At 42.6% G+C, this 57671-nt stretch carries 47 protein-coding genes and 3 pseudogenes; 26 read left to right on the plus strand and 24 right to left on the minus strand.

Annotated elements, in window-relative coordinates; all coding sequences use genetic code 11:
* Positions 1 to 31: 31 nt before the first annotated feature.
* The 5 genes from ACFE90_RS03295 to ACFE90_RS03315 all read right to left on the minus strand — a co-directional run bounded on the left by ACFE90_RS03295 (position 32) and on the right by ACFE90_RS03315 (position 6029).
* Positions 32 to 880 (minus strand): prepilin peptidase, encoded by an 849-nt coding sequence (locus ACFE90_RS03295; RefSeq protein ID WP_375497706.1) that lies wholly within the window; start codon positions 878 to 880, stop codon positions 32 to 34.
* A gap of 171 nt (positions 881 to 1051) precedes the next feature.
* Positions 1052 to 1312 (minus strand): hypothetical protein, encoded by a 261-nt coding sequence (locus ACFE90_RS03300; RefSeq protein WP_229453967.1) that lies wholly within the window; start codon positions 1310 to 1312, stop codon positions 1052 to 1054.
* 90 nt (positions 1313 to 1402) lie between these two features.
* Positions 1403 to 2491, minus strand: a complete 1089-nt coding sequence (gene leuB, locus ACFE90_RS03305; protein WP_375497708.1) for a 3-isopropylmalate dehydrogenase — start codon at positions 2489 to 2491, stop codon at positions 1403 to 1405.
* A gap of 140 nt (positions 2492 to 2631) precedes the next feature.
* Positions 2632 to 5382, minus strand: coding sequence for a cation-translocating P-type ATPase (locus ACFE90_RS03310; RefSeq protein WP_375497710.1), 2751 nt, complete (start codon positions 5380 to 5382; stop codon positions 2632 to 2634).
* A 104-nt stretch (positions 5383 to 5486) separates the two neighbouring features.
* Positions 5487 to 6029 carry a hypothetical protein gene (locus ACFE90_RS03315; protein ID WP_375497712.1) on the minus strand — a complete coding sequence of 181 codons (543 nt, stop codon included), beginning with the start codon at positions 6027 to 6029 and terminating at the stop codon, positions 5487 to 5489.
* 291 nt (positions 6030 to 6320) lie between these two features.
* Here ACFE90_RS03315 and ACFE90_RS03320 point away from each other — a divergent pair, with 291 nt between their 5' ends.
* Together ACFE90_RS03320 and ACFE90_RS03325 are read left to right on the plus strand one after the other, a co-directional pair.
* Positions 6321 to 6746, plus strand: a complete 426-nt coding sequence (locus ACFE90_RS03320) for a universal stress protein (protein WP_375497714.1) — start codon at positions 6321 to 6323, stop codon at positions 6744 to 6746.
* A 309-nt stretch (positions 6747 to 7055) separates the two neighbouring features.
* Complete coding sequence (locus ACFE90_RS03325) at positions 7056 to 7538, plus strand: SRPBCC domain-containing protein (RefSeq protein WP_104908442.1); 483 nt, start codon at positions 7056 to 7058, stop codon at positions 7536 to 7538.
* Between the two features lie 167 nt (positions 7539 to 7705).
* Here ACFE90_RS03325 and ACFE90_RS03330 read toward each other — a convergent pair whose 3' ends face one another.
* A complete protein-coding gene (locus tag ACFE90_RS03330) occupies positions 7706 to 9799 on the minus strand; it encodes a glycoside hydrolase family 32 protein (protein ID WP_375497716.1) in 2094 nt (697 codons plus the stop codon).
* A gap of 1222 nt (positions 9800 to 11021) precedes the next feature.
* Here ACFE90_RS03330 and ACFE90_RS03335 point away from each other — a divergent pair.
* The 3 genes from ACFE90_RS03335 to ACFE90_RS03345 all read left to right on the plus strand — a co-directional run bounded on the left by ACFE90_RS03335 (position 11022) and on the right by ACFE90_RS03345 (position 12991).
* Positions 11022 to 11330, plus strand: coding sequence for a helix-turn-helix transcriptional regulator (locus tag ACFE90_RS03335; protein ID WP_375497718.1), 309 nt, complete (start codon positions 11022 to 11024; stop codon positions 11328 to 11330).
* Positions 11331 to 11427: 97 nt separating this feature from the next.
* Positions 11428 to 12240: a reverse transcriptase family protein gene (locus tag ACFE90_RS03340; RefSeq protein WP_375497720.1), complete on the plus strand. Its 813-nt coding sequence runs from the start codon at positions 11428 to 11430 to the stop codon at positions 12238 to 12240.
* Positions 12233 to 12991, plus strand: coding sequence for a hypothetical protein (locus ACFE90_RS03345; protein ID WP_375497722.1), 759 nt, complete (start codon positions 12233 to 12235; stop codon positions 12989 to 12991). The genes ACFE90_RS03340 and ACFE90_RS03345 overlap by 8 nt, the downstream gene beginning before the upstream one ends.
* 299 nt (positions 12992 to 13290) lie before the next feature.
* Here ACFE90_RS03345 and ACFE90_RS03350 read toward each other — a convergent pair whose 3' ends face one another.
* Entirely contained in the window at positions 13291 to 13716 is a 426-nt protein-coding gene (locus ACFE90_RS03350; RefSeq protein ID WP_375497724.1) for a hypothetical protein, read from the minus strand.
* 102 nt (positions 13717 to 13818) lie between these two features.
* Between ACFE90_RS03350 and rppA the strand changes: the two genes are divergently transcribed.
* The 5 genes and pseudogenes from rppA to purT all read left to right on the plus strand — a co-directional run bounded on the left by rppA (position 13819) and on the right by purT (position 18673).
* Positions 13819 to 14499, plus strand: a complete 681-nt coding sequence (gene rppA / locus ACFE90_RS03355; protein ID WP_375497726.1) for a two-component system response regulator RppA — start codon at positions 13819 to 13821, stop codon at positions 14497 to 14499.
* A 179-nt stretch (positions 14500 to 14678) separates the two neighbouring features.
* Positions 14679 to 15959, plus strand: a complete 1281-nt coding sequence (locus ACFE90_RS03360; RefSeq protein WP_375497728.1) for a sensor histidine kinase — start codon at positions 14679 to 14681, stop codon at positions 15957 to 15959.
* Between the two features lie 449 nt (positions 15960 to 16408).
* Positions 16409 to 16618: pseudogene (locus ACFE90_RS03365) on the plus strand (ATP-binding cassette domain-containing protein); the annotation flags it as partial.
* 343 nt (positions 16619 to 16961) lie between these two features.
* A complete protein-coding gene (locus ACFE90_RS03370) occupies positions 16962 to 17444 on the plus strand; it encodes a pentapeptide repeat-containing protein (RefSeq protein WP_375497730.1) in 483 nt (160 codons plus the stop codon).
* A gap of 65 nt (positions 17445 to 17509) precedes the next feature.
* Complete coding sequence (gene purT / locus ACFE90_RS03375; RefSeq protein WP_375497732.1) at positions 17510 to 18673, plus strand: formate-dependent phosphoribosylglycinamide formyltransferase; 1164 nt, start codon at positions 17510 to 17512, stop codon at positions 18671 to 18673.
* Between the two features lie 228 nt (positions 18674 to 18901).
* Here purT and crtH read toward each other — a convergent pair whose 3' ends face one another.
* The gene (gene crtH / locus ACFE90_RS03380; protein ID WP_375497734.1) at positions 18902 to 20392 is read right to left on the minus strand and encodes a carotenoid isomerase; all 1491 of its coding nucleotides are present in this window, start codon (positions 20390 to 20392) and stop codon (positions 18902 to 18904) included.
* Between the two features lie 344 nt (positions 20393 to 20736).
* On the opposite strand from crtH, the gene upp reads away from it, so the two are divergent.
* The 3 genes from upp (at position 20737) to ACFE90_RS03395 (ending at position 22198) form a co-directional block, all read left to right on the plus strand.
* Entirely contained in the window at positions 20737 to 21387 is a 651-nt protein-coding gene (upp, locus tag ACFE90_RS03385) for a uracil phosphoribosyltransferase (protein WP_375497736.1), read from the plus strand.
* A gap of 72 nt (positions 21388 to 21459) precedes the next feature.
* Positions 21460 to 21813 (plus strand): hypothetical protein, encoded by a 354-nt coding sequence (locus ACFE90_RS03390; protein WP_109012741.1) that lies wholly within the window; start codon positions 21460 to 21462, stop codon positions 21811 to 21813.
* Positions 21814 to 21940: 127 nt separating this feature from the next.
* On the plus strand, positions 21941 to 22198 hold the full coding sequence (locus ACFE90_RS03395) for a YggT family protein (RefSeq protein ID WP_100899972.1): 258 nt from the start codon (positions 21941 to 21943) through the stop codon (positions 22196 to 22198).
* Positions 22199 to 22488: 290 nt separating this feature from the next.
* On the opposite strand, the gene ACFE90_RS03400 is transcribed toward ACFE90_RS03395, so the two are convergent.
* Positions 22489 to 23871, minus strand: coding sequence for a cytochrome P450 (locus tag ACFE90_RS03400; RefSeq protein WP_375497784.1), 1383 nt, complete (start codon positions 23869 to 23871; stop codon positions 22489 to 22491).
* Between the two features lie 282 nt (positions 23872 to 24153).
* Here ACFE90_RS03400 and ACFE90_RS03405 point away from each other — a divergent pair, with 282 nt between their 5' ends.
* Both ACFE90_RS03405 and ACFE90_RS03410 read left to right on the plus strand, forming a co-directional pair.
* Entirely contained in the window at positions 24154 to 24786 is a 633-nt protein-coding gene (locus ACFE90_RS03405; protein WP_229467979.1) for a ParA family protein, read from the plus strand.
* A 2-nt stretch (positions 24787 to 24788) separates the two neighbouring features.
* On the plus strand, positions 24789 to 25535 hold the full coding sequence (locus ACFE90_RS03410) for a hypothetical protein (protein ID WP_375497738.1): 747 nt from the start codon (positions 24789 to 24791) through the stop codon (positions 25533 to 25535).
* Positions 25536 to 25711: 176 nt separating this feature from the next.
* Here ACFE90_RS03410 and ACFE90_RS03415 read toward each other — a convergent pair whose 3' ends face one another.
* A complete protein-coding gene (locus ACFE90_RS03415; protein WP_375497740.1) occupies positions 25712 to 26596 on the minus strand; it encodes an alpha/beta fold hydrolase in 885 nt (294 codons plus the stop codon).
* 270 nt (positions 26597 to 26866) lie between these two features.
* On the opposite strand from ACFE90_RS03415, the gene ACFE90_RS03420 reads away from it, so the two are divergent.
* The 4 genes from ACFE90_RS03420 to ACFE90_RS03435 all read left to right on the plus strand — a co-directional run bounded on the left by ACFE90_RS03420 (position 26867) and on the right by ACFE90_RS03435 (position 30968).
* Positions 26867 to 27178: a BMC domain-containing protein gene (locus ACFE90_RS03420; RefSeq protein ID WP_094352432.1), complete on the plus strand. Its 312-nt coding sequence runs from the start codon at positions 26867 to 26869 to the stop codon at positions 27176 to 27178.
* Positions 27179 to 27263: 85 nt separating this feature from the next.
* Positions 27264 to 27611 carry a carbon dioxide-concentrating mechanism protein CcmK gene (locus tag ACFE90_RS03425; RefSeq protein ID WP_118167458.1) on the plus strand — a complete coding sequence of 116 codons (348 nt, stop codon included), beginning with the start codon at positions 27264 to 27266 and terminating at the stop codon, positions 27609 to 27611.
* Between the two features lie 1039 nt (positions 27612 to 28650).
* Complete coding sequence (locus ACFE90_RS03430; protein ID WP_375497742.1) at positions 28651 to 29838, plus strand: HetZ-related protein 2; 1188 nt, start codon at positions 28651 to 28653, stop codon at positions 29836 to 29838.
* Positions 29839 to 30284: 446 nt separating this feature from the next.
* A complete protein-coding gene (locus ACFE90_RS03435; protein ID WP_375497744.1) occupies positions 30285 to 30968 on the plus strand; it encodes a Crp/Fnr family transcriptional regulator in 684 nt (227 codons plus the stop codon).
* A 185-nt stretch (positions 30969 to 31153) separates the two neighbouring features.
* On the opposite strand, the gene bcsA is transcribed toward ACFE90_RS03435, so the two are convergent.
* The 5 genes from bcsA to ACFE90_RS03460 form a co-directional block, all read right to left on the minus strand.
* Complete coding sequence (gene bcsA, locus ACFE90_RS03440) at positions 31154 to 33763, minus strand: UDP-forming cellulose synthase catalytic subunit (RefSeq protein ID WP_375497746.1); 2610 nt, start codon at positions 33761 to 33763, stop codon at positions 31154 to 31156.
* A 57-nt stretch (positions 33764 to 33820) separates the two neighbouring features.
* Positions 33821 to 36160: a cellulose biosynthesis cyclic di-GMP-binding regulatory protein BcsB gene (locus ACFE90_RS03445; protein ID WP_375497748.1), complete on the minus strand. Its 2340-nt coding sequence runs from the start codon at positions 36158 to 36160 to the stop codon at positions 33821 to 33823.
* A 182-nt stretch (positions 36161 to 36342) separates the two neighbouring features.
* Entirely contained in the window at positions 36343 to 37599 is a 1257-nt protein-coding gene (locus ACFE90_RS03450; RefSeq protein ID WP_375497750.1) for a glycosyl hydrolase family 8, read from the minus strand.
* Between the two features lie 39 nt (positions 37600 to 37638).
* Positions 37639 to 39996, minus strand: a complete 2358-nt coding sequence (locus ACFE90_RS03455; RefSeq protein ID WP_375497752.1) for a tetratricopeptide repeat protein — start codon at positions 39994 to 39996, stop codon at positions 37639 to 37641.
* Complete coding sequence (locus tag ACFE90_RS03460) at positions 39993 to 41753, minus strand: porin (protein ID WP_375497754.1); 1761 nt, start codon at positions 41751 to 41753, stop codon at positions 39993 to 39995. Before ACFE90_RS03460 ends, ACFE90_RS03455 begins: the two co-directional genes overlap by 4 nt.
* A 320-nt stretch (positions 41754 to 42073) precedes the next feature.
* Between ACFE90_RS03460 and ACFE90_RS03465 the strand changes: the two genes are divergently transcribed.
* Entirely contained in the window at positions 42074 to 42868 is a 795-nt protein-coding gene (locus ACFE90_RS03465; RefSeq protein WP_375497756.1) for a hypothetical protein, read from the plus strand.
* 431 nt (positions 42869 to 43299) lie between these two features.
* Here the strand turns inward: ACFE90_RS03465 and ACFE90_RS03470 are convergent, their stop codons facing one another.
* The gene (locus ACFE90_RS03470; protein ID WP_375497758.1) at positions 43300 to 44103 is read right to left on the minus strand and encodes a hypothetical protein; all 804 of its coding nucleotides are present in this window, start codon (positions 44101 to 44103) and stop codon (positions 43300 to 43302) included.
* 569 nt (positions 44104 to 44672) lie between these two features.
* Here ACFE90_RS03470 and ACFE90_RS03475 point away from each other — a divergent pair.
* Both ACFE90_RS03475 and ACFE90_RS03480 read left to right on the plus strand, forming a co-directional pair.
* Complete coding sequence (locus ACFE90_RS03475; protein ID WP_375497760.1) at positions 44673 to 46271, plus strand: cellulase family glycosylhydrolase; 1599 nt, start codon at positions 44673 to 44675, stop codon at positions 46269 to 46271.
* An 83-nt stretch (positions 46272 to 46354) separates the two neighbouring features.
* Positions 46355 to 48136 carry a M61 family metallopeptidase gene (locus ACFE90_RS03480; RefSeq protein WP_375497762.1) on the plus strand — a complete coding sequence of 594 codons (1782 nt, stop codon included), beginning with the start codon at positions 46355 to 46357 and terminating at the stop codon, positions 48134 to 48136.
* A gap of 112 nt (positions 48137 to 48248) precedes the next feature.
* Here the strand turns inward: ACFE90_RS03480 and pyk are convergent, their stop codons facing one another.
* Positions 48249 to 50018 (minus strand): pyruvate kinase, encoded by a 1770-nt coding sequence (gene pyk, locus ACFE90_RS03485; RefSeq protein ID WP_375497764.1) that lies wholly within the window; start codon positions 50016 to 50018, stop codon positions 48249 to 48251.
* A gap of 379 nt (positions 50019 to 50397) precedes the next feature.
* On the opposite strand from pyk, the gene crtR reads away from it, so the two are divergent.
* The gene (gene crtR, locus ACFE90_RS03490; RefSeq protein WP_109012739.1) at positions 50398 to 51288 is read left to right on the plus strand and encodes a beta-carotene hydroxylase; all 891 of its coding nucleotides are present in this window, start codon (positions 50398 to 50400) and stop codon (positions 51286 to 51288) included.
* A gap of 23 nt (positions 51289 to 51311) precedes the next feature.
* Here the strand turns inward: crtR and ACFE90_RS03495 are convergent, their stop codons facing one another.
* The 4 genes and pseudogenes from ACFE90_RS03495 to ACFE90_RS03510 all read right to left on the minus strand — a co-directional run bounded on the left by ACFE90_RS03495 (position 51312) and on the right by ACFE90_RS03510 (position 54702).
* Positions 51312 to 51563, minus strand: coding sequence for a hypothetical protein (locus ACFE90_RS03495; RefSeq protein WP_375497766.1), 252 nt, complete (start codon positions 51561 to 51563; stop codon positions 51312 to 51314).
* Positions 51564 to 51627: 64 nt separating this feature from the next.
* Positions 51628 to 51875: pseudogene (locus ACFE90_RS03500) on the minus strand (DUF433 domain-containing protein).
* Positions 51876 to 51960: 85 nt separating this feature from the next.
* Positions 51961 to 53712 (minus strand): diguanylate cyclase domain-containing protein, encoded by a 1752-nt coding sequence (locus tag ACFE90_RS03505; RefSeq protein WP_375497768.1) that lies wholly within the window; start codon positions 53710 to 53712, stop codon positions 51961 to 51963.
* Between the two features lie 9 nt (positions 53713 to 53721).
* Positions 53722 to 54702 (minus strand): ABC transporter substrate-binding protein, encoded by a 981-nt coding sequence (locus tag ACFE90_RS03510; protein WP_375497770.1) that lies wholly within the window; start codon positions 54700 to 54702, stop codon positions 53722 to 53724.
* Positions 54703 to 54758: 56 nt separating this feature from the next.
* On the opposite strand from ACFE90_RS03510, the gene ACFE90_RS03515 reads away from it, so the two are divergent.
* The 3 genes and pseudogenes from ACFE90_RS03515 to ACFE90_RS03525 form a co-directional block, all read left to right on the plus strand.
* A complete protein-coding gene (locus ACFE90_RS03515) occupies positions 54759 to 54905 on the plus strand; it encodes a hypothetical protein (protein ID WP_375497772.1) in 147 nt (48 codons plus the stop codon).
* Between the two features lie 231 nt (positions 54906 to 55136).
* Positions 55137 to 55304: a hypothetical protein gene (locus ACFE90_RS03520; protein ID WP_375497774.1), complete on the plus strand. Its 168-nt coding sequence runs from the start codon at positions 55137 to 55139 to the stop codon at positions 55302 to 55304.
* Positions 55304 to 55381: pseudogene (locus tag ACFE90_RS03525) on the plus strand (type II toxin-antitoxin system PemK/MazF family toxin); the annotation flags it as partial. The gene ACFE90_RS03520 and the pseudogene ACFE90_RS03525, both read left to right, overlap by 1 nt.
* 77 nt (positions 55382 to 55458) lie before the next feature.
* On the opposite strand, the gene ACFE90_RS03530 reads toward ACFE90_RS03525, so the two are convergent.
* From ACFE90_RS03530 to sppA, 3 genes are all read right to left on the minus strand, one after another.
* On the minus strand, positions 55459 to 56010 hold the full coding sequence (locus tag ACFE90_RS03530; protein WP_375497776.1) for an opioid growth factor receptor-related protein: 552 nt from the start codon (positions 56008 to 56010) through the stop codon (positions 55459 to 55461).
* Between the two features lie 173 nt (positions 56011 to 56183).
* Complete coding sequence (gene aroH, locus ACFE90_RS03535) at positions 56184 to 56585, minus strand: chorismate mutase (RefSeq protein ID WP_375497778.1); 402 nt, start codon at positions 56583 to 56585, stop codon at positions 56184 to 56186.
* A gap of 159 nt (positions 56586 to 56744) precedes the next feature.
* Positions 56745 to 57566, minus strand: coding sequence for a signal peptide peptidase SppA (gene sppA / locus ACFE90_RS03540; RefSeq protein WP_375497780.1), 822 nt, complete (start codon positions 57564 to 57566; stop codon positions 56745 to 56747).
* Positions 57567 to 57671 lie beyond the last annotated feature (105 nt).

The following is a 57671-nucleotide window of genomic DNA, read 5'->3' on the forward strand; positions in this document are numbered from 1 at the left end:
CCCCTGCTCCCCTGCCTCTTCCCCACTCAGTTCAAGACGCTGGAAAAAATAACCGCAGGTAGCTAGACAAAAGGGCTTCGCCGCTAAATAGAGTAATTACAGATCCTAAAGCCAGAAAAGGGCCAAAAGGCATCTTTTGTCCTAACCTTGGTAGCGATGTCTCTTGGCTTGCAGTTTTGCGTCTACGCATAATTACACTGCTACCAATTAACGCTCCTAGCACACAAGCAATAAAACTAGCTAAGAGCAAATATTTCCAGCCTAACCAGGCTCCCATCATGGCTGCTAACTTGGCATCACCTGCACCCATTGCAGTTTTACCAAAGGCAATTGAACCTAATAGGGCGATCGCATCGAACAGCCATAAGCCCAATACTGCACCGACTATCGCCATCATCAGGTGATTTACCAATGCCACAAAACTAACCTCTGGTAAAAAACCAACCACCATTTGAAACAGAATCCCCACCACCAAACCCGACTGAGTAAGTGGATTGGGTAAAGTCATTGTGTCTAGGTCGATAAGCGATAGCGCCAATAACCAACTACAAAAAGCCCAATAGCCTATTGTTAAAGTCGAAACTTGGAATACCAAAAAAACTAGTAAAAAAATTATGCCCGTTACCCCTTCTACCACAGGATAACGGACAGCAATTTTGCTTTTGCAATATCGACACCGCCCTCTTAACGAAATCCAACCAAATACTGGTACATTGTCGTAAGCTTTTAGCTGGTTTAAGCAGTGGGGACAACGAGAGGGCGGCCAAAGAATTGACAACCCAGCAGGTAGCCGATAAACAATAACGTTAATAAAACTGCCAATAGATGCACCCAAAGCAAAGACCATTACACTCGCCGGAATGGCGAACAAAATGTCCATACAATCATTTGTCCTTTGTCATTTGTCCTGTGTCATTTGTCGTTTATCTTTTGTCCTTTGTCGAGAACTAATACTTCGGCTTACCTCGGCTTCTCTGCGAGACGCTACGCGAACGCTCGGCACAAGTCGCTCAGTACACGTGACTAATGACTAATGACCAATGACCAATGACTAATACATGTGCGATTCTATTTGACTCAACGGTACAAAACATTCTTGAGGTAAAAGTACTGGTTGGTTAGTGAAAATAACCTTACCTCGATGAGTCACACGATTAATTGCTACACCGGAAGGTTGCCCTGCTATTTCGGGATGTACTTCACAGTGAGTATAGTATATCTGCCCGGCGGCTCTGATTAGGGCGGGATCAATCAAAGGCGATTGGTTCTTTGGGGCGGTAAAATTTACTTGACCTTGTCGTAATGCGTACACTATCGACTGTTATTTGATTGCTAGATTTCCTTTTAGTCTACCCGAAACTTATAGCAAAGGTTGCCAAATTGCCCAAGTGGCATTATTTAATTATTTTCCTTCAAGAGCTAAAATCAGTGCATCGCCCATAGCGCGGCAACCTAAAAGATTTTTTCCTGGAGAAATTATATCACCGGTGCGATCGCCTTGTTCTAAAACTTGCAATACGGCTTGTTCGATGTGATCTGCCGCTTTTGGTTGGTCTAAACCGTAGCGTAACATCATCGCCGCACTCAAAACCTCTGCTAGAGGGTTAGCTTTATCAAGTCCAGCAATATCTGGGGCGGAACCATGAACTGGTTCAAATACACCAGGCCCAGAAGCACCCAAACTAGCTGAGGGTAACATCCCAATACTACCCGTGAGCATGGCAGCAGCATCAGAGAGAATATCACCAAACAAATTGCCTGTGACAATAGTATCGAACTGCTTAGGAGCGCGTACTAACTGCATAGCAGCATTATCTACATATAAATGAGAGAGTTCGATATCTGGATATTCCGCAGAAAGTTGGATGATGCGATCGCGCCACAACTGAGATACTTCTAATACGTTTGCTTTATCCACCGAACAAAGTTTCCCACCGCGTTTACGTGCCGCTTCAAAAGCCACTCGTCCAATGCGTTCGATTTCTGATTCGGTGTAAACCATTGTATTTACACCGCGTTTTTCACCAGTTTCTGTGGCAAAAATCCCTTTGGGTTTACCGAAGTAAATCCCACCAGTGAGTTCACGCACCACCATAATATCCACACCTTCGACAATTTCGCGTTTCAAAGTCGAGGCGTCGATTAGCTGGGGCAAAATTTTCGCTGGGCGCAAATTGGCAAATAATCCTAAACCTGCACGTAATCCTAACAAACCTGCTTCTGGGCGTAAATTGGATGGCAGGGAATCCCACTTATAACCACCAATGGCAGCGAGTAATACAGCATCACTGTTACGGCAGGTATCTAGAGTGGCGGATGGTAGAGGTTCACCTGTGGCATCAATTGCTGCACCACCGATGAGGGCTTCTTGGAATTCAAACTTTAGATCAAATTGCTTCCCTACGACTTTCAGTACATCTACCGCCACTGCCATAATTTCAGGGCCAATGCCATCGCCGGGGAGTAGAGTAATGCGGTAGTTCTGGGTCATAGCTAGTTTTTCTGGGTAAATGCTTGCAGATTAAATATCATACCTAGCAAAATGTACTGATGGAGTTTTTAATTTATTTGGGTGCGGCTCTAACGTAATCATTTGGCATTAGATAAAACCACTATCGGACTTCTATATCCCTAGTTGAGCGGATCGAAACGCTGCAAGATGAGAGCTATAAACACCACTGGCAAACCTACACCCATGCAAATGAGAGCTTGGATAAATGTTAAAGGTGTGGTGTCAAACACTTGATTCATCATGCTCCACTGACTGAACAGACATTGTAAAATCACCACAGCCACAATTCCGATCGCAGGTGCATAAGCTACGGGTGTGCGTTTACCTTGGATTCTCACGACTAGAGATGGTAAAAACTGGGTAATGCTTAACAGGTAAAAGACTTCTGCTGCCACCAATCCATTAATCGCCATCGTGCGAGCTAAGGCTTCATTGCCTGTAGTTTGAAGTATCCATTGAAACACCCCAAAAATTACCACCCAATTGAAAACAGAAATCGCTAATATGCGCTTAAGTAAACTACCTGATAAAAGCTTTTCTCTAGGGTTGCGTGGTGGTTGCTGCATCACCTGTCCAGATTTTGGCTCAAAGGCAAGGGGAACAATCAACCCTACTGAACTGACCATGTTCAACCAGAGAATTTGGATTGGTAAGATGGGAAGCACAGTAGCCAGGAGAATGGCAATCAAAATCGTCATGGATTCTCCCACGTTGATCGGTAGCAAGAAGGCGATCGCTTTTCGCAAGTTGCGGTAAACACCACGTCCTTCCTCCACAGCAGCTTCTATTGAGGCGAAGTTATCGTCAGTTAGAAGCATATCCGCCGATTCTTTGGCCACCTCTGCCCCGGCTATGCCCATCGCTACACCAATATCTGCCTGTTTGAGAGCGGGAGCATCATTGACACCATCTCCAGTCATGGCAACAATTTCACCCTGAGACTGCAACGCTTTTACCAGATGCAATTTTTGTTCTGGGGCAACTCGCGCAAATACCATACCTTGTTCAGCCGCTTGGGCGAATTCTTTTTCATCCATCTGCGCTAATTGCTGTCCGGTGAAAACCTGTTCTTCAGTCGAGCAAATTTCCATTTGGCGGGCGATCGCAGCTGCTGTGAGCGCATGATCCCCAGTGATCATCTTCACCTGAATCCCGGCAGATTGACAGGCTTTCACTGCGGCGATCGCTTCCTCACGAGGCGGATCGATTATGCCCTGAAGTCCCAGAAACACCAGTCCTCGATCAATATCATTGCGATCCAAGGATCGCTTAGTGGCAACTTCTTTGCTGGCAAAAGCTAGCACTCGTAACCCTTGGTTTGCCATATCAGCAACTTCCTGTTCCACTGCGGCAGGATTGAGACGAGCGAGTTGTCCTTGAGCATCGAACATGCGATCGCATCGTTGAAGAATTGCCTCTACAGAACCTTTGAGATAAATCACATTCAGCTCTTGCTTTGCATCTAATTCATGCAAAGTCGCCATATACTGGAATTGAGACTCAAAGGGAATGGTGTCTATTCTACGTAATTCTTGCTCTGGATTCCCTTGCGTCAATCCCGCTTTATTGGCAGCCGTAATCAATGCTCCCTCGGTTGGGGTTCCTACTAAGTCCCACTGTCCATCTCCCCATTCGATGTGAGAATCATTGCAGAGCAATCCTGCTTCCAGGGATTCCCAAAGAGCAATATGTCCATCTGCATTAAAATCAACAGGCTGTTGATCCATTAGGATTTCACCGTCTGGGGCATAACCAATACCGCTAACGGTGTAGTGTTGTCCACCCGCATAAATCTTTTGAACCGTCATCTGATTTTCAGTTAACGTCCCAGTTTTGTCAGAGCAGATAACAGTGGTACTTCCCAAGGTTTCCACTGCGGGTAGCTTGCGAATAATTGCTTTACGTCGTGCCATCCGGGAAACTCCGATCGCTAAAGTGACGGTAACAATTGCAGGCAATCCTTCTGGAATCGCGCTGACTACCAGAGCTACACTCGCTTTGAAAACATCAATCCAAGATTCACCCTGTCCTAATCCGACTGCAAATGTCAGGGCAGCTAAACATAAAATGACATACAACAAGCTTTTGCTAAACTTGTCAATATTTCGTGTCAGCGGTGTTTTCAGATTTGTGCTGCTTTCAATTAACTGCGAGATGCGACCGGTTTCAGTGGCATCTGCGATCGCTACTACAATCCCTTCTGCCTGTCCAAAACTAACGAAACTTCCTGCGTACACCATATTGCTGCGTTCGGCTAACGGTGTTTCCACAGCCAGCGATGCCGTTGCTTTCTCAACCGGAACGGATTCGCCTGTTAAGGCAGACTCGTCAACTTGCAACCCACGCACACTTAATAGCCGCAGATCGGCGGGTACTTTATCCCCAGATGCCAGCAATACCAAATCACCCAGAACAAGTTCAGTAGAAGCCAAACGAGTTTTTTGACCATCGCGAATCAAAGTTGCTTCCGTAGTGACGGCTTTGGATAGAGCAGCGATCGCGCCTTCTGCTTTAGATTCTTGAATGTAGCTAATGATGACGTTAATTAGGGTGACGGCAAAAATTACTCCCGCATCTATCCAATCTTGCAGCAGCAGCGTTACTACTCCCGCCGTCAGCAAAATATATAGTAGTGGTTGATTAAATTGCTCTAAAAATCGTAGCCAAGGACTTTTTCCACTTTTACCAGTCAGTTGATTTGCACCCATCTGCTGGTGTCGTTTGGTAGCTTCTTCATGGGTTAAACCTGCTTCCGGATGGCTGGCTAACGTTTGCACAACCTTTTGTTCACCCAGAGTATGCCATTCATAGTTGAGTAAATCTTTTGTTGTTTGGGCAAAAGTATTTGTAGCGATCGTATCTGCTGTCATCTCAGTCTCCAAAAATTAATTCGTCATTCGTAATTAAGACTCATCAGATTTAATAGGGATTTCTCTGTTTGAATCTGTACTTTTCTTTTTTCAAATTGGTGTTATTACGAGAATCTTTTGCTAAGTTCATAAATATGCCATTCCTGCACACCCCAATAATTGAGAATCGATTCTGCTTGCCAGATTTCATCTGTTGTTCCTTCTACCTTCACCAAAAATTTTTCTTGGCAGGTGGCTGGCTCACAGAGTCTAGGTTGCCTTTCGGGAGCAAACCAACCTTGAAATGCGCCATAAACACTGCCAAAAATCGCACTCGCTCCACCCGCCAGCAGTGTACTCACTACAGATTCAACCGCTAATGCCGGCCCAAAACCGGGAATAATTAATACGCCAAGTCCGGCTGTAAGTGCCAGGAAGCCCCCAGTTGTTCCTCCTGTAATTGCACCTGCTTTAGCACCTTCGATCGGAGTTATGGGATGTTTACCTGCATTTGCATCCTCGTGCAACTTTTCGTCTTCAGAGTCTAAAGTGAATACAGAAATTTTCTGCATGGGAAAGTCAATCGCTCTGAGTTCATCAAGCACCTGTGTTGCAGCCTGACGGGTATAAATGATACCGATTGCATTTTTAACTGGACTGAAATTCATCACAATATCTCCTATCAAAATCAGTAAGTTTAAAACGAAGCTTTATTAATCTCCAAATAATAAAAAACTATAGTTTTCTAGTGTGAGCAGGAACCGTATTAGGTAAGAGATTCGTTTTAAACCTCAGTTAGCTTAGTTTCGTTTCTCTGCTTCTTTTCCAGGATTGCTGATGAATGTGAACGAAAAGTGAATAAATTGCTTATCCTACTCAATTTCACTTTTAAATCACATTTGTCCCTCAAGCTAAAAGACAACAAATGTGAATGAAGTAATTGATTATTGGAGCTAGATATGAGCTTTAAGAAGATTTTGGTGGCGGTCGATGATTCACCTGCGACTGCAAAAGTGTTTGTAAAAGCGCTGGAGTTAGCCCAAAGAGATGCTGCTCAATTAATGATTGGTTACAGCATTGAGCTAGCAGCTTCTAATCAACTCACTGTGAACTTAGTAGACCTGGAAATAGAAACACAACAGGCACAAAGTTTACTCCAGTTGTACTATCAGAAAGCGAAAATACTAGGCATTATGGCAGAATACAGTTATCAAACAGGAGAGCCTGGGACTAACATCTGTCATTTAGCCCGGAGTTGGGGAGCAGATTTGATTGTGCTTGGTCGTAGAGGACTTAAAGGATTTGCCGAACTTTTAGCAGGAAGTGTGAGCAATCACGTCGTTCATCACGCTCCATGTTCCGTCCTGGTTGTTCAACGTCAGTAATTCCTTGACAACTGTCTACCAACCGCCAGAATTTTGAAAAATTTTGCTGTTCAAATGTGAGTTTTGCACGAATAGTATTCATTATTTGACAAGAAACAATCTAGTTTACTCGTACTCCACCAAAGAGACTTTGCGGAATTTATTTTATGGTAAAAAAATTAAGTTATTTTCTTCCCCTGCTCCCCCTGCTTTATCTGCCTGCCTTCACCCGTAATTTTTGGGTTTTTCGATTACTAAGACTAGAATACATGGGGTTATTTTTAGCAGGAATAACCGTTTTAATGCTGGTTTTTCTATCAACTCATACCCATGAAAATCTATACTGAAATCGAAATTCAGGCATCCGATAAGCAAGTATGGAACTTACTCACTGATTTTGCCAGTTTTCCACATTGGAATCTGTTTATTCGTCAAATTAGTGGTTCGCTAAGTGAAGGGGCACAGCTAACCGTTCACTTTCAGCCTCCGGGTACAGATATTATGATCTTTCGACCTACTGTGATTACGGTAGAACCTAATCGCAAATTGCGCTGGTTAGGGCACTTTTTGATCCCAGGATTATTTGACGGTGAACACAGCTTTATCATTGAACCGCTAGGAAGCGATGTCTACGACGGGCTACGCCTACGGGTCCGCTTCATTCAGCAAGCATCTTTCCAGGGCTTACTAGTACCTCTGCTGGCTCGTCGATTAAATATCGATGTTCGTCAAGGGTTTGAAGCCATGAACCAAACATTGAAAACCAAGGCAGAACGCATTAATCAAACTACGACTACTTCATTAAATCGCTAAATCGCTTTTTCAAGTCAACTGCTAGCATCACCTGTTGAGAGTTGACAGCAAGGCAGGGAGTGAGATACATAGTCGCTTAGAACATCAATAAGGCGATGTCTGGCGACAAGCTGAGGAAGCGTCTACGCACTGATAATTGATTAGTTTGCAGTCGTTATCTGAAATCATCAGTCATCACTGAACGGGTATATAACTAAGCTCACTATCTTTGCATTTCCCCCTGTTGCATACAGCTTGAACTCTTTATTGGCTGAATTGGGAAAGAATAAACTGCTTAACACTACGCGTCCATCGCCCGCAAACACTTCTACCGAACTTCGATCCACGAGAATCCGAAGTTTTAAGAGGCTATTATTAGTGCCACGTGTCACAACAGGCACCTGAGTGATCTGCGAGCTTTGATTGGGTTGGGCATTCCTGAAGTTTGATACGAGTCGCTCAATTGTGGATGCTGCAAAAGGAAGAGAGACAGACAACCATTTACCGATAAACCCAGACTCTTGTTGTTTTAATTCTGAAGTCGATCCACCGGCTTCAGAAGCAGAGCGCGTTAGTGATAACTCTCCCTTGTCGGCAGCAGTACGTCGCCATGCCAATACCATTCCTTGCGCTGTATTACCCGATCGCAGATGAATCTTGATTTGGGAGTTCACTTTGGGCAAACCAGCTACATCAATTGCTAGATCAGCATCGAATGCAGTGGAACGAAAATTCTTCAGCTCCTCTGGCGTCTTGTTAGTCAAGGGTTTATCCCGCAACCGAGTTACACGCCCAAGCGCAGAATTTCTTAGAAGCGCTAGTTCTTGAACCGGAGTTTGAGTCAGCCAATAGGTGCCAGAATCTCTCATCAACCCCAAGTCTCGCGGAATGCTTAATTGTCCTCGCCACGGCGTTGTTGGAGTTTGGTGGGCGTAATGCCAATTATTTTGCCAGCCAGCCAGGATGCGTCGTCCTGGAGTGCCAGACCAGGTTTGAGGCGCATAAAAATCTGAGCCAAAATCTATAGGTCGAGGCTGTGACTCCTGCTTGAACTGCTTCCCATCAAATTCGCCGACGATATAGAAGCTACGTGAGGTAAATTTCCGGGACTTTTCACAGTCCTTTTTGAGTTTGGGGTCAGTGAGCGGCATTCCGGTACTGTCTCGAAGACCCTGGCATACCACAGGCGGAAGGAAACCTTCGCTGTAGGTCAGTATCCACTTGGTTTGGTTCGTCCCCGAATTGCTGATCGGTAACTCAAACAAATCTGGGGTTTCGACGAAAGGACCTAAAGTGGTGAGGCTGCTGTAGAGCGGGATAGACGATAGGAGATTCCATTGTCTCAGATTCGCAGACTCGTAAAGTTCCGCTTTATCTCCAACCGCTAACACCATAATCCAGCGCCCCTTATAGGGGAATACCTTCGGATCTCGAAAATCTGGCTTAGGAGGTGTCAAGTTAGGCAACACACTCTCCGGTGTTTTAAAGGACTCGCCCCCATTGCAGCTAGCCGCAAGCCATTGATCCTGGAGTGAGATAATCGGAGTGTTCTTGGTGAATATAGAAGCAACACAGAGGTTTGAGCAGTCGCAGGGGAACTGTCTTGCTGCCTCACCACTAACAGTCACCGCAGACCCTGAGAAAGGAGACCAGACTTGATTTTGATCGTCGCTACTGGGAAGGAGATCCATTGACGGACTGAACATCGCGTCTCTGCGCCCAGACCAGTGAACCAGATCGGTGCTAACTGCATGTCCCCAGTTAATTTGGCCATTAAGATCCCGGGAGAACGGAATTGCCTGATAGTAGAGATGGTACGTTCCGTTTACATAGACAAGACCGTTGGGATCGTTCATCCATCCCCATGAAGGAGCAAAATGAAAGAAAGGTCTCCATGAACTGTTGGGATATTCCCGCACATTCAGCCGAACCGTTTCAGAACCTCCCTTGGAATAATAAAGGTTTGGAGCGATTTTAACCGTCAGGTTAAAGTTCTGATCTTTAGGGACATTGAGAGGCACAGCAACTTCTAGTACAATTTGCCCTTTTGCTCTGCCCTGTCCAAGTCCTTTCTTACTGAGAAGCCTGACACCAATCCGCGCATCCGAGGAAGCGACCGAAGTCGCAAAATCAATCCCATCTCCGATCACAGTAATACGGCGTGTTTCACCCTGATGAACACTACTACCTCCAACAACCTTTTCGATCGCAGACCGAGCAGGAGCGGGAAAAATCAACAAAGCCGCGATCGCATAGAGTACAGAAACAGTACGCACCTTCATCGCTCTTCTCCAAACAATATCCCTGCAATTCCGGCTGAAACTTCACCACCTTGACGCAAGGAAGTGGATGGATGCATTACATACATATTAAATTTTCATGGTAAGCATTTAATGCAGTAAACAAAAAATAATACTTTTCCGCTTTCCATGACGCTCCATTGATGCAATAACGTCACTATTAGCGTTTTTTCAAGTCAACTGTTAGCATCACCTGTTGAAAGTTGCTAGCAGGGCAGAAAGTGAGATACATTGTCTAGTTGCCCAATACGGTTCGGTTAAGACGAAAAAGCCTGTAAACTTAGCTTTGTCTTCAGTAGACCTCTTGCAAAAGTCGCTCAGGAAGATTTGATTTTGGGGAGACAAAACTCATAATTATAGAGAGCAGCAATCAGATTAAACCGTCGATTAAATATCGACGTTCGCCAAGGGTTTGAAGCCATGAACCAAACATTAAAAACCAAGGCAAAACGCATTAATCAAACTACGACTACTCAAGTGAATGCACAAGTCTAGCCAAATAGATGCAACTTAGGACACGTTACCAATTGTGTAATGCCAGAACCCTTGATAGGTTATGGTTTCAAGTCTTATCAATGGAATTTAGAAAAAAGTTTGCTAATAGCGAACAAAGTTCAAAAACTTATGCTATATTAGGTTTAGTCGGGTAAAGGATGATATTTGCCACTCACTGGATCGCTTTTGTGGTCTGAGGAAGATAGGAAACCATCTTCTACTGTGTTTATTAGGTAACTTAATAGTAGTAAAACTATTTAGAAATATTTCAGTTATACCACTATAAGCGGAAGCTAAAAGGTGTAAAAGCTGAAACAATTACTAGTTCTGGATAACTACTATATCACTAAGCACACAAGCGCAGCCAAGGCAACCTGCTGCGCTATGTATAGGGAGAGTTTAAACTGCCGTTCTCCGGTTTGTTTGAGGCAACACTCATTTGCAATAAGTGAATGAGTGCAATCAAACCCCCAGTTAAGGAGTTCCTTATGAACAACCAAGACCCCGACAAACGGCAGCAGCAGTCAAAAAAGCGTAAGTATAAGCAGTACCTGAAAAGGCTCTGCAAACCTCAAACGCTCCGTCTGCTATTTCAAGTTGGCCCAGTCATTTTCCATATAGTGAAGTGGCTGATCGAGTTGTTGCAGGACTAGGCTGCTAACTCTTCTATACAAATCCCTTTCCAACCTTCTCGATAAGGAGGTTAAATATGCTCAATGAAGCTCTTAGGTTGATTAGGGTATTCCACGATTTAGCGCAAAAAGAATTGGCGGAAAAGTTAGGAATATCCAAGTCTTATCTTTCAGAAATCGAATCTGGTAAAAAAATTCCAACGCTTGACTTACTTAATCGTTATTCAGAGGTTTTCGATATACCTGTATCCTCAATTATGTTTTTCTCAGAAAGCTTAAATAAAGATGTGAGAACGGAAAAGTTGAGAACATTCGTATCCTCTAAAATTATTGCAATTCTCAATTTCATTGCTGAAAGGTCTGGTCATTCTTATGCAGAGGAGTAGATGGAAACAGTACCCACTAGACCAGTCACCTTTTTACTGCTTAAAATCTAAAGAAAGACTTGCAAAGCTACTGCATATAAGTCGAAGAAAGCTCGAAGTGCTTACTGATTGCGAGGATCTATACATAGAGAAAGACAGATTCAATCCGAAAAAGGGAAAAACCTTTCGTGTGGAAGAGCCAAGGCTCCCATTAAAGCAAGTTCAAAAGCGAATTGAAGAGCTTTTGAAGCGAGTAAAAATGCCGAATTACATACACGCTCCAGCAAAGGGACGTTCTTATATAAGTAATGCTAAAGCACATGTAAATGCTGCTGTAGTAAGGAGTCTTGATATAAAACAATATTTTCCCTCTTCCCAATCGTGGCGTGTCTACTCGTTTTTCTACAAGCAGATGGGATGCTCTTCAGATGTTGCTGGTATTTTAACAAGACTCTCTACATTTAAAAGACATCTGCCGACTGGAAGTCCATCAAGTCCTGTTCTTTCCTACTTTGCTCATATAGATATGTGGGAGGCAATAAATGAACTGGTAGAAAGCGAAGGATGCACTCTAACTGTGTACATGGATGATGTTACAATTTCGGGTTCATCTGTACCAGATAAGTTGATTTGGCAAGTTAAGAAGGAGTTTTATTGTTGTGGACTGCGTGATAGCAGGATAAAAGAAAAGCATTATGTAGGCAATAAGCCGCGTAAAATAACAGGAGTCATTGTTAAAGATGGTGAATTAAAAGTTCCTAATTCACAACACAAAAAAATGCATAATTGCCGCCAAGCAATTCAGAAAGAAACTGATCCTGGCAAATTAGCACATTTGATGCAGTCATTGAAGGGCTTAAAATCACAAGCACAACAGATTAGAAAAGCAAATGAGATTCATGTAGAGAATGGATGTAATGTCTATGACTAAAAAACAGTTGTTACCTGAAGCAGCATTATACCGTCGTAGCCGTGATGGTACGCTTCATCCTCTAAATAGTAACGAAAAACATTTACCTATTTTAATTAGAGAAAAATTTGCGGGTGAACCTTGCTATATAACTCAAGGTGCAGCCGTAAGTAAGCAGAATGTTTTTTATAGCGTTAGTAATATTCTTAAACGGACACAAGATGATAGAACTATAGAGGCTCTTCGCAAATGGGAAGATAGAGTCGGTATCAGAGAGTCTAAACGTATTCGTGATGAAGCAATTAAGACCGGAATCACTGTTCATTCGTATCTTCACTCTTACCTTACAGATGGAGAAATAAAGGCAGTTAGTAACTCTTATAAAAATTATATTGAGGCTCTTAACAAATTACTACCAAATTTCGGTGCTTGTCTTTATTCAGAACAGTACATTGTAAGCTTCAAGTATCAATACTTTGGAAAATTTGATCAAGTAGGTTTATATCGAGATAGCTTGACTATTAGTGATTTGAAAATATCTCTGAAACCTAAACTTTCTCTGAATTGGATTCAAGACAAAATTATTCAATTGGCTGCTTATTACATTCCAATTGAAGCACTATATCATGTTGAACAAGCTGCTTTGATTTATTTAATCGGCAACGGTTCCTGTAATGAATTCCTTTTCACTCCACAAGAGATGGAGTTTTATAAGGATTTGTGGCTTGGACGATTAAATCAAATTAATGGAACACTTAGTCTAGCTGCTTAGTAGCGCAATAAAGCAGTTAGATCAAAGGTAAAAGGTTCTAAAAAGACTTAAAGATGTTTTTCATCTGCCAAACTTTCGGACTATATCTTGCGAGAGCAACACCAAGGGTAAGATCAGCAACCGATCAAAAGTGTTAGGCAGTATTGGTTTAATCTCCTCTAATTATGATCGCCGCCTTAACTTCGCAAGGAGACTGAGCAGCATTAGTTTACGAAAAGCCAGCTTGTAGGGAATTTTACAGTTGTTGACACTTGGGCTTTATTACTTTTTTCTTTCTTAGCCTGAATATCGAATCAATGTTATTCCACAACTTCATAGCGTACTAACTTTCTAACATCCTCACGGGGTAGACCTAGTTCTTGGGCAATTGTCGCTTCTATTTGGCTGAATTCTATTGTTGGAAGTTCTAATTCCAGTCGCTTCAAGATGGGGTCTGCTGTTTCCACTTCTACCTGGGTAATTCTTTTAGTTCGGTTGACGGCAGCGTTCATGAGCAACACATTGACTGATACCCGTGCTTCAAGTTGAGTATCTGACTGAAGTTTTTTCTCTGTGGAGTAGGGTCGGCTTAACTCTTGAGCAGCTAGGAAATTACAGCCAAGCCAAAACACAACCGCTACCAGTGGTAGAGGCAACCAAAACTCTAATCCCAGCCCTTGCAGCCAACGTTTACTAATACGCCACACCAGTACACCTGCTTCTGATTTTGCTAGATCGCACTTCATTTATATCCTAATGAGGTAGACAATCCTCTGAAATCTGACTGATGAAAGACGTTGAGATTGCTTTAATGGATTATTCTAAACAAGCACAAGTGTATAAAGGTGATGAAAATCTTACTGGTAGAGGATGATCCAAAACAATTAATGCCGTTACAAATGGTTCTCTCTCAGGCTGGACACAGCGTTGATGGTGTCAAGGATGGTGAAACCGCTCAATGGCTTTTGGCTGAAAAAGAATATGACCTGCTGATTTTGGATTGGATGTTACCTCGGATTAGTGGAGTAAGTTTGTGTCAACAGTATCGGGCGGCAGGAAAAACAGCTCCTGTATTAATGATCACGGCCAAGGATACCACACCCGATAAAGTCATAGGATTAGATGCCGGAGCAGATGATTACCTGGTCAAACCGATTGATATTGTGGAATTCATGGCACGGGTGCGGGCATTGAGGAGGCGATCGCCCCTCTGGCAAGGAGACACCCTCTGGTTGGCAGACTTGCAACTTCATCTCGATACACTAATTTTGGAGCGACAAGGGGCGATCGTATCCCTTTCCAGCCAAGAATTTCAGTTGCTAGAGTACTTCATGCGTCATCCTAAGCAAGTCTTGACTCGCAACCAAATTGAACAAGCCGTATGGGAGTGGGGTAGTGAGCCAGAAAGCAATGCAATCACCGTTCTAGTTCGTAAACTTCGCCAACGTTTGCAAACATTAGCAGCAGCCGATTGGATTGAAACCGTCTATGGCATGGGCTATCGCCTCAACCCTCCAAAAACATCTTGAAATTTGATATAGCTGAGATTCAGAGTAGAGAATAGGAAGTAGTATAGTTCAATTACTCGAAAAGCATTGTAATTAGTTAACGACGCGCAAAGCGAGTCCGCGTACTCTTTGAGAGAAGCAAGCTACGCTTTTAGCGTCCCGTAGAGAGCGTCATTACGAATTACGAATTAGCATGAGTTGTGTTTAACCGCAGTCGTCGTAACTTAGCTCGTTGGTTTACCCTTTCAATGGGGTGCATTCTGATTCTCTTTGCTGGAGTCATTTACAATCTTGAGGTAAAAGATAAGCTCAAAGCATTAGATCAACTGCTTTATAAAAGAGCAGAGCTAATGGCAGCCAGTTCGCAGTATCGGCTGTATCAAGGACAAAAACAAGTCGATCTGAGCAATATACCGCTATTGGGTAGTGGTTCTCACCCTGCTGATATTGAACTGGTGTATATTCGCTGGTATGACCCCAATGGCAAACTCAATCGTTTTTTTGGTACTCCACCTCCAGAGCAGTTAGAAATAGCATCTGAGTTTCTCACGATTAAGTCTGTTGACCAGTTTACAGGTAAGACGTTTTGGCTTCGTCAAGTCACGCTACCTGTTCAAGGCGGAAATTCGGTGATCGGTTATCTGCAAGTTGCTATCCCACTGACAGAAACTCAAAACGAGCTTAGAGAATTTCAGTTAATATTGACCCTTGCTGTACCTGTAGCACTGGGGTTAATTGGACTTACAGGTTGGGTACTCAGTGGCATAGCTATGCAGCCTGTTCAGCTAGCCTATAATCAACTGCAACGCTTCACATCAGATGCTTCTCATGAGTTGCGATCGCCCCTTTCTGCGATTTTGACTAATGCCCAAGTTGGGTTATTAATGGCAGCAGACCATCCCCAAATTCATCCCTCAGTGGAGAACATCATCGATAGCGCCAAGTCGATGAGTACCTTGGTCAATAACTTATTACTGTTGGCACGGCATCAGGGAAAATTAACTCCCGAATCTCTCAAAAAGGTTAATCTTAATAACTTGCTAGAGAATTTAGTTATTTATTACAATACTGTTGCTGCAAAAGCGTCGATCGAGTTGATCAGCCATTTACCAGAACAACCTATTGAGTTGTCGGCTGATCCCGATTTGCTGCGGCTAGCTGTGGAAAACTTACTCAACAACGCTTGCAATTACACTCCGTCTGGTGGAACTGTCTGGTTACGCTTAGAACCTCATCCAGATCGGGCAGTAATTCAGGTCATCGATACTGGAATTGGAATTCCAGAGGCAGATTTACCTTACATTTTTGATCGCTTTTACCGGGTTGATACAGAACGTGCCAGAGAAAGCGGCGGATTTGGGTTGGGATTGGCGATCGCTCAACAAATTGTCCAGGCTCACGGCGGTCACATTCATGTGATGAGCAATGAGGGTAAAGGCTCGACGTTCCAGATCAAGTTACCGCTTATGAGCCATTCCTAAATCACCTTTAAGAAAAGTTTCTTTAGTGGACTACTAGGCTAAATAGTCAAGTTTTAATCTGAGAATTTTACTAAATACTGTGCGTTCGCTTATTTTGAAAGTCGAAGCGGAATTAAAGGCTTAATGCAAAAGGAAAACGGCTACTTTTAAGTAAATCATTACTTGTAAGTACAATTTATGACCATCATAGAAGGCTCTCAGAGACGATTATTTAAGGCACAGGGATAGGATAAATCATAAAATGGCAAAAGCTCTATGCAAAACAAAAATGCCTGAATCCATTGAATCGCCTGAATTACACGCACTGTAAGGCTTAATTAAATCTTGTATATCAAAAATGAGCGAACGTACAGTTATATAAAGTCAGTTTCAATTTCCGAAACCAGCCTGACAGAAGTTGTAGAAAGAGGTTAGGTTAAGTGTTAATCACAAGCCGCACCCCAGCAGCGATGGTAAAAGAATTAGCAATTTGCACCCGTAGACTAACTAAGCAATTTGATCGGCATGTTGCTGTCAATAATATTGATTTAGAAATCCAGGCGGGGGAAGTATATGGACTGATTGGCCCGAATGGCGCAGGTAAAACGACTCTCATCCGCATGTTGGCAACTGCTGAGGAACCAACTATGGGTGAGATTTATATTAATGGCGATCGCTATTAATTTGACAATTGTTACTATCACCTGGCTAATTTAGACTTTATTTACATCTGTTTTTAATTTTTTTGATGCCGACGATCGCCAAACTTGCCTGAGTAACGATACTGATAGGTTAAACTTGCAGTTGACAAGGCAGGTAAGATTAGCATACGAATCTGCTACGAAAGCATTCTTGGCAGGATGTTAGGTAAGTAGTTATCGATAAAGTTAGAACCCGGATTTCTTTAATAAGTCGGGGTTATTGTTTTTCATAAATGGTTTTAGACTGCTATATTATCTATTATTTGCCTACATCATCTGTTAATTTTTTTATTAACACAAATATCACGGCAATTTAAAAATCATGTTAGATATCCCTACTCAACACTTACGCTACACAGCTATCCAGTTTTTAGAACAAAGTCCCCTAGAGCGTCTACAAATTCTTAAGCAATTGGGCATCGCTCGTTATGAATTTTTAACAAAAATCCGCTTAAATGAAGCAAACATCATCTGTATGATGCGGTTTTTTAAATATCCAAGTCAGCTAAAATTTCCTAATCTTATAGGAGCAGATTTATCTGGATTAATTTTAGATGGGGTAAACTTAATTCGAGGAAATCTATCAAAAGCAAATCTGCAAAATACCAGTTTAGTTAATGCAGACCTCTTATTTGCAAATTTTACAAAAGCCGATTTGAGAAATGCAGATTTACGAGGTGCAACTCTTAATGAGACTATTTGGTTAGACGCTCTAGTAAATAACTGTCAGTTTGGTGTAGGTACTGGTTTAAATGATTTGCAACGTCACGATTTACAACTACGCGGAGCTAGATTTAATTCTTGAGAAAATGGTAATTAAAACACACAAAATTATAAAATTATTAAATTGAGATTGACCTGGATAAGTTAATGAGTATTAAATTGCCCCAGAAATTGATGTTGCTGGGTTCAGGAGAACTAGGCAAAGAATTTGCGATCGCTGCTCAACGTCTTGGTAATTATGTGATTGCCGTTGACCGCTACGCCAATGCTCCAGCTATGCAAGTTGCTGATGCTTATGAAGTTATTTCTATGCTCAGTGCTGATGATTTAGAAGCTGTAGTCAAAAAACATCAGCCATACATTATTATACCAGAAATTGAAGCAATCAGAACAGAAAAACTGATCGAATTTGAGCAGCGAGGGATTACAGTTATACCGACTGCGGCTGCTACTAACTATACAATGAACCGCGATAGAATTCGAGAACTGGCACATCAACAATTAGGCATCAGAACGGCTAAATATGGATATGCAACAACTCTAGAAGAATTGATTGCAGTTTCTGATGAAATTGGGTTTGCTAATGTTGTTAAACCTGTGATGTCATCCTCTGGTAAAGGCCAGTCCGTAGTGCAAGAGAAGAGTGAAGTTGAGAAGGCTTGGAATTATGCGATTGCTAATTCTAGAGGAGACAGTCAAAAAGTCATCGTAGAAGAATTTATTAATTTTGAAATTGAGATAACTTTACTGACAATTAAACAGTGGAATGCACCCACTATTTTCTGTTCTCCTATTGGTCATCGCCAAGAAAGAGGAGATTATCAAGAGTCGTGGCAATCGGCAGAAATTTCTGAAGACAAAATATTAAAAGCTCAAGAAATAGCCATCAAAGTCACCGATGCGTTAGGAGGAGCCGGAATTTTTGGTGTTGAATTTTTCATTACCAAAGATGAAGTGATTTTTTCTGAACTTTCTCCCAGACCTCACGATACAGGAATGGTGACATTAATCTCACAAAATTTAAATGAATTTGAACTTCATCTGCGAGCAATTTTAGGCTTGCCAATTCCTAATATAGAACAGCTAGGAGCATCAGCCAGTGCGGTAATTTTAGCTTCAGAAAAATCTGATTCTATTGCTTTTGGTGGTGTAGCGGATGCTTTGTCAGAAAAAGATGTAGATATTAGATTATTTGGTAAACCTAATGCTCATCCATATCGGCGAATGGGCGTAGCTTTAGCGAAAGGTACTAATGTCCAAGAGGCAAGGGAAAAGGCTACTAGGGCTGCAAGTAAAATCACAATTATCTAATTCCCGCAGGGACGCATGTGCGCCATTGGTGTCAAATTAAGCTTATAATTGCTCAGTCATTGGGGTATGAGCTTGTTCTTTAACCTCAAGCGCAAGTATCAGTTTGTTAGGAGGAATGCAAGCTATTAACCTTGGAATTTATTCCAAGGTGGAAATGGTAACGAAGCCCTATGAAAATTTTTGTATAATTATGCGCTAATACCAAAAAGCATCGCGGTTTGATGTACGTTAAAATCCTAAATCTACGGCAATGCGATGGGCGCAAGCAAACCCAGAAAAAGCTACTGCATTCAATCCTTGACCCGGAAAAGTACTATCCCCTACACAATAAAGTCCTGGAATAGCTGTGCGATTAAAGGGCATATTCAATAATCCCCACAACTTCCGTCGGGGAATTGGCCCATAAGTGCCATCCTGACGACCCAAAAAGCGGCGATGGGTGCGGGGTGTCCCTACTTCCAGATAATCCAATCCAGCATCTAATCCGGGAAAAATCTTTTCTAGGCGATCAATAATTCGCCAAGCCGCCTCTTCTTTCTTCGCTTCGTACTCACTCTGAGAAAGTTCTTGCCAATCATCTATCCAGTGAGGCGTAAATGCGTGAATGATGTGATATCCACTTGGTGCTAAATCTGGATCAAGCAATGTAGGAATCGAAACGAAAACAGTGCCTTCTGCTGCTGTCATCTTTTCCCAATCTTCCAGCAAAATATGGTGACACTCTGTCGCCGCAGGTAAAACTGACTTTTTTACCCCGATGTGCAAACTCAAAAAGCTTGGAGATTTTTGATAATTTTGTTGCCACTTTTTCTCATTAGGTGGCATTTCTTCTACTGATAATAATTGTTCAAATGTATCCCAGCGTGTAGCATTAGAAACTATGCGTTTACCCCGGTATACTTTACCATTAGCCAGTTGCACACCTACCGCTTTTCCCTGTTCTGTGAGAATTTTCGTGACTCTAGCTTGGTACTGAATCTTACCTCCAGCCTTCTCTAGACCTTCCACCAGTTTTTGGGCAATTTGTCCGACTCCGCCTTTAGGATAATTAACTCCGCCATAATGCCTGTCAGAAAAGACCATCCCAGCATTAATCATTGGTGTCATGTCTGATGGAACCACTGACCAGCAATAACATTCCATATCGATAAATCTCAATAATTGCGGGTCTTTAATGTAGCGCCGCGCCACGTCCCCGGCATTTTGGGGCAGATACTTAGCTAAACCAAGACACGCCAAAGGATGTTGGAAAAATACCCGCAGTAAATACCGAGGTTCTTCCAGCGACAGCAAATCCATGCGATTGAGGCAGTTGAATACTTTTTGGCATTCGTCATAAAAACAACGAATCCCCTGTTTTTCATGGGGAAAATGAGCAGTAAGATTTTGCAAAAATTTTTCATAAACCCGGTCAATTTTCAGGTTTAAATTTTCGGGTAGATGATAGTGAATCTGTACCGGATCTGCGATCGCTTCTTGGCTAACATTCACAGCTGACAAAGCGCGGGTGAGTAAATTAGTAGTGCCGTTCTGTCCCAGCCCAAAAATCATCGATGCGCCAACATCAAATCGATAACCTTGGCGTTCAAAATAACCAGCGCTCCCACCTGGAATCAAATAACGTTCCAGTACCAGCACTTTCGCTCCCTTAGCTGCTAACTGGGTTGCTGTTACTAATCCGCCAATCCCAGACCCTATGACGATCGCATCAATAGTCATTTGTCATTTGTCCTTTGTCCTACCCTGCGGGAAGCCGCAGAAGCGTCTATGTTATTTGTCCCTTGTCCTTTGTCTAAAGTCAATCAATATTTACTATGACCAATGACTAATCAAAAAAAAGAGGGACGAGCCTGCTGCTGCTGGCTAATCCCGTCTACCGATCCTTAAAAGAGAGGAGAACACTGTATAACAATATAGCTTTGATTGAGAATTAATGTCAACTATTAATGAAAATTTTTATCAATAAATCTGACAGCGTTAATTATCAGCTGTCAGCCGGATGCAGGAAAGAGTATTATGGTGTTTTCAGTTCTTATACAATAAAAAAACCCTTATTTCTGGCTATGACGCTACAATTGCGGGTTTATGTTCCACCCCATCCCCTGATAAAACACTGGCTGGCAGTTGCCCGTGATGCAGGCACACCTTCAGTATTATTTCGCAGTGCCATGACTGAGTTGGGAAGATGGCTGACTTATGAAGCTGCACGAGACTGGTTGCCGACCCAAGAAACGACGGTGCAGAGTCCCTTGGATACGTGTTCAGCAACCGTGATTGATCCGCAGATACCAGTAGCAGTAGTACCAATTCTGCGGGCTGGACTAGGATTACTTGAGGGAGCGCAGACTTTACTGCCTTTAGCATCGATTTACCATCTTGGTTTGGCGCGAGACGAAGAAACACTGCAACCTCATTGTTATCTGAACAAGTTACCAGAAAAATTTGACCCCGAAACACGAGTGTTAATTACCGATCCAATGTTGGCAACCGGAGGGTCGATGATGGCGGCAATGGCAGAATTGACACAACGGGGTGCTGATTCATCCTTGACCCGGATTGTTTGCGTAGTGGCGGCTGCACCAGCTTTGCAAAAACTGAGTGCAGCTTATCCAGGTTTAATAATTTACACGGCGACTATTGACGAAAAACTTAACAGCAAGGGGTATATTGTGCCGGGATTGGGAGATGCAGGCGATCGCATCTTTGGGACTTAAGCTACTATGCAGCTAGGGCAGGAAAATAGCATAACTACTGTAAAAGTTGCAAGGTTTGTTGAAGGCGGTAATATGAGTCAACGAGATGGTTTTGGCAGTGGTTTTGTAGCAGGGGCATTTGTCGGTGGCGTATTTGGCGGTGTTATCGGGGCACTGATTGCTTCTCGACGCAATCCAGAGTTGCTAGCAGAGGAGGAGACAGAACTGACGGATAGCCAAGCCGAAGCCAAGAAAATAGCAGCAAAGCGGCGTCAGATGAAAGCCTCAGAAAGCGAGAGCATCGGTATAGAGACGGCTAGGCGATCGCTAGAAGATAAAATTGCCCAGCTAAATGCCACAATTGATGATGTGCGGAAGCAACTGGGAAATGTTAATAGCGGTTCACCCCAAGCAAGCAATGACCGCTCTCTCACTAAAGACTCTTGAAGTTTGTTCAAGCGTGGTGAAAATGTCAAGTGTGGTAAGTGCTAAATCCGCAAACATCATGACATAGACTAAATTAAAATTAAAAGATAAGACCGCGTTTGACACTTAGTAGGAAACAAAGCTATCCATGAGTTTACTGATTACGACACTAGTTACCTTTGTCACCTTTTATAGCTATTTGCTAATTATCCGGGTTTTGTTGACCTGGTTTCCGCAAATCAACTGGTATAATCAGCCATTTGCTGCTTTAGCCCAAATAACTGACCCTTATCTGAATCTATTTCGCTCAATTATTCCCCCATTGGGTGGTATGGATTTTTCTCCGATCTTAGCTTTCTTCGCGCTCAACTTAGCTGGTGGCTTTTTGAGAGCCATTCCTTATTAATTAGCCTGCCATTTATTCATACAGGGATTTTGATTAGTAGCCGAATAAGAAAAATTGTAGAGACGCCAATTGTGAAAACGTCTCTACAATTTTTTTATATGGAGAAGTTCATCTATCGCAATCAAAAAATCGAGTGAATTCATAATTGGTAATTCCTAGCCCGCCAAGACTTGAAGTGTAAAACTAATAGCTAAAGTCCGCTTAAGTAGAGTGAAACTCTCTTTTAGTCTTCTCAACAACCGCCTCAGAATGAATTCTAAGGCAGTTGTTAAGTATGTAAAAAGTGTCAGTTATATTAACGCTGGTGTATTTGCACGCTTAACCTGATGTGTAGCAACCATCCGCATTCCGGCAGGTGCAGCTATAGTTAACCCACGGCGCACAGGATGCACAGGACGTTTGTTCACTAGCGATACTTGAAATTCTGACAAAATAGTTGCCAAGACAATTTTCATTTCATACTGAGCAAATGCCATGCCAATACAGCGACGATTCCCGCCACCAAAGGGTAAATATTCATAAGGTGAATATTGTCTTTCTAAAAAGCGTTCTGGTTTAAACTGCTTGGATTGTGGGTAAACTTCTTCTCGATGATGCGCTAAATAAATACTGGGGACTATTGCTGTTCCCTCTGGCAGTTCGTAGCCCATAATTTTAATTGGGATCTTCACAACCCGCACGAAAGCAGTCATGGCAATTGGGTAAATTCGCAATGTTTCTTGGCACACTGCTGTCAAATAGGGCAATTTAGCTACACTACTCAAATCCGGGTTAACTCCAATTGTGTTAAGTTCCTGTAGCAACTTTTCACGCACCTCCGGGAAATGGTCAATCCAGTAAAAAGCCCATGTCAACGCAGAAGCGGTAGTTTCATGTCCTGCAACTAGCAGTGTCATCAACTCATCGTGTAATTCTTCATCTGACATCCCTTGACCATCGTCATAACGAGCAGCCATCATCAAACTTAGGATATCTTGACGATTTTGATCGGATTGGGCCCGACGTTCTCGAAGCAAAGCATAAATAAGTTGATCAATTTTTTGCCGTTGTTGCAGAATCCGACCCCACGGACTCCACGCACCGAAATCTTTTTGGATGAACCTGAAAAAGAAAGCGCTAGACATTACGGGCGAACTGATGAAGTCTAGTAAGTCACTTAGCGATCGCCTCAGTGACTCAAAAAGCTCTCCCTCGTTTAAACCAAATACAACCCGTAGGATAACACGCAAGGTGATTTCTTGCATCGACTCTCGGATATTAAAAGGCTTGCCAATTTGCCATTGATTACTCACTTGTCGGGTTATTTTTTGGATATCCTGACCATAAGCCCGCATCCTTTCGCCATGAAAAGGAGGAGCTAGTAATTGCCGTTGGCGCTGGTGGCGATCGCCATCCGCTAACATAAAGGAGCGATCGCCAAGCAAAAATTTTAGTCCTATGTTCCCCCTGCCAATCTCAAAATGGCTGGAATCAGCAGTAAAAATCTGCTCAAGCGCTTGGGGTTGACTAAAGTACACAATATGGTTGTTAGAGCGACTACTTCTGATGGTAAAAGTATCACCATAAATTTTGGCAAAATCATCCACATATTTTACAGGCTGACCAATAAACTTGATCATCCGCAGCCAGCGCGGCATTTGAGGCCCATTAGGCAAATTGTAAGTTGCTGTCATCGGAGTTTGGGGAATTGATGGCTTCTGAATTTTATTGTTACGAGTTTTCATGTTCTTGAGGCCCACATAAAGCGGTATATTCATCATGGGGGAGTAGGGAGTAGGGAGTAGGGAGTAAAAAATGGAAGAGAAGGATAATAACTAATAACTTCTAATAACTAACTCAGTACTCAACACTCTTTCAAGTCAGTCCATAATCAAAAAATCCCACAACCAAAATGAAAAAGATTTCTTCCCTATTCCCTATTCCCTACCCCCCACTCCCTTTTCCTCGCTAAAGCAGTGCCAAAAATCATCGCTATTCTTAACGGTAAAGGAGGAGTCGGTAAAACGACCACCGCGGTCAATCTGGCTGCAAACTTTGCGAAGAAAAAAAAGGTACTGCTGATTGACGCAGATATTCAAGGTTCTGCCAGTTGGTGGTTTGGGCGCAGTCAGCAGGGAATGGGATTTGATTTATCTCAAGAAACAGATCCGACACTTTTAGGTAATTTAGGAAAGATAACAGGTTACGATTTAGTAGTGGTGGATACGCCTCCCGCTCTGCGCTCTGAAGCATTAGTGGCGGTAGTTGCGATCGCAGATTATCTAGTTTTGCCTACACCCCCAGCCGCAATGGATTTAGCTATCCTAGTGGAAACAGTCAAAGAAGCCGTCATCCCCGTGGGAACTCCCCATCGGGTACTGCTTACCAAAGTTGATACGCGCAGTATCGGGGAAGCACTAGAAGCAAAAAACACTCTCACTCGATTAGGTATTCCTGCTTGTAATACTTTTATCCGTGCTTATAAGGCTCATGAACGAGCGGCACTTGAGGGTGTAGCGATTAGTCAATGGCGAGGAAGTAATGCACGGGAGGCGGAGTTAGACTACCGCCGTGCAGCTGATGAATTACAGCGTGATTGGAGAAAATAATAATGGCTAGGAAACAAAGTCTCTCTGACTTACTACAAGAAGAGGCGCAAAAATTTACACCCTCTGAAGGGGAATCTGCGATCGAAGTTACAGCACAAGAAATTGCCGAAGAACAAGCTTCATCAGATGAAGAATCCTCAGCACAAACACCTGAGCCAAATTCTACTAAGCGCACAACTCCAACTAAGGCTGAATTAGAAGCAATTGTCAAAGAGTTGACAGCTAATCTGGAAAAAAGCCATAAAAAGGAAGCATCTCTTGGGCAGGAAATTGCTGATTTGCAATCAAAACTATCTAAACAACAAACATTAGCATCCGAACATAAATCATTAGTACAACAGGTTACAAAAGAACTTGAAGAAACCAAAAAAACAGCACTGCAACTCGCAGAAGCGAATTCTAAGCTTATAGAAGAAATTAATGCTTTAAAACAAACAGCCGAAGATAATTCTAAACTTGCTGTAGCTGTAAAAGAAACTAGTGCTATAAAACCAGTAAAGGAACCCTACAATCCATATAACTACAAAAAATCACATCTTTCATCAGAAAAACTAGCTCAAAATCAACCAGATGAGTATGCTGGTAGTGTTGTAAAAGAAACTAGTGCTATAAAACCAGTAAAAGACCACTACAATCCACTTAACTACAAAAAATCGCATCGGTCATCGCAACCACTAGCTCAAAATCAACCACAAAATCAACCAAATGAGTATCCTGAGAGTTCTAATGAGATGTGGTTACTTGACTAGTACAGCTTGGCGCAAATCCAGCTAGCCACGATTAACCAGACAAGGGGATTTTGCCCCTTGTCAAAGGTAGGCAAACTTCCGCCACAGTATACCCTCGTATTTTTTTAAGACGTTCTCCCCAAATACATCCAATAAAGTGCAAGAGATGCATCAGATTTCTTGGGTTTTAACTACAATTATCGAAAGTTTAAAATATGCTGTGCGGTGATTTGTGGTTGTTCCAGGTGTGGGAGATGGCCACAATCTTGAATCCAGACGAGGGTACTGTGTGGAATTGCTATTTTAAATCTTATGGCATCCCTAGTACCCAAAATTTTATCGGAATCGCCCCATAAGATTAGCGTTTGTTGCATAATTTGTGATATTTTATTAAATCTAAAAGCACTGTAACCACCACTTTTAGTGAAAGCAATCAAAGCTTGATGCCAACTCGGCATTTGTAGATGTAATGCGCCACAACATAGCGCATCGACAGAGGCAAGACTTTGATTTTTATATCCAATGCGGGAAACGCGATCGCGCACTTTCATATTACTCAAAAACTGAGTTGCTAAATAATCTAATGGGGGAAACATGAATTTACTTAATGGGGAACCACCCGCCAACCCAGCACTATCAATTAACACCAACTTTTTTACTACTTCTGGGTAAGTCAACGTAAAATCAATTGCAGTTGCACCTCCCATCGAAGCGCCTACCAAAATTACAGGTTGGTTAATCAGGCTTTTCCAGAAATAATAAAGATGGGTTTTAATCGCAGTTGGGCTATAGGCTATTTCTGAGAGTCTATTTGTAAACCCAAAACCCAACAAATCCACTGCCCAAGTTTCATTATCTCCAGATAGTAATGGCAAAAGCCGCCGAAATTCTAACACAGAACTATCAAAGCCGTGAATTAATAAAATAGGAGTTCCATCACTGCCTTGCTTGACATAGGTCGTGGTAACTGGTTGATTAATTAAAGGAGTAGCGATCGCAGTTGTTTGAATACTTTGAGCTAGTGCGATCGAGGCAGATTCTGTCAGTTGCCCAACTGCTTTAGGAAGAAAATTCGGAAACATAAATTTCAGTTTATCGTACTAGCTTGCTTCCACACATCGCTGATTTTGTTAAACAACAAAATTACACAAACTAACATCTTGAAATATTAATTGTAATACATAAAACATAGACCAGCAGCTATCAAAACATTCTAACTCCTAACTCCTAACTCCTAACTTCCTACTCCCCCAAAAATTATGACATCAAAAAAAGTTTTTTAAAATGTCAAAATTGGGACTAAAGCCACGTACAATTAAAATCGCCTATCCCTTAATCCAGGAGCTAATGCCATGCCAATGGCCGTTGGCGTAATTGAAACTTTAGGTTTTCCTAGTGTCTTAGCAGCAGCCGATGCAATGGTCAAAGCTGCCGCAGTCACAATTGTGTATTATGGTCAAGCAGAAAGCGCTCGTTTGTTAGTCGCCGTCCGGGGACACGTTTCTGAAGTAAATAGAGCTGTTGAAGCCGGAATCGTAGCTGGAGAGGAAGTTAAGGTTGGTACAGTAATTACCTACTACATCGTTCCTAATCCCCCAGAAAATGTTGAAACCATATTACCAATCCATTTCACTGAAGAATCAGAACCATTTCGCATGTTCTAAGCAATTTTGCTATTAAAATCTGTAGCGAAGCTTCGTACAATTAACTGGTAGTCCCCATATCGTTTATTCATACAGGAGATTAATAATGTCATTACAGGCAGTTGGAGCACTTGAAACGAAAGGTTTCCCTGCGGTGCTAGCAGCAGCAGATGCTATGGTAAAAGCTGGTCGAGTTACCCTCGTTGGTTATATCAGAGTAGGTAGCGCTCGTTTTACAGTTAATATTCGTGGCGATGTTTCTGAAGTAAAAGCCGCTATGGCTGCCGGTGTTGAAGCCGCAGAAAATGTTTATGGCGGTACACTTGAATCCTGGGTAATTATTGCTCGTCCCCATGAAAACGTTGAAGCTGTTCTGCCAATTGGTTACACAGAACAAGTCCAAGGGTATCGAGAATCTGTAGAAAATCCCATTGTTAGATCCAACAGTCGATAGATTTAACCTCCTGTGGGGGAATTCAAAACAAAAAATTCCCATAAATGAATTTAAAGATAAGTTTCTTGTCAGACTTCTGACTATCAAAACTTTAGAGGATTGCATTCTTTCTGTTTTGAGATTTTGCATAAGTTGAATTTTGGAGCATAGGGAAAGCAACAGTCAAAGTCAATAGTCAAAATCAATATTGACTGTTGACTATTTATTTTTTAAAATGCAAAAGTTGTAAGAACAACTTGCCAATGTTAGAGGCACAGTTGTGGATGAAGCTAGTTTAGAAAAGATAAATTGACCTATCAATCCCTACTATCTAGAATAGCGTAGGCGTAGCCCGTCGTAGACATCTCCATCTGGCATACCTAGGTCTGATTCCACGCTATAGCGATAGTAGGGATTGAAGAATTTATTTAAGGTTTATATAACGGCTTACCAAACAATCCTCATAAATGTTAATTTACGTATATAAACTTAAAATAATAAAAATATATCACAAAAATCAATTTATATGCTAAAGGTTTTCACATACTTACTTTATTCTGGGGAAGCCGTCCACGGCAGGGCTGCCCCATGAGTGACTGGCATGGGTTTAAGGGATTGTCCTGGGCAAAATATCACTAATACCAAGCCTATTGAGATTTAACTAAGTATTTATCTACGTAAGGGCTTGTAAAGTATTGAAACGTATACGGGTGAAATTATGCCTGACATTGAGTTAAATTAGATTCGTTCCTCCGGTCGTTTACAGAATATTCAGATTTCCTCAACCCACCTCGTGTAAAGGTTTATCCCCACCACTGTAGGCAGATTTCTATTCTCAGTTAGAAAACATAACTTTACAAAGAAATTAAATTAGAAAATAGCCCCAAAAGCATCATAGGTATGGGTTTGGGGAATTGGAAACCTGTAAGCACAACATGAATATAGAAATTTCTGCATAATTCTAGTGAATTAAGACGTAATAAAAGTGGAATCACTAAGCTATTTTCATGAGACTCATGAAATCCGGGCAGGTTGCCAGTTAAACAATTAGGTGGGACAAATGGGGGTTGTGATGCAAACTTCAAAATTGAGTTTCGAGGAACGCAATCTCACTATGACAGCAGATGTGGAACAACTAGCTCTAGATTGGCGAAAGCGCTTGGCTGCGGAATGTCCAGACCAAAATGAAGCTGCTAGGCAAAGCATTATTCTCTGGTTGTTGGGATCTGACTCCAAACGGTTTGATCTGTTTAACCCTAAAGAATTCGATATCGCCAAGCAAGCGATGGAATATCGCTGGAGAATTTTACGTCAACGCTATTTGGGGCTAGGGCGAGAACGTGCTTATCGGAACTTGATAACGCGATTGGGGAGTTTAGTAACATTACGGAATAAAATTCAGACTTGGGTTGCCCTAAGCCGCGATCGCCAGCGTAGTGTGATGGATGTATTGCAAGAAGTACTCCAAGAATTACTGCAAAGCGACAGCCAGATGCAACAGCAAATGGCTGATATTGCCAAATATACAAGTGATAGACGATTGGGAGATGCTCTACTATTTGCCAGTGTAGAAGAATATTGTCTGCGACCAGTCCGCAATCAACCCCTATTAGCTTATCGGTTTGTGAATTACTTGCGTCGCACTCAGCGCGGTGGCTTAACCCAAGTGCCGGGCCGTGACTTGATTAGACTGGTGTCAGAAGAAGTTCTCACTGACGACAATGACAATCGAGTTAACTTAGTCGATAATCAGGCGATCGCAGAATATCAAGAAGCACAACAGCTAGAGGAACAACAAGTCCTGCGTCAGTCAGTACAAAAAGAATTTGAAAATTATTTACAAGAAAATCTGGGAACAGACGCAGTAGAGTGGCTACGACTATATTTACAAGGTAAATCCCAGGAAGAGATCGCCCACAGATTAAATAAGCCGACTAAAGAAGTATACCGTCTGCGAGAAAAAATCAGTTACCACGCTGTGCGTGTTTTTGCCCTCAAAGGTAAACCAGAGCTAGTAGACAATTGGCTCTCAATTTCCTTGCAAGAACATAACTTGGGTTTAACCCAAAACCAATGGCAGCAACTAGATGAAAAATTGACTCCTCTGGGACGGCAGATTCTAGATTTGCGGAGAGCAGGTAACTCAATAGAAGCAATAGGCCAACAGTTAAAACTCAAAACCCATCAAGTGCTAGGTGAATGGACAAAAATCTATCTTGCTGCCCAATCTTTAAGAAGCCAGGAGTAGCCTGTGAGGCATTTAGTTGCTCAATTAAGGTGGTATACCAAACTAGGAGATGGCGAGCAGGGGAGAATTCATAGCAAGTTCATCCCCTCATGCCTCAGTTACTAGAGTAGAACTTCTGAAAGCACGCATAAGATTAATCTTGGACGCGTTATGTCTCGTTACACTTTCCGCTCGATATATTTTTTATATTAATAAGCTTTATATCCACAACTAAAGTTTTAATTAAATAATTAAACCTCAAATCATAGTTCTGTAAGTGAAATCGCTGATTCCAATTTTATACATAATTGTTATGTTGTAATCGAACTCTAGACTGATCAAGCTTAGAGTTCAACTCAAATAGATAGAGATTTTGCTGCCGTATTCTAAATAAGATTACGGTCTAAACAAATTTATAGTGACAAAGTTAGTTTCCTGCTCTTGAATCCATTTTTTATAAATATTTCATGCAGACTGAGGTTTTTAGTGAACTTTTCCCCTTAATGAGTACAGCCACCCCCCAAACTTTGGAATGGCTGCTCAACGTTGCAATTGAACATGAATACCCATCTGGGCGAGCCGTTGTGATGGAAGATGCCTGGGGTAACGCCGTTTACTTCGTTGTTTCAGGTTGGGTCAAAGTCCGGCGTACCGTCGGGGAAGATTCAGTAGCTCTGGCAATTTTTGGTAAAGGCGATTTTTTTGGAGAAATGGCAATTTTGGATGAATCTCCACGCTCAACCGATGTCATAGCCCTTTCGTCTGTGAATTTGCTGAGTGTATCTAGAGAGCGTTTTATTCAAATCTTGTTCAAAGACCCGCAGTTACATCATCGGATGTTACAACTTATGGTGCGGCGATTGCGACAAATTAACTTGCGTTTACAAATGCGGTCTTCACCACCAGCAGTCAAACTTGCCCATACCCTAGTGACTTTAGGCGAAAGCTATGGTCAAGAATCGAATTGTGGAAAGGACATTTTTAACATTCCTTTCAAAGATTTAGCAGAGGTGACAGAAATTGGTGTTGAAGAAACTACCAAAATTATGGAAAAGCTGCATGAGAAAGGGTGGATCAAAATTGACAGCGCCAACAACATAATTTATCTCGTAAACTTCAAACAGTTGATAAACTTGGCTGGTAAAGTATGATTGCTAAGGGTTATTAGGAACTGACAAATCAAAAAATATTCAATTATTGTGGGGTGGGTAGCGTTCGACTGAACGCTACCCACCCCACAATAATTGACTTTTACAATTTAAAAGACTCCTAAGCGCAAGCAACATCTGAACTGAAATGGAGCTTGCGCTGGTCAAAATCTAGTTAAGTACTTCTGCTACAGAACCTCCAATAGTTGTTTAATTTTTGTGTCCTGACGTTCTTTGAATTTTTCTGGAAAAACTAATTCGAGTGCAATCTTGCCATTTGTCTCTTCTACTGCATAAATTTCGGCAACAAATCGGTTAGATGAGAGGTTATCCTCATCCTCATTCAACAGTAAACCAACTAATGGTTTAACAGTTCGCATCGTGTACAAATCCTGTTGTCCTATCATTTTGTGAGAAGACACGGCTTTTGTATCCTCTATTTCCAAGCGCAAACCCGTTGTTCCTAATTCTGTGGCTACTGCAAAGAAGAAGTTACCATCCCAGTAGAGTCGGCTATGGCTATTTACCTGCTTGCGTACCTTTTTACGGCTAGTTTGTTTCACGTCACGCAAGGCCCGAGTCAGACTTGTGGCTAAGAATCCAAGGGAAGCAAAGGGTCGGTCTACATACTGGCCCTTTTGCGAATACCACTCCCGGACATCAGAATATAAAACTAGAGTTAAAGCATCGCGTTGGGCATCGTTGAGCTTCACAAAATCAACAGCCAAAAGTGTTTCTGTGTCATTAATAGGAGAGACTCGGACAATCTGCGCTGTTAAAGAGGCGCTAGCAGTATAATCTCCCATCACCTCAACTTCCGCTTCCTCCAGTAAATTGGGCCAAGTTTCCAAAGAAATTAATGCCCCAGTTTCTGAAATATTCACCGTTTTGCCCATGATTGTTTGACCTCTACTGCTAATTAAGATGGGGAGGCGACGCTGTAAACGGTGGGCAGTACGTACTTGTGGTTGTTCAAAACCAACCAGCAAAGCAGCTATCAGCAAAACCAGATTAAAAACAGACCACATGGTGTTGACTAAGACCGCTTGCCAATCTTCAGGATGTAGCAGCAGCCAATAAGGAACAGCTAGTAAGGAAGAGACTACAAGTGCTGTCACCACCAAAAGACCACGCATCGATTCCCAATCAAAGGTACGTTTGGTTATAGACGTTCCTTTGTCGGTAACGTTAAATGAACCCAGCTTGGGATTAAACAGCGCTAACATCGTCACCCACCCAGCCTGGAAAGCCATCGCAAATTCAAAAATTTCATTCCAGAAGGAGAAACGGACGTTTTTGTAAATGATGTAGTTAGTGAAAAGAGAGAGGAGAATATGGGGTAGGGCGTAGGCTAGAGTTTCTAAACCCAAACCTTGGACAGAGTTAATGCCAAATAATAAAAAGAGTGTCGGAGCGATCGCATATATTAGTCGAGGATAGCCATACAAAAAGTGTGAAGTCGCGCTAAAGTAACAAATCCGTTGTGCAAATGTTAGGTTCAGCTTCGGATTAAAAATGGGGTTTTCTAATCGCAGAATCTGCGCCATTCCCCTGGCCCAACGCACTTGTTGTCCTACGTAAGAAGAAAACGTTTCTGGCGCTAAACCAGCCACCATAATTTTGTCGTAATAGACAGACTTGTAACCCAGCGAATGCAATCGCAAAGCAGTGTGGCAATCTTCTGTCACGGTTTCCACTGCAATTCCCCCAACTTCTAAAGCGTGGGATTTGCGGATTAATGCTGCAGAACCGCAAAAAAAGGCGGCATTCCAAAAATCGTTACCTTTTTGCAGTACCTTATAGAACAGTTCATTGCCTGCGGGTATTCTACCTTTGGTGAGCAGATTACGCTCGAAGGGGTCGGGGTTATAGAACCAGTGAGGAGTTTGGACAAACGATACTTTGGGATCGAAGAAAAAACCCATTGTATGCAAGAGAATTTGCCGCGATGGAATGTGGTCACAGTCTAAAATCAACACTAAATCACCGTCGGTTTTGTAAAAGGCGGTATTGATATTACCAGCCTTAGCGTGGTCGTTATTGTCCCGCGTCATGTGTATACAGCCGAGTTCTTGGCACATTTGCCGTAGCTGTTCCCGTCTTTTGCTAAACTGTTCTCGGCGTGGGTCGTTCTGTTTATACTTTTCTGGACGACCATCATCAAGGATATAAACCTTTTTTTTATCAAGAGCATAATCACAGGCTAAGGCTGCCACAGCCGTCTTACGAACAATCTCCACATCTTCGTTGTAAGTGGGGATATAGATATCAACTTTGAACCATTCCTGTTGAGGAATGTTTGTCAGATTAACTGGTTGGCGTTCTTGAATTTTCAGGGTTTGAAAGTATGCCAATATTAAGGTGAGGATGGCATAAAGTTCGGCGGCGAACAACAATACGCAAGCGATGCTGTTGAGCCAACCATCAAAGTTAAGGGTGTAGCTGGTGCGGTAGTATAAATAACGCAGCGTTGTTACCATACTCAGCCACAGCAGAAACAGGTGATAATAGTGGCTGATTTCTGAAGAAGACTCTTGAAACTCAGCGTGTATGACCACTTGACCGAGTAGCACAAGAAATACTGCTACCAATCCCTGCTGCCAAACTTCTATTGGAGTAATAATCAGTGGCACTGAGAGTACCAATAGCAGCAGGATAAACCACTTAAACTGTTTCACACCGACTTTTTGGAGAGTGCGGTCAAAAAATCGGGGGGTAATATCAATCAACCAATTGCTCAATTTTAAGCGCTGGCGATCGCGTGATTTCCGGGGCGGTGTGTGGGGGGAAGAAGACATTGTGGATCTAAATTTTGAAATTTAAATTTAAGATTGTCGATACCTGACCGAAAGTGTCTACTTTTTATCAGCAGTCAAGCGCTTGAGATACAACTGAAGAATCCCGTAAAGAATTAGAGACACAGTGAAAATGCCTACAGGTAGTAATAGCCAATTTTCTTGTAAAAAGCGTGATGCTTTACTGAGGATAGTGGTATTTTCCAAGCGACGAGTGTTTGGAGCGCTTTGGAAAAACTGTAGTTGATAAGCATTAGCATCGTAGGAAACTGGGTCTTTTTGATCGCTACTAATTAGCACCGTATCCTTTTTGAGTTGGAAGAACCACGGGTCTTGATTGAGGACTTGTCGCACTCGCTCTAAACCAGTTTCGGTTTGAGATGTTAAAGCTAGAACGACGCGATCGCTATTCCAAGGAGAGATAATTTGCTTAATCATCCCTTGGGTATCCTGCGGGGTCTGAACTACAGCATTGGCAGAGGAGCGGGAATATGCCTGACTCAAGTTGAAGCCAGTGGAATTAAATACTTCGGGAAAAGGAAAGTCTTCTCGCGTTCCAATTCCTACCAAATGGTCGTTTTTGCGAGCTTTTGTTGGCAAAGCATCCGGTGTATAAACATTTAGTTTGACAGCATCTGCTTGACTGAGCCTTCCCAAGCGTTCGCTAAAAGCCAACAAGGTTAAAACATCTGTCTTTGAGGGGATTTGTGGCACGACGATCGCTGTCTGGGACAAATCCTGTGGTGCAGCAAAGGGGAAACCGAATTTCAGCAGGTTCAAGTCTGGTAGTTGTGTAGAGATTTCCCGTTTCAGGTCGAAGCTAGTATCAGAATGCACCGTACCTGTCAATTGTTGATCTGGTGGCTGAAGACAGTTCTGTTTGTCAAACGGTTCTCTCGGATTCATCCGCAAGAAAACTTGCAGTTTCGAGTTGGGTTTGATCAAGTTTTCTGGCAAATTGACTTTAAGGTTTTTGCGAGTTTCTCCCGACTCAGAATCAAGACGTGCCCCACCAATGAAAACTCCATCCAGTAAAACTTCGATCGCAGAAGTTCGGGGATTAACTTGTGGCCCATAGCTGTATACCAGATTCATCGAACTACCCCGGAGAAATCTATCATCTGGTAAAGCCCGAAAATCAATTTCAACTGGCGGCGCTCCGATTCCACGTACAGTCACATCACTAAACGGCTCACCATTTACTTGGGTTTTGATGTCGCCCAATTTAAAAGAATTTTGTTCTGGCAAATAACGAGGCCATTGGCGGAGTCCTGGTGTAGAAGTATCCTTGAGGGTATCGACAAAAACCACCTGACCAGTACCCATTTTCCGCAAGTCTGGCTGTGATAAAAATTCAGTTGCCTTTTCTACAGCTTTTGCACTGTTCCCAGTAGCAATTAAAACCGGAACTCCGCTCTTTTCAGCTTTAGTTATAATCAACACCCCTGTTTCATCTGGTACGGGGTTGTTATCACGATCGAGAATTTGATTGCTGATGACTTTCAGGGGCAAATTCTTCCAAGTATTTAGGGATGGTTGCTCGTTGGGAGTACCAATGATCACCAAGCGATCGTTTGCCTTCACATTTGCGACATCAGACACCACGTTCGTCTGAATCGGGCGAAAATCTGCGATTCTCCCAAATGCCGCTTGTAAGCGAGCTGCTGCTGTTAACCAGGATTGATCAACTTGACTCGGTTGCAAATAAGCAATTTGGTTAGTTTCTAAGCCGAATTCGTCAAAGAAAGGATAAGGATAGCGGCTGAAATTCAGGGGAATCTGCTGCCGTTCATAGTTAAAAATTAATTTGGAATCTGGCAGAATCTCTGTCCACAAGTCGGGGCTATTAGGATCGCTACATTCGAGGCTATTATTCTGCTGTGCTACCAATGTGAGTTCGTTGTAGTCTTGCAGCAGCTTTGGTGGAATATTGAACAGTACTTGACCTACTTGGGACTCTTTGCGATTGAGTGGTACGCTACCAACACTGATGCCATTCAATAGCACGGTCAGGTTAGAGCGATTGGCATATAGTGCTGGTGAATGTTGAAAACGGATTAAAGCTTGTACTTTACCTTGATCTAGTTTCCAGCCACGAGGACGGGTAAAGGCAAGACGACCTTCTGAGTAAACTCCGCGCAAGCGCATCCGGTTGCCTACAATCGGACTACGATTAAATTCTAGGGTGTAAGTTGCCAGATTCTTGGCACTAGGAGCTTTTAAGTCTGCTTTACTAGTATTTTCTGATGTCGTTGCTTGAGCTAATAAAGTTACTTCTTGTTGCAGATCACCTTTGGTTTGAGCTTGAGCGCTCAATAATGAACTAGGAAACAAAAAAAAGCAAGAAGTAACAATAATTGCTTTTTTACTAATTTGGGAAAGATGAAACAATTGCTTCATGGTAGAGTATGATTTGATTGTGAATTTACTGAATTTTTTTGGCGTAAAAAGCACAGGTATTTTGTTGCTTTTAGAACTTAAAACTCATTTCATCGGATTTTTATAAAAAATCAACGGGAGCCAATCTGTCGAAAGTAAAAGGTATTTGAGAAACTTGTACCCTAACTCAGCGTCAGAGGATATCATTTAAGCAATTGCTGGGGAATTGTCTTTGGAGGTAGCAATCCTAACCAAGCCAAATTCTGGGTGTAATAAGCAGATTGGTCTCCCCAAATTCCCTGCTTGTATTGAGGCAGTATTTTTTTCACAAGCAGTTCTTGAGCGATCGCTGGTTCCACTAACTGCATGGCGGCATACAACATAGCGTATTGGGATGTAGCTTCGTAATCCACTAATGGTTTTCCTTGGAGATCAATGCGTGCTGGTATCGATTTTTTACTCCACAGTTTTTGCAGGTGCTGAGTGGATGTCACTAGATAGCGCTGCGCTTGGGGTGATTTGAACCAGGCAGCATCCAACGACAAACGCCACCAGACTCGATAGGAATCAAAACTATACAAACTCTTTAGAGTGCTGGATGCTGGTAGGGTTTGGTATTGTCCTGTTTTGGTATTTATAGCTACCCAATCACTGGGTAAACCTACCTTAGAAAGCTTTGCGGAATCTTCTAGCACTTGATAGCTGCTGTCTACCAAACTCAACCAATCATGTTGGGGATCAACTTGTGCAAAGATGCGAAAAGCATAGGGTGCAAAATAAGAGGGATTCAGGTAAAGGATAGATGCATTCGGGACGAATGCAGCTACAGGCCCTGGTAATAGGTAGCGCTTACCTTGGGTTTTTGAGATAGTGGACAAGTTCCACAAATCTTGCAGTTTGAGTTTTGCCAGTTCCAGGTATTCGGGTTGATTCCAACGCCGTGATGCTAAAATCAGGGCAGTAATCGCATCTATATCTCCATCGCTAGCAAAGTTGCTGTCGATGACACCCCAGTTACCATCTTCCTTTCGCCCCCATTTCCAAGCCCACAAACTATCTGTGCGTTTACCAGCTGCTTGGCGCTGGAGGTTATTTTCCGACCAGTTTAAAGTTAGGGCAAAAGTTGCCGGATCATTAATCAGTACTGCTCGTAGCAAAGCATAAGCTTGACCTTCGCTAGTTGAGCGATCGCTTGCTTCGTAATCAATCACCCGCCCATCTGACTGAATAAATCTTTGGCGGTAGCTATCCCAACTTTGGGCTAGTAATTCCCGGTTGGGCGTAGATTCAGGAAGATCAGCTAATAATCCAGTGGGATTTTGACTACTACCTCCAGTGGGGACGTTTGCCACCGGGGTTTGCTCATCCGGCGTTTTGGGGTTTGCTGCCGAGTAACTAGAGACACAGGCAGATAAACCAATCAGGCAGGCAATAGCTGCCACTTTTGGGAAGTGCCACATCCTAAGAACAGTTTGATTTGTAAAAGATTTAAGCGATCGCTAATTTCTGTTTCGACGTTGATAATCTTCCCAAGGGGGTTGAAATCCTCGTCGTAGCAGAAAGTCTGTTTGGATTTGCTGTATTTGCCGAGATGCATCGCTATCGTTTCCTCCTTCTGCGGCTGCTTCTAATTGCAGTTGTTCTAGCTGTGCCAGTGCTGTCAAAGGCTGATCTAAAATTGCATTCAATCCAGCAAGGGCGCGGCGTGTGCCTTTGTCTTCCGGTTTTTGTGCCAACACTTGAGCATAAATCTCCTGTGCCGATTCAAAGCGGCGCTGTTCAAAGCGAATTCCGCCTAAAGCCGCTAAGGCATCGATGTTATCTGGTTGCTGCGCCAGAATATTCTGATAGGTACTGCTAGCCAAATTCAGATCACCTACAGATCGAGCCAACTCTGCCTGCAACTGGTATGAGTCAGAAGTGTTGGGAATACGGGCAATCAACTGCTTCATCCGCGCTTGTGCTTGGGCAGGATTGCGTTTTGCTATCACCTGTAATAGGCGCAGTTGTAGTGGTATAGAATTAGGGTCAGTTTCTACCAGATAACTATATAAAGCTTCTTTTTGCGGATCAGTAGGCAGCGCTCCTATCAAACTGTAGAGTTCTGGAGGAGTATTGGTTGCAGGTTGTGTAGCTAACCAATTGTTGAGAACTGCCTCTGCTTCTGGTTGCGAGATCCGCTTGGCTTGATAGGCGATACTAGCACGCCCTAGTTGAATCGACAAATTTTGAGGATTGCGAGCTATCAATTGGTCATAAACTGTCACAGCCTCATCAAAACGCTTTTGTTGCAGTCGCACTCCAGCCAGTCCGCCCAAAGCAGCATCAATAATATCGCTATTATTTGGCTTGCTAGCAATCACAGCTTGGTAACGTTGAGCGCTAGCTTCGAGATTACCCTCACGACGCTCAATTTCTGCTGCTAGTAATTGGGGTGCGAGGTCTTTAGCACCTGCGGGGGTAGCTGTGTAAGCTGCCAAAGCTTGCCTTGCACCATTCAACTCTTGGCGCTGCACATACATTTGCGCCACCCGGAAATTCAAAAATGGTACGTTAACCCCCATTTGTAAAAGATTTTGGTACACAGGTAAAAATTCTGGGTCGGGAACATCAATGTTCACTAAAGCATTAGCTAGCTGTTGCAACTGGACGCGATCGCTTGGTGCTGATTGTATTGCAGTAGCCAAACGCTGTTTCAAGTCATTTTTACCGAGCAAACCTAGCTGATTTTCCAAAGCTAATTGCTGCACCACCAGACTTTGATCGTTGGGAAATTCTAACGCCACCCGTTGATACAGTTGCAGTGCTGTTTGTCGTCCTTCGGGGAACCCAGTAAAGACATCAGCGACTTCGCGCAGTAGTTTGGGGGAAGGGTTGGGATCGGTTTGCAGTGCTTGACGGTAGAGATTGAAAACTTGCTGGGTGAGAGTGGGGTTATTGGTGTACTTGCGAATTTCATTGAGCGATCGCGCTAAGGGCAAAATCGCATCTGGCCTTCCCTGTAATACATCTAAAACCGCCAGCGCTTGGGCTTGTTGTTGATTGGCAAGGTATGCTACAGCTAGTTCTTTACGGGTTTCAAACCCCATCTCGTTAAGTTTATTAGAGCGCTGCAACTGCGCTTCTAATACCTCTACTGCCCCTCCAGGATTGCCTGTTTCTCGTAAGGTGCGACCATAGGCTAGTGCTGCATAATCTGTAATGGCTTTGCCGATGGTGCGGTAGCGGTTAAACAACTCCAGTGCTTTAGGAAAATCCCCACTGTAACTATAAGTTTGAGCTGCATCAACGACTGCCTTTGGCGTGGGGTTGTTGTTCAGCACGATTTGGTAGTCTGCCAGGGACTCGTTTAATCGCCCTTGATAAGAGTAGAGTAGAGCACGGTAATGACGAGCTTCTGAATCGTTAGGATTTAACTCTAATAAAGTTGTCAGAGTCTCAATTCCTTTTAAGTTCCACTCAGGACGATAAGTAGCTAATATACCAACTGTCTTTAAAGCTAGTTGATTGTTGGAGTCTGCCGCCAGTACTTGTTGATAAGCACTCCAAGCTTCGGGAATACGTCCGGCTTTGCGATAAGCGATCGCTAATCCTAACCTAACTTGTGAAGATTGGGGTTGAGTTTTGAGGGCTTGCTGGAAGGCTGCGATCGCATCATTAATCAAGCCTTTTTTTAAGAATACAAAACCCTTTTGTGCCGATGTTGATAAGCTCTGTGCTTGAGCAAGGGCAATGCTGCTCAAAGGTGGCACAGTTAGCAAGTAAGTAAAAAGGAAAAATGAACAAGTAAAAAGAGAACGATATTTAATTTTTTTAGCTTTTCCCTTTGGCCTTTTATCTATATTGTTTTGACTCATTGAGTAATTCTCCCTCTGGGAGTGATACCAAATTCTGATTTCACCCTGATACCGAAGACTGTTTCAGAGAAATCATCACGCGCTTGAACCGAAAAGCCTAGCCGTAGATTGTCAAGAAATTTAAAATCGTAGAACATTTCTAATACATCGGGACTATTTCCACGACGTAGCTGATCGTTAGAGAGCGCGCGTCCATAAGCTATTCCTACCCGGTCATCTGGGGTAAACAGATCCACAAAACTAGCTCCCAATACGTAAGTATTTGCACCCTCTCCTAAAGTGCGGTTTTCGTAGTGACCATAGCGCCCAAATAAACCTAATTTAAGATTGGGAATAAAGACTTCGGCGTTGAGACCGTATGCTTCTTCGCGATCGTTTTTATCAGTGCCAAATTGATTGTTACCTCTGGCAATGCTATAGCTTTCAAGGAAGCTATCATTAACACCAGCGTCGCGATCGCTGGCATAAGTACCACGAATAATTGCATTGCCGTAACGGATGCCGATTTCGCCAGCAAATCCATCTAAAGAAAAGTCACCGATTTTATCTGCTGATGAAAAGACTGCTGCTTTGGCTTCAATATTGTCGGTGATACTCCAATCGGTTAACAAACCAGTGCGGGAACTAATCCCTGTTGCCGCCAGTGCGGGGTTAGTTTGAAACACCGGATTAAAAAATTGACTGGCTCCATCTTTAGCAAAGCTGTTGCGATCAAAATAAGACGTTAAATCTATTTGACCGATCACAAACCGCAAATTAGGTACTCCTGCTAATGAAGTCGCCAAATAAAGCTCGTTGACGTTCAAACCATCGTTTCGGGAGTCATCGAAGTTACGGTTGCTGCCTTGGCTTGTTAAATCCAAGGTTGCCCCAACCAAAGTTTGAGGAGACAGTGGGTAGACTCCCGTGACTCTCGCCCGCGCTGAGGTGTCGCCACCTTGGTTAATATAAACTCCTTGGAATCGTAAAGAGGGTTCCCTTAAACTACTGCTAGGCAGCTGGCGGCGTTGTTGAGTAGTTATCGACGGGGTAACTGGGACTGCTGTGCTTGGAGTCGGAGTCGTATCAAGGACTGATGGTGTTGTCTGTGAATTAAATAATTGTTGATTAAAAGTTGGTGCTGCTCCTGATGCAGTTGATTCTGGGGTTGCAGGCAAGTTGGGAAGTGGTGGCAGAGGGGCTGTTTGAGAACTGAGTAGTTGATTAAAAGTTGGTGCTACTCCTGGTGCAGTGAATTCTTGCGTTGCAGCCGAGTTGGGAACTGGCGACAGGGGAGCCGTTTGAGAACTGAGTAGTTGATTAAAAGTTGGTGCTACTGGTGCAGTTGATTGTGGTGTATCAGGGAAGTTGGCGAGTGGTGGCAGGGGAGCTGAACTACTTGGTGGCTTGGAGCCGTTCATCTGTCCTTGCAATCCTAAATTTAGGTTAGAAGTATCTCCACCTGTTGCCACTCGTGGTGCAACAGAACTATGTGCTGCTGAGGCTTTTCCAGTTACCTGCTGCTGGATGAAGACATTCTCCATTTGTTGGAGATCGTTGACTGGTTTGGGTTCCACAACTTTCAACACTGGATTAGCGATCGGTGCAACTGCTACACCAGTGGTTACGCGTGGAGGAGGCAATGTTTGTGACCCTGGCTGAGATTGACCCTTATTGACGGGTAATTTAGGCACTGGTAGCGGTTCTACTAAACCCAATTGGTAGTCAGTAGTCTTTAGCTGAGATGGATTGACTTGAGCTGAAGATTTTTCGCTCACTGCCAGTACCCAGCAAATCGAGACGACGACAGTACAAAGCAGTGGATAAACCTTGTGGTACTGGCTTGGAAAAGTAAATTTATAACAATCGAGTACTGTTTGCCTCATCAGCCTAGTTGAGTAACAACTACATATTTAGGTTATTTAATGTCGCTACTTTAGCAAAGTAAATGGGTATTAACCACTAGATTGAATAAAATTTTTAATTTTCAAACAATTGATTAAGAGTCGATAAAACTTGTTACTTTCAAAAATAATTTGGGCATAATAAGTAAAAACTTGAGCTATTTGCAAACAAACTAAATAATTTGCCTATTATCATGCAAAACCTTAATTTAAACACTTTTATCGCTAAATTTAAAGCTTTGTATCCTACTAATCTCCAGATAGGCACTTGCCTAATGCTTTTAGCTGCTAATTATGGCTGTGTTCAAAAAGCACAAGAAAAGGTGGAGATGAAAATCGGAGATGTACAACCTATATCAAGTAAAGGTATATACAATATCGTCGGTAGTACCAATCTGCCCGAATCTAGCAAGATTACAGTGGCTGCTGTGCGTTATTTGCGTCCAGTATCAGGACAAACAGAAGCTTTACTGAATTCAGACACGAGTATTAACCGTTCAATTTTGGCTCGTCAAATTGTCGAAGTGAAACAGGGAAAATGGGAGGCTGCGCTGAATCTGTGGCAAGTTTCACCCGATGGTAGTTTCCAAGAAGTCTGGCAAGCAAATCCAGCACAAATACGACTATTTCCAGAAGGTGGCGTTACATTTGTAGCTATTTTCGATCCTGCTACTGAGTCGGAACAGCCAGATAATCAAAACTCTCAAAAGTTGAAGTTAGAAAATCAACAGCTTGAAAAGCTTGAAAGCAACTTGATTCGCTTTACTAATGAAGGTGAAAAATACTTACAAGTTAGCCAAACTTTAACAGTACCCTTACCTACGGGAAAAACAATACCACCTCGTCCGCAACCAGAAGACTTGAATGGTGGTTGGGGAAACCGATATCAAATCCCGCCGCAATCCACAGCTTCTAAAAGTACCTTACCTCCACCGACTAAAGATAGGCAGACGAACGCCTATCTAACTTCTTCAGAGTTTCTCAGGTGATAATGATAGCGGTTCTCATTTAAGTAGGTACTGAACCCCACCCCCAACCCTTTAAGAGCAAGCGAGGAGCTTGCTCTTATGTACCTTATTTGATTAGGAAAAGCTATAACTCTCTCCTAAGAAAACAGAATGGTTTCTTTCATTCATAGTGGGCGATCGCTCATGAATATCTTCTGTCACTTTCAGAATTAAGCAAGTAGTAAATAAGTTAAATTATCCAGAATTTATTACTACGGTAATTGCATTTAAATCTAATGCTTTCTTAATTTTATTTAAGCTTCGGCTTTTAATTTATTTACGGGTAATCTAGCCTTATATTGCTCTCTTTTTGATAGGTAAAAACTGGAATACCAGCCTCAATATGAGCGCTGGCATTCAGATATTAATTACCCAATAACCACCAATTCAGTGGGCATTGATTTGAGTATATTTTAAAGGACGGTATTATAGTAAATCTGAAATTTAGCTGGGGGTTCTACCTCAGTATTTGTTGCTTGAGACGTTAGTTGCAAATTCTCTTGCATTGCTTGCATCTGTAGCATCATCTCTTTAATTTGTTTTTGCAATTCTTCAAATTCTGATGGCATAATTGCTGTTTGATTCACTTCACCAGCAGTAATTTCTTTCATACTATTGGGATTTTCTTGAGCATAGCCAAGGAAAGTTTGGGCAGATGCAAACGCAGAAGTAGCAGCAATATCCCTCATAGTGGTAGTGGTATTTTTTTGAGTTGCAACCTTTGGTACAAGATTTACTGGTTGTGCGTCCACTGGCGTCTGGGCTTGCGCTCTAATAGGTTGAGATGCATTTATTGCAGAGTTTTTTGAGATGAGAGCTTGGTCAAAAGGTACCTCGTCATCTAAAAAAGCGCTCAATCCAGAAATTTGCAGTCGAGGCTCGGAAACTTGCCATTCTTTTAGTAATGTCTCTTTTTGCTGTAAGTGTTGCTCTAGATTAGATAATTCTTGCTGAATTTTCGCTGATTTGGAAGAAGAATTTCGCCAACCACAGAAAGCAAGTGCTGAAATTCCAGACCCTATACTAAGTGCTGTTGCAAAAACTACGTAAGGAATAGCAATATCTCTAAGTTTGCCATAAAAAATAGGTTCTTCCTGAAATTTGATAGCAATTTGTTTATCGCCTAGTGTCGCAAGGGGAAAAGACATTAAAGAAAATACACTTAGAGAAGCGATCGCAGGTGGTAGTAAAAATTTTTGCAGTGCAGAAAGTGTCATATTCAGAAAGCTTTTGTAAAATAAAAGACTATGAGTAGATTGCAGCAGATATAATTACCGTTTATAACATCTAGCTTGTATAGAGTTTTCACGGTTACTCAATATGTGTACTGCCTTAGTATCTAAATTATTCTCTATACGAGATATGTTCAATAGAAAACTCATGAAGAACTCAGTAAATTACGTAAATTTTTTGTAAATTAAGCAACTATCGTAAATTATCTAAAGGGAAATGCAAATAGATAAAAGTTTATACGTATTATCAGGCTAAGATTTAGCGTTCTTGACTTCCACTATCCAATTTTTACGGATACAGAAACAAAAGTAGCTAAGTATTGCTCTAAGATTACTAGGATGTCCAGATGCATGGAAAGTTAATTAAGTAATACAAAGAACAGTCAAATAAATGCATTGTAATTAGAGTACAAATATTTATCCTCGCCTAACAATCACATTTCCAAAAATACTTTTTAGCTAAAGATGCTGTAAAATTCCTTTACTTGTAAAAAGTATCATATATTTTTGCTGATTCAACTTAGATATTGTCCTACCAGAAAAGTAATAATAGTATGCAAGTTATCGATAAAAATAAATCAAGAACAGTGAGATTACATAAGCAATTACTGATGTTTTCCCTAAGTCTAATAGTATTTCTAATAATTATCTTGACAAAGACACCTGCTAGTATTCAGCTAGATGCTGTTAGGGCTATGATGCCAACACAGCCACCATTTTCAACGAGTGGTAGAACAATTGTTGATGCAAAAGGCAAGGTCGTACTGCTCAGAGGTGTTAATTGGTTTGGGATGGAAACTGATACGCACGCCCCTCACGGTTTATGGCAACGAGATTATAAAGAAATGCTGGCACAGATTAAAAACTTAGGATATAACGTCATCCGGTTACCTTATTCTGTGGCAGGATTGCGATCGTTTAATGTAAGTGGCGTTGACTATACAATTGGTAGCAACATAGAACTTCAAGGGAAAACCCCCTTGGAGGTAATGGACTTAATTATTCAGGAAGCGGAACGTCAAGGATTGCTAATCCTGCTCGACAGCCACCGCCTCAACGATCAGCAAATTCCAGAATTGTGGTATGGAGACGGCTTTAGCGAAGCAGACTGGATCGATACTTGGACAATGTTAGCAATCCGATACAAGAATCAAACTAACGTTATTGGCGCAGACTTAAAAAATGAACCCCACGGGAAAGCTAGCTGGGGTGATAACAATATAAGTACTGACTGGCGATTAGCAGCAGAACGTGCAGGTAATGCCATTCTTAGCGTTAATCCTAATTGGCTAATTGTCGTTGAAGGAGTGGAAAAGAATGTCCCTGGTCAAAAACTGCCACAGCATTGGCATGGTGGAAATTTAGAAGGTGTGAAACGCTTCCCAGTACGTTTATCTCGTTCTCATAAGCTAGTCTATTCTCCTCATGAGTACGGCGCTGGGGTGTATAATCAGCCCCACTTTTCTGCCTCTAACTTTCCAAAGAATCTGATTTCTCGCTGGCAAATAGGATTTAACTATATCACTAGTCAGAATATTGCTCCCATCTTGATTGGAGAGTTTGGAGGACGGCAAGTAGACTTAAATTCCAAAGAAGGTATTTGGCAAAATGAGTTGGTAAAATACATTCAAAAAAATAACTTGAGTTTTACTTACTGGAGTTGGAATCCTGATAGTAGTGATACAGGCGGAATTTTATTAGCTGATTGGCAAAGTGTTGATCTACCCAAGCAGCAATTACTCTCCCAACTGCTCCCACCTGTACAAGTTCAACCGCCAGATCAATCGAGTAATCCTCCTGTTTCCCCAACTCCTAATCCTTCTGTATCCCCATCTATTACTAGTACTGTTCAACTAAAAGTCACTAATGACATCAATTCCAACTGGGAAACTGGATTTTGTGTCAGTTTCAAAATTACAAATCAGGGTAATACCAAGGTTAACAACTGGCAACTGGCATTTAACATGAATCAAGCTAAGATTAATAACTTTTGGAACGCAGATTTTAAACAGCAAGGAGCTATACAGTATGTAGTGGCTCCTTTGGACTGGGGAAAAACAATTGAACCAAATCAAGTACGGGATACTGGGTTTTGTGCCAACAAACTTGGTTCTGACTACCAACCGCAGCAAATTAGCGCCGTCTCGATTTGAAGTCAAAAGTTAAAAGGCGAATTTGTCATGATAGGAGAAATCACCAATCCCATTAACCATTGAGTATTAACTCAGCACACAAGATGACTGAAGCAACAGCAACTCGTCCCAATACCCACTTCCAGGAAACCAGGCCAACGATTCATTACCTGGTGGCAATGTCCCAACCAGAAACCCATCTGTTTGAGGTGACTTTACGCCTTGTGGATTACCACTCGCCGATTCTCGATTTAAAACTACCGGTGTGGACACCTGGTTCCTACTTAGTCCGCGAATACGCCAAGAATTTACAGGATTTTGGGGCTTTTGCAGAGGGTAAGCCTTTACCTTGGCGGAAGATCAGTAAAAATCACTGGCAGGTAGACAAAAAGGCTGTTTCAGAATTAACTGTACGTTACCGCATTTTTGCGAATGAGCTATCGGTACGGACAAATCACTTAGATGCTACCCACGGTTATTTTAACGGTGCGGCACTATTTTTTAGAATAACGGGCTGGGAGAAGCAACCCATTCGCGTCACTATCGTACCACCACGCCCGGAATGGCAGGTAACTACTGCCTTGCCATCGGTTGTTGAGGAAAAAAATACTTTTTTGGCTGGCGATTTTGATACTCTTGTTGATACTCCCTTTGAGATTGGTCGCCACCAATTGTATAATTTTGAGGTTTTGGGAAAACCCCATGAACTGGCAATCTGGGGGCAAGGAAATCTCCAAGCCCAGCAGATGATTGCTGATATTCAAAAAGTTATTCAGGTAGAAGCACAGATGTTCGGCGGTTTGCCCTATGAACGATACGTGTTTGTACTACATTTGTTTAGCCAAGCTTTTGGCGGTTTGGAGCATAAAAACTCTTGCTCCTTAATTTACCAGCGTTTTGGATTTCGCGCTCAAGATAAGTACAATCGCTTTATCCAATTGGTAGCGCACGAGTTCTTTCACTTGTGGAATGTCAAGCGAATTCGCCCAAAAGCATTAGAGGTTTTTGATTACGACCAAGAAAATTACACATCATCATTATGGTTTTGTGAAGGCACTACTAGTTACTATGACTTGTTAATTCCTTTGCGGGCAGGAATTTATGACGTTCAATCGTATTTGAATAATTTGGGCAAAGAAATTACCAGATATGAAATGACACCGGGGCGCAAGATACAACCCGTTTCTGAGTCGAGTTTTGATGCCTGGATAAAACTCTATCGCCCGGATGCCAATAGCGGTAATTCCCAAATCTCCTACTATTTAAAGGGAGAAATGGTATCGTTGTTGCTGGATTTACTGATTCGCTCTACTCACGACAATCAGCGCTCCTTTGATGATGTGATGCTGAAAATGTGGCAGCAATTTGGGAAAGATGAAATTGGCTATACCCCAGAACAGTTGCAGGAAGCTATAGAATCTGTCGCCGGAATCGATTTGACTGATTTCTTTAAACGCTACATTGATGGCACTGACGATTTGCCTTTGAATCAGTATTTAGAACCCTTTGGCTTGCAGTTGGTAGCTGATGAGCAGGAAGAACCTTACTTGGGTGTGAGAATAAATACAGAGAATGGGCGGGAGATAATTAAATTTGTGGAGACTGGTTCACCTGCACAAACAGGGGGAATTGATGCAGGTGATGAATTACTAGCAATTGATGGGATTAAGGTAACGGGGAATGGCTTAAGCGATCGCCTCAAAGATTACCAACCAAACAATACCATTCAAGTCACCGTTTTCCACCAAGACGAACTCCGTACTTATTCCATCATCCTCGCCTCACCACATCCCAGTCGCTATCAGGTAAAGCCTGTTGAGCATCCTAACTCCACACAAGAGCAAAACTTTGCTGGATGGCTTGGGGTAGCGATCGCAACTATTTGATAAAGGGATTGGGGAGTAGGAAGTGGAGAAAAGGGGGACAAGGGAGAATTATTGAATAAGTTTCTTCCTTGTATCTTCCCATTCCCTATTCCTTAGTCCCCAGTCCCCAGCCCTAAGCCGTTCTCACTGCCCCAGAATAAATCAAACCCCGTTGCAGATCCAGGGTTATAATCGCCCCATCCCGAATTGCCTGCGTTGCGTGCTTCACACCGACAATCACTGGCACACCTAGACGTAAGCCAATTACTGCTGCGTGACTTGTAAGACTTTCCTCTTCAGTAATAATCCCGGCAGCTTTACGAATTGCCTCGACAAAATCGGCACTAGTGCGGGGTGCAACTAATATGTCTCCAGGATTAAAGTTACTAACATCCATACCAGTATTAGCGACCCGTGCGCGACCACTCACTGAACCTTGTCCCAGTCCAATTCCGTGACCTAGTATTGCCGTCACCACCTCAACCTTAATCAAATCTGTGGAGCCGGAAATTCCCTGGAGTGTGCCAGCCGTCATTACTACTAAATCTCCCTCAGATAGTAACTTCAGTTCCTGAGCCACGTTGATCGCAGCTTGAAATGTCTGACCTGTGGAAGGTAATCCTAGCACCAACAGGGGTTTTACTCCCCACACCATTTGTAGCTGTCGCGCCACATTCACATGGGGTGTCACTGCCAAAATCGGTGTATGGGGGCGGAATTTAGAAACATTGCGAGCTGTTGCCCCCGTTTGCGTTAGGGTCATGATTGCTGCTGCGCCTAGTTGTTCGGCAATTTGACCCACAGCTTGACTAATAGCATTGGGAATGGAGCGTCGGGCATCTCTCGAAGAACGTAAGTTTAAGTGTTGGGCTTCTTCCTGCTCCATACGTTCGGCAATTCGTGCCATCGTCGCTACTGCTTCTACAGGGAAGTTACCCACAGCAGTTTCATTGGAGAGCATTACCGCGTCCGTACCGTCCAAAATCGCATTAGCCACATCCGATACTTCAGCGCGAGTGGGACGGGGATTGCTCACCATGCTGTCTAACATCTGGGTGGCGGTGATGATGGGAATCCCCAAGCGATTTGCTGTAGCAATTAGCCGCTTTTGGAGTACCGGAACATCCTCTGCTGGCAATTCCACTCCTAAGTCACCTCTGGCAACCATTACGCCATCACACAAAGCCAGAACCGCCTCCATTTGTTCAATGGCTTCGTGCTTTTCAATTTTGGCAATCACTGGCACTTGCTTGCCTGTACTGGAAATGAGTTCTTTAATTTCGATCATGTCCTGCGGATTGCGAACAAAGGAAAGTGCCACCCAATCTACACCTTGATCTAGACCAAACATCAGATCCTCTCGGTCTTTGTCGGTCATTGCCTTAATTGACAGGTAAACGCCGGGAAAGTTTACGCCTTTGTTGTTAGAAAGTTTACCAGGCACGGTGATCCGACAATGCAAATCACCTTTGTCCCGGTTAATCTCCTGCACAACCATTTCTACTCGTCCATCATCAAGCAGGATTTTTGCGCCAACAGGGACTTCTTCGGCTAAATAATCGTAGGTAACGCAACTAATTTCTTGCGTACCTATAACAGGACGATTTGTCAAGGTGAAGCGATCGCCTTTTGCTAAAACTATAGACCCGTTGTCAAACTTACCCAAGCGAATTTTTGGGCCCTGCAAGTCTTGGAGAATAGCCACTGGCTGATTTAGTTCAAAGGCGGTTTGCCGAATTAAGCGAATACTACGCTGATGGTCGGCATGAGTTCCGTGGGAGAAGTTTAGCCGCAGCGTCGTGGCTCCCGCTTCAATAATTGCCTTAAGCATTTCAGGACTGCTAGTGGCGGGGCCAATAGTAGCGACAATTTTTGTCCGGCGTAGAGAATCTCTTAATTGCATAGGGGCTGAAGTTAGGGAGCTATCTGGGAAGTCATCGTAACTTAAATGGCATCTCCTTTTCAGTCACTGCTATATCAATAGATATAAGCAGTTAGAGAGGGCTTATGGGAGAGTGGAGGCTGTGGGATAGACTAGATATAGTACATCAATCTTGTGTCCATCCTCCCAACGAAGGTGTTTATCCCATCAACTTCTTGCCAATTGTCATACCCCGCTTATCAGTAAAGACTAGTCTTCGTCTGGAATCATAGCGTTATTCATCTACTGATATGCAAAGCTATGAATAAATATTCCTATACAAAACTTTACAAAATTTTATTCTTTTCTAATCTTTATCGTATATTTGTAATGTTTGATTAAGAAGGAGTCAATGTTAGAGATGATCGCATCGGAGGCACAAAAGCCACTGACAATCCCGCCAAAGGAATTTTTAGCGCCTCCTGGTGATTTTAATCCCACGCTACTGCTTTTTTTGGTAGCTGTAGCAATGCTGGTGTTATCTAACTTTGGTTACTGGCTTTGGGAATGGCCGCACTGGTTATGCTTTAGCGTTAACACTATTGCTTTGCATTGTGCTGGGACGGTAATTCATGATGCTTGTCACCAATCTGCCCATCGCAACCGGGTGATGAATGCGATGTTAGGGCATGGCAGTGCATTGATGCTAGCTTTTGCTTTTCCAGTGTTTACGCGGGTACATTTACAGCATCATGGACATGTAAATCATCCCGAAGACGACCCAGATCATTATGTCTCTACGGGTGGCCCACTATGGTTGATTGCGGTGCGGTTTTTGTACCATGAGGTGTTTTTCTTTCAACGGCGACTGTGGCGGAAATATGAGCTATTGGAATGGTTCATCAGCCGCTTAATTGTCGGTGTAATTGTTTATATATCAGTGCAATACCACTTTTTGGGTTACATTCTGAATTTTTGGTTTATACCAGCTTTTGTAGTGGGGATAGCACTGGGATTATTTTTTGATTATTTACCGCATCGTCCTTTTGCGGAGCGCGATCGCTGGAAAAATGCTCGCGTCTACCCTAACCAAGTTCTCAATATTCTAATTATGGGACAGAATTACCACTTAATTCATCATTTGTGGCCTTCTATTCCTTGGTATAATTATCAACCTGCGTACTATGTGATGAAGCCTCTGTTAGATGAAAAAGGATGTTATCAAACTTCAGGATTGTTGCAGAAAAAAGACTTTTTTGAGTTTGTTTATGACATCTTTCTAGGAATTCGGTTTCATCATCAAAAAGAATAGAGTTGTTGTATAAAGCGATCGCCTTAAAAATCTCCGATTTCAACAACTACACCCGGAGTGATCGCGATCGTGTCTACGACAGTGCGAACACTGGGTATCAATGGAAGTAAATCAGGTAGGCGATTACTAGATGCTACTAGAACAACGACCGCAACTCCAGCCTGTTGCAAGTTTTGCTGATATCGTAAGTTTTGGTCTGTTGTGAGGATAATCGTGAAACTCTCCTGGATCATCAGTTGCAACAGTTCGCCATTCTTTTTGCCTGACCATCCCATCTCTACAACTGCGCGTACCTCATAATCAGTGAGTTCACGCCTTTAGGGTCGTGGAACACACTCATCAAGCAGAATTCGCATAGGTTAGTTAGCATTTCCTTCGCTAATTCGAGAGTGGCGTAGGCGTAGCCCGTCGTAGACATCGCTTGCTCACGGCTGACTACTGGGAAAGTGATCTAAAAACTCATTCAGTGAGTCACCCGCTTCGAGATAATCGAGCAAGGTTTTTATCGGCACACGAATACCAATAAAAACAAGGGTTCCCCCCGATGTATCGGGGTCGCTATGAACAACACGGGATGTGGATGTCATATAGTTAGCTTGTCAGCTACAGACTACCTTCTGATCCTAACTCTCGTCGTCTCGGAAATCTCAGCATATATTTAATGGAAGTAAATCAGCCAAACGTACAATAGCGATCGCGCCCCTTTTGTTTAGCATTGTACAGTGCTTTATCGGCTGAAGCGATGAGTGTATCTGGCTTGATGTCGTAAGTGGGTATGATACAAGTAATACCCAAACTAAGGGTAATGATATCCTTGACATCAGACCGTGCATGGGGAATAGCCTGATCGTGGATTGCTTGTTGAATATTTTGTGCTACTTTGATTGATCCCGCTAAGTCAGTATTGGGGAGGAGTACCGAAAATTCTTCTCCACCGTAACGCGCCACGAGATCAGCAGGACGATAAACTGTCTGTTGCACTGTTTGCGCTATTCTGATTAGACAATCATCGCCTTCAAGATGACCATAGTAATCGTTGTAAAATTTGAATTTATCAACGTCGAATAAAATCAGTGAAAGGGGTTGTTGTTCTCGTGCAAGGCGTTGCCATTCTGCTTCCAGTCGTCCATCGAAGCAGCGACGGTTAGCCACCTGAGTCAAACCATCTAGATTTACCAGTTTTTCTAGTTTCTGATTTGCATCTTCTGCTTTTTGTTTAGCAATTACTAACTCTGCTGTTCTCTCCTGTACCCGTTGTTCTAAAGTTTCAAAAGATGTTTGTAACTGAAGTGCCATATTGTTAAACGATTTTGCCAGTTGACCTATTTCGTCTTTTGAGCTAACTTTGGCGCGGATATCTAAGTTACCTACGGTAAACTGGAAAACTATATTGGTAAGGTAAATTATTGGCTGGGTTAGCAGTTGCCCAATAGCAAAAGCGATGATTGTCACTACTGAACCAATAATTGCAAATAGAAAGATTGCGTCACGAATTTGCTTTTGTAAAGGTGCTAGGGCAACAGCAAGGGGCTGTGCAAACAACACAGACCAAAGTTTATATTTTTTTAAACGAGTGATCGCAATCAGATTAACTTGATTACCTCTTGCTGACAAAGATGCAATTAAATACGATTGTTTATTATCCAATGCTTGCTTAAGTTTTGACTCATTAGTTGCCAATTCTTTGACAGGATAATTAGACAAACGCCCTTCCGGTTGCAGTTGAGTTACAACATCGTCAGGCAGAGGTGCCAAATCAATATTATTTTCATCTAAAAGAATAGCAAATGATTTTGTCCCAGCCCGTTCCGTTTGTCGAGTTACTAACTGCTCGACAACAGTAGCATTGTATGAAACACGCAATACACCCAATATATCTCCCTTGGCATTGCGAACCGGACTGCTAAAACAGAGGGTAACAAGGTCAGAAATTGTTGGCGATCGCTTCATGCTAGAAACAAAAGACAACCCAGTTTTTAGCGGTTCTTTAAAATAATCTTGAACTGATTCATCTTTGCCAATGTTCGCTGTATTTGTATCTAATACATTTTTCCCGTTTAAGTCGAGCAAAGCGTATGAGAGAACATTGAGCATATCTTTGCGACTAAGACGAATTAATGTTTCTGTCGCCAATTGCATCTCGGGGCTGTCATCTCGCTGTTTTGGAGTGAGGCTGAGGTAGCGTGCCAAACCTGGTAAAATCGCCTCTACGCGCACGGCATTGAGATTTCCATCAATAAACGCATCTATTCTGTTAGCAGTTTCGTTAGCCGCCGCAGATAGGGCTTGTTTCGCGTTGTCAGTTAGTGCTTTTTCAGTTGTCTGTTTGTTGATAAATGCCAATAACAGCAACGGAACCAAAGCAACAATGAGAAACCAGGTGATCAACTTTGTACGGATACTGCCCAAAAGATAGTGCTGCATAGCTTTAAACTAAGAGGGAGGCTTCAAGAAGGAAGAATTGAACAAACTTGTTAGCTCAGGAATCCGATTCATGTTTCCAGAGCGAATAAAAAAGTCTGCATATATCTTGGCAGTTTTGTAGATAGACTTAGGGTTGCTAGATTGAAAGAATTTTTGATTTTCACCTAAATCAGTTAGGTTTACTCCCTCCAGAGAGATTGTATTGCTAGGAATTTTTAACGCTTTGCTGATGATAGCGTTTCCTTCCTGAACATTTGCTTTCCAGTAGGTCGCGGCTTGCAGCCATCCTCGCACAAATGCACGAATCTCTTCGGGGCGATCGCGGATTGTCTCACCGCGAAAGACAATCATATCTAAAATCAAGCTAGGGGTTTTTTTGCTGGTAAATAGGATATGTCTCCCTAATTTCATAGCTTTAGAAAGATGGGGTTCCCAAGTGTGTCCGGCTTGAATAGCATTATTTTTCAGGCGTTGAGGAATTTCTGAAGCCTCTAATTTAACCAAGTTCACATCATCGCTGGTTAAGTTAGCAGTTTTCAACATTTCAGTCACGAAAACTTCGCTAAAACCGCCTAGATTTGCACCCAGCTTTTTCCCTTTCAAGTCAGCGATGGTTTTAATTTGTGGTTGGGCGACTACTACATCTGCTCCTGTTGATTCATCTATAACGATCACGCCTTGCATATCTGGATTTATGGCACTCAAGATTATAAAACTTCCCAAGGATGATGTCGTACCATCATACTTACCCGCACTGAAATTTGCTTGCTCCAATTGAATATGTCCTTTATAAATTAGTTCCACATCTACCCCTTGGGCTTTGAAGAACCCTTTTTCTTTAGCAATGATGCCTGGATACTCCCCAACAAAAGATCCAAATATCACTTTCAAGGGAGGGCGTTTTAATTCGGTCGGGGCCCAAGCATGACAAGCAAATAGCAAACAGACGATAATGAGAAAAACACTGATGTCTTTGAGTAATTTAAACATTGAAGGTTTGATTTTATTGAATTTAACCGAAATTGAATTTTAAGCAAGAGAGACAGATGGTTGATTTATATGACCTAATCTGCAACATACGGAAACGTCCTGCTATGTATTTGGGACGAGCTTCCATATCAAATCTCCGCACTTTTGTTGCGGGTTACTGCTTTGCCAGTCGCCAGATGGGAATTCCTCAAACACCTCAATAACAGCAATTCTCAGAATTCCAAACCTGGATTCAACAAAGATTTAATCTGAATTCCAATCAGACTTGGAATCAGATTATTCTATTTTTCTCCCAAGATGAACATACCGCCTTAGAGCAGTTTTTCAAACTGTTTGATGAATTCATGCAAACAGAACGTCCTGGAGAAATTCAACCGAATACAACGAATAATTTGATAGTGGTTTCAGGAACTCAACAGTGAAAGAAACTTGAAATGGATGCTTTAGTCCAAGAACTCGACACAAAACTACGTCAATGGCAACCTAACATTGCTCAACAAGTGCGACAATGCCTTGCAGAGATTATTGAACTGGCAGACCAGGATGCTCTGGATATTCTTTGCTCTAAAGTGGTTGAACAAGAAGTATTGGATTTAGATTGATGAACCCTAAACCTGGTGAAGTGTGGCTAGCCGATTTAGGACTTGCAGCCAAGACGCGCCCTGTTGTTACGATCGCCTACAGATAGCTTCAAAGTGCATCAGGCTCTGAGTCTAAACCAAACCACTTCAATCCTGCCGACATCCAAGGAGATTGTTACATTTTCGCCTTGGGTTTGACTGCAATTGTCCAATACTGAAATGTTTCACTTCCAATGCGATCGCTATTTTCACGGTAGATTTGCCGCAAGCATTCATAAAACGCTTGGGCTTCATTCTCCAATCCAAATGTCATTAAGCACTTTAATATACGGGTGATGCGAAGATAATTGTGGTTAAAGATACAGATCCATTCGCGTTTACGATTCGGATAAGCTTCTGACTGGCTGACAACTATTTTTCCGTCATTATTCTCGTAGCGTTGCAATCCATAAAACTGAAGCATGACAGTGAAGGAGTGCAGCAAATTTTGACGTAGGTGTGGGTTGCTTTGAAATGCTTGAATTACTTTCTCATCAACAATGGGTGCATCACGATTGAATGCACTTCGCTCAGGTAAAGGGAACAGCCACTGAATGTAATCATGGACACACTCCAATTCTTCAAAATCCCAAGTCCACATCTCTTGAATTGTGCGACCTTTTGAATCTCGTTGCTCCCCTAAGTAGAACGGAACAAGCATTGCACTGAGTTGTTTTTGATGATTCATTGCAAACTCCCTTCACAACTCAACATCCTGATTTTGGGCGCGATCACCTAACCAATTACCTCAAATCACTACGACAAATTAGTAATATTTTCCCACCAGCAGTAGGTTGAGCAGCCACATCAGCACACAATGATATTTTTGTGCTGTTTATTACATATATTTATTTAAATAATTTACACTTTTGACTTCACTGCTGGCTGTGATGTTTGTAAAGACTGGGGCAAACTCCAGTCGGGACGCAAGCTAGCGGCGTTGCGTAAATAGGTATGATGAATTGAGGCGGATGCTGGCAGATAGGCGTGGATTAATAACCGAATGCAGCGCTGTAAGCTGCCTTCGACGTGCATTTGCTGCACATCCAACATGGCCACATTATCCCAATCAGGACGGGATCTAGCGATCGCAGCTGGAAAAATAGCATCCAAATCGCGTGTCACTGAGAAAGTCACACTAATCATGTCCCTCGGCTGGAATTGATTCCGGTTTTCTAGTTCATCTAGTAGTTCCGTCACTACCTCTCGCATTGCCTCAACGGTATTTTCTGAAACGGTTGTTGCTCCGCGAATAGCCCGCATTTGCCACTCCACGCCCAAATCCTCCTTAAAAGAAAAAAGTTAGATGTTAAGAGTTAAGAATGAGATGTTAAGATTTTTAACTCATAACTCCTCACTCCTAAACGCCAGTTGCTCCACTTGGGGAAACCCCAAGACCGCACTGGCTCCTCCTAACTCATATTAGGGTCGATATAACCACAAGGGTAAACCACTAGTAGACATTTCAAATTCGAGCCAATCAATTCCAGATCGAATTCCTGATGAAACTTGACGGCTTCCTGGCAGAAGGCGACTCAATAAAGGTTTACGTTCTTCTAGGGTATAGCAGAGAGTTTTTTCTGGATCAAGGCCGATCAGTTCTGCTGTCCAGCGACGCGCATCTTCTTCTGTGCCCAGGCGATCTACAACACCCAACTCTAGGGCTTGCTGTCCAGTAAAAATCCGGCCATCAGCGAAACTTTTCACAGCTTCTACTGTTAAAGAACGACCATCAGCTACCGTTTGGACAAACTGCTGATAACTTGTGTCAATCAACTCTTGCAGGATATTTTCTTCTGGTTGAGTCAGTTGTCGGTCGAAAGACAATATGTCCTTGTAAGGGCCAGACTTAATTACCTGGAAGGAAACACCGATTTTTTCTAGCAAGCGTTCCAAGTTATTTCCACGCAGGATCACACCAATACTACCCGTAATTGTACCTGGGTTGGCTACGATGTGTTCGGCTCCCATACCGATGTAGACTCCTCCAGAAGCCGAGATATTGCCAAAGCTAGCGACGATTTTGATTTTTTCGCGCAGACGCTTTAAAGCGCTGTAGATTTCTTGAGAATCTCCGACTGTACCGCCAGGGCTATCGATACGTAGCAATAATGCCGGAAACTTTTTTTCTTCTACAGTTTTCAGGGCTTCTAAGACGCGTTTGCGAGTAGCACTGGCGATCGCACCAGTAATTTCAATCCGCGCAATTTGTTTTCTAAACTTGGGCTTAAACGGCCAAATCATGAGCTGTCAACATACCTCGTAATAAATTCAATATAAGATGCCCAACGGTCAGACGACCTCTTTTGCTCTGTTAAGAAACATGAGCAGGCATTGTGAGCATCAGTA

This window comes from uncultured Nostoc sp., from assembly GCF_964245445.1.
In the GTDB taxonomy this organism is placed as follows: domain Bacteria; phylum Cyanobacteriota; class Cyanobacteriia; order Cyanobacteriales; family Nostocaceae; genus Nostoc.

Coding starts and splice junctions, on each gene's coding strand:
- rppA (WP_375497726.1), top strand. CDS start 13,819: ATGAAAATCTTACTGGTAGAGGATGATCCAAAACAATTAATGCCGTTA.
- ACFE90_RS03390 (WP_109012741.1), top strand. CDS start 21,460: ATGAGTCAACGAGATGGTTTTGGCAGTGGTTTTGTAGCAGGGGCATTT.
- ACFE90_RS03415 (WP_375497740.1), bottom strand. CDS start 26,596: ATGTTTCCGAATTTTCTTCCTAAAGCAGTTGGGCAACTGACAGAATCT.
- ACFE90_RS03410 (WP_375497738.1), top strand. CDS start 24,789: ATGGCTAGGAAACAAAGTCTCTCTGACTTACTACAAGAAGAGGCGCAA.
- ACFE90_RS03480 (WP_375497762.1), top strand. CDS start 46,355: ATGACTGAAGCAACAGCAACTCGTCCCAATACCCACTTCCAGGAAACC.
- ACFE90_RS03520 (WP_375497774.1), top strand. CDS start 55,137: ATGGATGCTTTAGTCCAAGAACTCGACACAAAACTACGTCAATGGCAA.
- ACFE90_RS03515 (WP_375497772.1), top strand. CDS start 54,759: ATGGTTGATTTATATGACCTAATCTGCAACATACGGAAACGTCCTGCT.
- ACFE90_RS03345 (WP_375497722.1), top strand. CDS start 12,233: ATGACTAAAAAACAGTTGTTACCTGAAGCAGCATTATACCGTCGTAGC.
- ACFE90_RS03450 (WP_375497750.1), bottom strand. CDS start 37,599: ATGTGGCACTTCCCAAAAGTGGCAGCTATTGCCTGCCTGATTGGTTTA.
- ACFE90_RS03445 (WP_375497748.1), bottom strand. CDS start 36,160: ATGAAGCAATTGTTTCATCTTTCCCAAATTAGTAAAAAAGCAATTATT.
- ACFE90_RS03430 (WP_375497742.1), top strand. CDS start 28,651: ATGGGGGTTGTGATGCAAACTTCAAAATTGAGTTTCGAGGAACGCAAT.
- ACFE90_RS03335 (WP_375497718.1), top strand. CDS start 11,022: ATGCTCAATGAAGCTCTTAGGTTGATTAGGGTATTCCACGATTTAGCG.
- pyk (WP_375497764.1), bottom strand. CDS start 50,018: ATGCAATTAAGAGATTCTCTACGCCGGACAAAAATTGTCGCTACTATT.
- ACFE90_RS03350 (WP_375497724.1), bottom strand. CDS start 13,716: ATGAAGTGCGATCTAGCAAAATCAGAAGCAGGTGTACTGGTGTGGCGT.
- ACFE90_RS03465 (WP_375497756.1), top strand. CDS start 42,074: ATGCAAAACCTTAATTTAAACACTTTTATCGCTAAATTTAAAGCTTTG.
- ACFE90_RS03395 (WP_100899972.1), top strand. CDS start 21,941: ATGAGTTTACTGATTACGACACTAGTTACCTTTGTCACCTTTTATAGC.
- crtH (WP_375497734.1), bottom strand. CDS start 20,392: ATGACTATTGATGCGATCGTCATAGGGTCTGGGATTGGCGGATTAGTA.
- ACFE90_RS03470 (WP_375497758.1), bottom strand. CDS start 44,103: ATGACACTTTCTGCACTGCAAAAATTTTTACTACCACCTGCGATCGCT.
- ACFE90_RS03505 (WP_375497768.1), bottom strand. CDS start 53,712: ATGCAGCACTATCTTTTGGGCAGTATCCGTACAAAGTTGATCACCTGG.
- ACFE90_RS03370 (WP_375497730.1), top strand. CDS start 16,962: ATGTTAGATATCCCTACTCAACACTTACGCTACACAGCTATCCAGTTT.
- bcsA (WP_375497746.1), bottom strand. CDS start 33,763: ATGTCTTCTTCCCCCCACACACCGCCCCGGAAATCACGCGATCGCCAG.
- ACFE90_RS03295 (WP_375497706.1), bottom strand. CDS start 880: ATGGACATTTTGTTCGCCATTCCGGCGAGTGTAATGGTCTTTGCTTTG.
- upp (WP_375497736.1), top strand. CDS start 20,737: ATGACGCTACAATTGCGGGTTTATGTTCCACCCCATCCCCTGATAAAA.
- leuB (WP_375497708.1), bottom strand. CDS start 2,491: ATGACCCAGAACTACCGCATTACTCTACTCCCCGGCGATGGCATTGGC.
- crtR (WP_109012739.1), top strand. CDS start 50,398: ATGATCGCATCGGAGGCACAAAAGCCACTGACAATCCCGCCAAAGGAA.
- ACFE90_RS03325 (WP_104908442.1), top strand. CDS start 7,056: ATGAAAATCTATACTGAAATCGAAATTCAGGCATCCGATAAGCAAGTA.
- ACFE90_RS03310 (WP_375497710.1), bottom strand. CDS start 5,382: ATGACAGCAGATACGATCGCTACAAATACTTTTGCCCAAACAACAAAA.
- ACFE90_RS03455 (WP_375497752.1), bottom strand. CDS start 39,996: ATGAGTCAAAACAATATAGATAAAAGGCCAAAGGGAAAAGCTAAAAAA.
- aroH (WP_375497778.1), bottom strand. CDS start 56,585: ATGCGGGCTATTCGCGGAGCAACAACCGTTTCAGAAAATACCGTTGAG.
- ACFE90_RS03475 (WP_375497760.1), top strand. CDS start 44,673: ATGCAAGTTATCGATAAAAATAAATCAAGAACAGTGAGATTACATAAG.
- ACFE90_RS03495 (WP_375497766.1), bottom strand. CDS start 51,563: ATGGGATGGTCAGGCAAAAAGAATGGCGAACTGTTGCAACTGATGATC.
- ACFE90_RS03330 (WP_375497716.1), bottom strand. CDS start 9,799: ATGAAGGTGCGTACTGTTTCTGTACTCTATGCGATCGCGGCTTTGTTG.
- ACFE90_RS03435 (WP_375497744.1), top strand. CDS start 30,285: ATGCAGACTGAGGTTTTTAGTGAACTTTTCCCCTTAATGAGTACAGCC.
- ACFE90_RS03315 (WP_375497712.1), bottom strand. CDS start 6,029: ATGAATTTCAGTCCAGTTAAAAATGCAATCGGTATCATTTATACCCGT.
- purT (WP_375497732.1), top strand. CDS start 17,510: ATGAGTATTAAATTGCCCCAGAAATTGATGTTGCTGGGTTCAGGAGAA.
- ACFE90_RS03510 (WP_375497770.1), bottom strand. CDS start 54,702: ATGTTTAAATTACTCAAAGACATCAGTGTTTTTCTCATTATCGTCTGT.
- ACFE90_RS03530 (WP_375497776.1), bottom strand. CDS start 56,010: ATGAATCATCAAAAACAACTCAGTGCAATGCTTGTTCCGTTCTACTTA.
- ACFE90_RS03425 (WP_118167458.1), top strand. CDS start 27,264: ATGTCATTACAGGCAGTTGGAGCACTTGAAACGAAAGGTTTCCCTGCG.
- ACFE90_RS03320 (WP_375497714.1), top strand. CDS start 6,321: ATGAGCTTTAAGAAGATTTTGGTGGCGGTCGATGATTCACCTGCGACT.
- ACFE90_RS03400 (WP_375497784.1), bottom strand. CDS start 23,871: ATGACAGCAACTTACAATTTGCCTAATGGGCCTCAAATGCCGCGCTGG.
- ACFE90_RS03420 (WP_094352432.1), top strand. CDS start 26,867: ATGCCAATGGCCGTTGGCGTAATTGAAACTTTAGGTTTTCCTAGTGTC.
- sppA (WP_375497780.1), bottom strand. CDS start 57,566: ATGATTTGGCCGTTTAAGCCCAAGTTTAGAAAACAAATTGCGCGGATT.